General features: G+C 46.5%; 47 protein-coding genes and 4 pseudogenes (1 of these 51 running past the window's edge). 19 read left to right on the top strand and 32 right to left on the bottom strand.

Annotated features, from left to right (window positions below; all coding sequences use genetic code 11):
- Window positions 1-290: 290 nt before the first annotated feature.
- From L4D19_RS06405 to L4D19_RS30435, 4 genes and pseudogenes are all read left to right on the top strand, one after another.
- Window positions 291-1,196, top strand: a complete 906-nt coding sequence (locus L4D19_RS06405) for a lipase family alpha/beta hydrolase (protein ID WP_428451978.1) — start codon at window positions 291-293, stop codon at window positions 1,194-1,196.
- Entirely contained in the window at window positions 1,196-2,074 is an 879-nt protein-coding gene (locus L4D19_RS06400) for a lipase secretion chaperone (protein WP_428451737.1), read from the top strand. The genes L4D19_RS06405 and L4D19_RS06400 overlap by 1 nt, the downstream gene beginning before the upstream one ends.
- A 410-nt stretch (window positions 2,075-2,484) precedes the next feature.
- Window positions 2,485-3,252: pseudogene (locus tag L4D19_RS30440) on the top strand (PAS domain-containing protein); the annotation flags it as partial.
- Window positions 3,253-3,381: 129 nt separating this feature from the next.
- A complete protein-coding gene (locus L4D19_RS30435) occupies window positions 3,382-3,783 on the top strand; it encodes a methyl-accepting chemotaxis protein (RefSeq protein WP_489685912.1) in 402 nt (133 codons plus the stop codon).
- Between the two features lie 85 nt (window positions 3,784-3,868).
- On the opposite strand, the gene L4D19_RS06390 is transcribed toward L4D19_RS30435, so the two are convergent.
- The 4 genes from L4D19_RS06390 to L4D19_RS06375 all read right to left on the bottom strand — a co-directional run bounded on the left by L4D19_RS06390 (window position 3,869) and on the right by L4D19_RS06375 (window position 12,638).
- Window positions 3,869-5,449, bottom strand: coding sequence for a methyl-accepting chemotaxis protein (locus tag L4D19_RS06390; RefSeq protein ID WP_428451735.1), 1,581 nt, complete (start codon window positions 5,447-5,449; stop codon window positions 3,869-3,871).
- Between the two features lie 260 nt (window positions 5,450-5,709).
- A complete protein-coding gene (gene glgB / locus L4D19_RS06385; protein WP_428451977.1) occupies window positions 5,710-7,854 on the bottom strand; it encodes a 1,4-alpha-glucan branching protein GlgB in 2,145 nt (714 codons plus the stop codon).
- A gap of 58 nt (window positions 7,855-7,912) precedes the next feature.
- Window positions 7,913-10,090: a 4-alpha-glucanotransferase gene (gene malQ / locus L4D19_RS06380; RefSeq protein WP_428451734.1), complete on the bottom strand. Its 2,178-nt coding sequence runs from the start codon at window positions 10,088-10,090 to the stop codon at window positions 7,913-7,915.
- Window positions 10,091-10,178: 88 nt separating this feature from the next.
- Window positions 10,179-12,638, bottom strand: a complete 2,460-nt coding sequence (locus tag L4D19_RS06375) for a glycogen/starch/alpha-glucan phosphorylase (RefSeq protein WP_428451733.1) — start codon at window positions 12,636-12,638, stop codon at window positions 10,179-10,181.
- 487 nt (window positions 12,639-13,125) lie between these two features.
- On the opposite strand from L4D19_RS06375, the gene ylqF reads away from it, so the two are divergent.
- A complete protein-coding gene (ylqF, locus tag L4D19_RS06370; protein ID WP_160658183.1) occupies window positions 13,126-14,088 on the top strand; it encodes a ribosome biogenesis GTPase YlqF in 963 nt (320 codons plus the stop codon).
- 1,048 nt (window positions 14,089-15,136) lie between these two features.
- Here the strand turns inward: ylqF and L4D19_RS06365 are convergent.
- A complete protein-coding gene (locus L4D19_RS06365) occupies window positions 15,137-17,836 on the bottom strand; it encodes a hybrid sensor histidine kinase/response regulator (RefSeq protein WP_428451732.1) in 2,700 nt (899 codons plus the stop codon).
- A gap of 103 nt (window positions 17,837-17,939) precedes the next feature.
- On the opposite strand from L4D19_RS06365, the gene L4D19_RS06360 reads away from it, so the two are divergent.
- Window positions 17,940-18,422: a hypothetical protein gene (locus L4D19_RS06360; RefSeq protein WP_428451731.1), complete on the top strand. Its 483-nt coding sequence runs from the start codon at window positions 17,940-17,942 to the stop codon at window positions 18,420-18,422.
- A 4-nt stretch (window positions 18,423-18,426) separates the two neighbouring features.
- The gene (locus L4D19_RS06355) at window positions 18,427-19,479 is read left to right on the top strand and encodes a hypothetical protein (RefSeq protein WP_428451730.1); all 1,053 of its coding nucleotides are present in this window, start codon (window positions 18,427-18,429) and stop codon (window positions 19,477-19,479) included.
- 151 nt (window positions 19,480-19,630) lie between these two features.
- Here the strand turns inward: L4D19_RS06355 and L4D19_RS06350 are convergent, their stop codons facing one another.
- Window positions 19,631-20,536: an ROK family protein gene (locus L4D19_RS06350; protein WP_428451729.1), complete on the bottom strand. Its 906-nt coding sequence runs from the start codon at window positions 20,534-20,536 to the stop codon at window positions 19,631-19,633.
- A gap of 225 nt (window positions 20,537-20,761) precedes the next feature.
- Here L4D19_RS06350 and L4D19_RS06345 point away from each other — a divergent pair, with 225 nt between their 5' ends.
- Together L4D19_RS06345 and L4D19_RS06340 are read left to right on the top strand one after the other, a co-directional pair.
- Window positions 20,762-20,977: an acetyltransferase gene (locus L4D19_RS06345; RefSeq protein WP_075765693.1), complete on the top strand. Its 216-nt coding sequence runs from the start codon at window positions 20,762-20,764 to the stop codon at window positions 20,975-20,977.
- 266 nt (window positions 20,978-21,243) lie between these two features.
- The gene (locus tag L4D19_RS06340; protein WP_428451728.1) at window positions 21,244-22,239 is read left to right on the top strand and encodes an NADP-dependent oxidoreductase; all 996 of its coding nucleotides are present in this window, start codon (window positions 21,244-21,246) and stop codon (window positions 22,237-22,239) included.
- 45 nt (window positions 22,240-22,284) lie between these two features.
- Here the strand turns inward: L4D19_RS06340 and L4D19_RS06335 are convergent, their stop codons facing one another.
- From L4D19_RS06335 to phhA, 5 genes are all read right to left on the bottom strand, one after another.
- A complete protein-coding gene (locus tag L4D19_RS06335; RefSeq protein WP_428451727.1) occupies window positions 22,285-22,875 on the bottom strand; it encodes a PqiC family protein in 591 nt (196 codons plus the stop codon).
- Window positions 22,875-24,521: an intermembrane transport protein PqiB gene (gene pqiB / locus L4D19_RS06330; protein WP_428451726.1), complete on the bottom strand. Its 1,647-nt coding sequence runs from the start codon at window positions 24,519-24,521 to the stop codon at window positions 22,875-22,877. Before pqiB ends, L4D19_RS06335 begins: the two co-directional genes overlap by 1 nt.
- 40 nt (window positions 24,522-24,561) lie before the next feature.
- Window positions 24,562-25,875 carry a PqiA/YebS family transporter subunit gene (locus L4D19_RS06325; protein ID WP_428451725.1) on the bottom strand — a complete coding sequence of 438 codons (1,314 nt, stop codon included), beginning with the start codon at window positions 25,873-25,875 and terminating at the stop codon, window positions 24,562-24,564.
- Window positions 25,876-26,211: 336 nt separating this feature from the next.
- Window positions 26,212-26,562: a 4a-hydroxytetrahydrobiopterin dehydratase gene (locus tag L4D19_RS06320; RefSeq protein ID WP_160657937.1), complete on the bottom strand. Its 351-nt coding sequence runs from the start codon at window positions 26,560-26,562 to the stop codon at window positions 26,212-26,214.
- Entirely contained in the window at window positions 26,555-27,367 is an 813-nt protein-coding gene (gene phhA / locus L4D19_RS06315; protein ID WP_428451724.1) for a phenylalanine 4-monooxygenase, read from the bottom strand. Before phhA ends, L4D19_RS06320 begins: the two co-directional genes overlap by 8 nt.
- Before the next feature lie 631 nt (window positions 27,368-27,998).
- Between phhA and L4D19_RS06310 the strand changes: the two genes are divergently transcribed.
- The 7 genes from L4D19_RS06310 (at window position 27,999) to L4D19_RS06280 (ending at window position 36,893) form a co-directional block, all read left to right on the top strand.
- Window positions 27,999-29,129 carry a homogentisate 1,2-dioxygenase gene (locus L4D19_RS06310; protein WP_428451723.1) on the top strand — a complete coding sequence of 377 codons (1,131 nt, stop codon included), beginning with the start codon at window positions 27,999-28,001 and terminating at the stop codon, window positions 29,127-29,129.
- A gap of 69 nt (window positions 29,130-29,198) precedes the next feature.
- A complete protein-coding gene (locus L4D19_RS06305; protein ID WP_428451722.1) occupies window positions 29,199-30,221 on the top strand; it encodes a fumarylacetoacetate hydrolase family protein in 1,023 nt (340 codons plus the stop codon).
- An 11-nt stretch (window positions 30,222-30,232) separates the two neighbouring features.
- Entirely contained in the window at window positions 30,233-30,871 is a 639-nt protein-coding gene (maiA, locus tag L4D19_RS06300; RefSeq protein WP_428451721.1) for a maleylacetoacetate isomerase, read from the top strand.
- Window positions 30,871-32,970 (top strand): acetoacetate--CoA ligase, encoded by a 2,100-nt coding sequence (locus L4D19_RS06295; RefSeq protein ID WP_428451720.1) that lies wholly within the window; start codon window positions 30,871-30,873, stop codon window positions 32,968-32,970. The genes maiA and L4D19_RS06295 overlap by 1 nt, the downstream gene beginning before the upstream one ends.
- Window positions 32,971-33,047: 77 nt before the next feature.
- Window positions 33,048-34,031, top strand: a complete 984-nt coding sequence (locus tag L4D19_RS06290; protein WP_428451719.1) for a CobW family GTP-binding protein — start codon at window positions 33,048-33,050, stop codon at window positions 34,029-34,031.
- A 133-nt stretch (window positions 34,032-34,164) separates the two neighbouring features.
- Window positions 34,165-35,550 carry a TldD/PmbA family protein gene (locus L4D19_RS06285; protein WP_428451718.1) on the top strand — a complete coding sequence of 462 codons (1,386 nt, stop codon included), beginning with the start codon at window positions 34,165-34,167 and terminating at the stop codon, window positions 35,548-35,550.
- Window positions 35,550-36,893 (top strand): TldD/PmbA family protein, encoded by a 1,344-nt coding sequence (locus L4D19_RS06280; RefSeq protein ID WP_428451717.1) that lies wholly within the window; start codon window positions 35,550-35,552, stop codon window positions 36,891-36,893. The genes L4D19_RS06285 and L4D19_RS06280 overlap by 1 nt, the downstream gene beginning before the upstream one ends.
- A 94-nt stretch (window positions 36,894-36,987) precedes the next feature.
- On the opposite strand, the gene L4D19_RS06275 is transcribed toward L4D19_RS06280, so the two are convergent.
- The 9 genes and pseudogenes from L4D19_RS06275 to L4D19_RS06235 all read right to left on the bottom strand — a co-directional run bounded on the left by L4D19_RS06275 (window position 36,988) and on the right by L4D19_RS06235 (window position 45,399).
- A complete protein-coding gene (locus tag L4D19_RS06275) occupies window positions 36,988-37,236 on the bottom strand; it encodes a hypothetical protein (RefSeq protein ID WP_428451716.1) in 249 nt (82 codons plus the stop codon).
- Window positions 37,237-37,305: 69 nt separating this feature from the next.
- Complete coding sequence (locus L4D19_RS06270) at window positions 37,306-38,463, bottom strand: cyclic di-GMP phosphodiesterase (RefSeq protein ID WP_428451715.1); 1,158 nt, start codon at window positions 38,461-38,463, stop codon at window positions 37,306-37,308.
- 68 nt (window positions 38,464-38,531) lie between these two features.
- Window positions 38,532-38,960, bottom strand: a complete 429-nt coding sequence (locus tag L4D19_RS06265; protein WP_428451976.1) for a CZB domain-containing protein — start codon at window positions 38,958-38,960, stop codon at window positions 38,532-38,534.
- Between the two features lie 9 nt (window positions 38,961-38,969).
- Window positions 38,970-39,635 (bottom strand): annotated as a pseudogene (locus L4D19_RS06260) (methyl-accepting chemotaxis protein); the annotation flags it as partial.
- Between the two features lie 303 nt (window positions 39,636-39,938).
- Entirely contained in the window at window positions 39,939-40,886 is a 948-nt protein-coding gene (locus L4D19_RS06255; protein ID WP_428451714.1) for a helix-turn-helix domain-containing protein, read from the bottom strand.
- Window positions 40,887-40,937: 51 nt separating this feature from the next.
- Window positions 40,938-42,068 carry a sensor domain-containing diguanylate cyclase gene (locus tag L4D19_RS06250; RefSeq protein ID WP_428451713.1) on the bottom strand — a complete coding sequence of 377 codons (1,131 nt, stop codon included), beginning with the start codon at window positions 42,066-42,068 and terminating at the stop codon, window positions 40,938-40,940.
- A 549-nt stretch (window positions 42,069-42,617) separates the two neighbouring features.
- Window positions 42,618-43,445, bottom strand: a complete 828-nt coding sequence (locus L4D19_RS06245) for a hypothetical protein (protein ID WP_428451712.1) — start codon at window positions 43,443-43,445, stop codon at window positions 42,618-42,620.
- An 11-nt stretch (window positions 43,446-43,456) separates the two neighbouring features.
- The gene (locus tag L4D19_RS06240; protein WP_428451711.1) at window positions 43,457-44,701 is read right to left on the bottom strand and encodes a hypothetical protein; all 1,245 of its coding nucleotides are present in this window, start codon (window positions 44,699-44,701) and stop codon (window positions 43,457-43,459) included.
- 14 nt (window positions 44,702-44,715) lie between these two features.
- The gene (locus tag L4D19_RS06235) at window positions 44,716-45,399 is read right to left on the bottom strand and encodes a pirin family protein (RefSeq protein WP_428451710.1); all 684 of its coding nucleotides are present in this window, start codon (window positions 45,397-45,399) and stop codon (window positions 44,716-44,718) included.
- Window positions 45,400-45,550: 151 nt separating this feature from the next.
- Between L4D19_RS06235 and L4D19_RS06230 the strand changes: the two genes are divergently transcribed.
- Window positions 45,551-46,462, top strand: coding sequence for a LysR family transcriptional regulator (locus L4D19_RS06230; protein WP_428451709.1), 912 nt, complete (start codon window positions 45,551-45,553; stop codon window positions 46,460-46,462).
- Here the strand turns inward: L4D19_RS06230 and L4D19_RS06225 are convergent.
- The 9 genes and pseudogenes from L4D19_RS06225 to L4D19_RS06185 all read right to left on the bottom strand — a co-directional run bounded on the left by L4D19_RS06225 (window position 46,457) and on the right by L4D19_RS06185 (window position 53,760).
- On the bottom strand, window positions 46,457-47,272 hold the full coding sequence (locus tag L4D19_RS06225) for a LytR/AlgR family response regulator transcription factor (RefSeq protein ID WP_428451708.1): 816 nt from the start codon (window positions 47,270-47,272) through the stop codon (window positions 46,457-46,459). The genes L4D19_RS06230 and L4D19_RS06225 overlap by 6 nt on opposite strands.
- Window positions 47,265-48,335 carry a sensor histidine kinase gene (locus L4D19_RS06220; RefSeq protein ID WP_428451707.1) on the bottom strand — a complete coding sequence of 357 codons (1,071 nt, stop codon included), beginning with the start codon at window positions 48,333-48,335 and terminating at the stop codon, window positions 47,265-47,267. The genes L4D19_RS06225 and L4D19_RS06220 overlap by 8 nt, the downstream gene beginning before the upstream one ends.
- Window positions 48,335-49,633: a hypothetical protein gene (locus L4D19_RS06215; protein ID WP_428451706.1), complete on the bottom strand. Its 1,299-nt coding sequence runs from the start codon at window positions 49,631-49,633 to the stop codon at window positions 48,335-48,337. The genes L4D19_RS06220 and L4D19_RS06215 overlap by 1 nt, the downstream gene beginning before the upstream one ends.
- Window position 49,634: 1 nt before the next feature.
- A complete protein-coding gene (locus L4D19_RS06210) occupies window positions 49,635-50,408 on the bottom strand; it encodes an outer membrane lipoprotein-sorting protein (protein WP_428451705.1) in 774 nt (257 codons plus the stop codon).
- Window positions 50,401-50,880, bottom strand: a pseudogene (locus tag L4D19_RS06205) (ABC transporter permease); the annotation flags it as partial. The gene L4D19_RS06210 and the pseudogene L4D19_RS06205, both read right to left, overlap by 8 nt.
- Window positions 50,881-50,945: 65 nt before the next feature.
- A pseudogene (locus tag L4D19_RS06200) lies at window positions 50,946-51,687 on the bottom strand (ABC transporter permease); the annotation flags it as partial.
- Window positions 51,675-52,373, bottom strand: a complete 699-nt coding sequence (locus tag L4D19_RS06195; protein ID WP_075765747.1) for an ABC transporter ATP-binding protein — start codon at window positions 52,371-52,373, stop codon at window positions 51,675-51,677. The pseudogene L4D19_RS06200 and the gene L4D19_RS06195, both read right to left, overlap by 13 nt.
- A 9-nt stretch (window positions 52,374-52,382) precedes the next feature.
- The gene (locus L4D19_RS06190) at window positions 52,383-53,036 is read right to left on the bottom strand and encodes a hypothetical protein (RefSeq protein ID WP_428451704.1); all 654 of its coding nucleotides are present in this window, start codon (window positions 53,034-53,036) and stop codon (window positions 52,383-52,385) included.
- Window positions 53,037-53,304: 268 nt separating this feature from the next.
- Window positions 53,305-53,760 carry an acyl-CoA thioesterase gene (locus L4D19_RS06185; RefSeq protein ID WP_428451703.1) on the bottom strand — a complete coding sequence of 152 codons (456 nt, stop codon included), beginning with the start codon at window positions 53,758-53,760 and terminating at the stop codon, window positions 53,305-53,307.
- A gap of 425 nt (window positions 53,761-54,185) precedes the next feature.
- Between L4D19_RS06185 and L4D19_RS06180 the strand changes: the two genes are divergently transcribed.
- Complete coding sequence (locus L4D19_RS06180) at window positions 54,186-55,232, top strand: bZIP transcription factor (protein WP_428451702.1); 1,047 nt, start codon at window positions 54,186-54,188, stop codon at window positions 55,230-55,232.
- A gap of 74 nt (window positions 55,233-55,306) precedes the next feature.
- Here L4D19_RS06180 and L4D19_RS06175 read toward each other — a convergent pair whose 3' ends face one another.
- Window positions 55,307-55,687: a hypothetical protein gene (locus L4D19_RS06175; protein WP_428451701.1), complete on the bottom strand. Its 381-nt coding sequence runs from the start codon at window positions 55,685-55,687 to the stop codon at window positions 55,307-55,309.
- Window positions 55,688-55,705: 18 nt separating this feature from the next.
- Entirely contained in the window at window positions 55,706-56,014 is a 309-nt protein-coding gene (locus L4D19_RS06170) for a monooxygenase (protein WP_428451700.1), read from the bottom strand.
- A 103-nt stretch (window positions 56,015-56,117) separates the two neighbouring features.
- Between L4D19_RS06170 and L4D19_RS06165 the strand changes: the two genes are divergently transcribed.
- Window positions 56,118-57,017, top strand: coding sequence for a LysR family transcriptional regulator (locus L4D19_RS06165; protein ID WP_428451699.1), 900 nt, complete (start codon window positions 56,118-56,120; stop codon window positions 57,015-57,017).
- A 91-nt stretch (window positions 57,018-57,108) separates the two neighbouring features.
- On the opposite strand, the gene hppD is transcribed toward L4D19_RS06165, so the two are convergent.
- Window positions 57,109-57,671 carry the 3' portion of a 4-hydroxyphenylpyruvate dioxygenase gene (gene hppD, locus L4D19_RS06160; protein ID WP_428451698.1) on the bottom strand. 514 nt of this gene lie beyond the right edge of the window, so the window shows 563 of its 1,077 coding nt (coding positions 515-1,077); its start codon lies off the right edge, out of view; it ends in the stop codon at window positions 57,109-57,111.

The raw sequence follows: 57,671 nt of genomic DNA, 5'->3' as shown, positions 1-57,671 counted from the left end.
GCCCCTCTCATCGCCCACTCTCACCACTCACTCTCACTCTCACTTTCGATATACGCCATTAGCCACCCAAAAGACTCCAGTCACGAAAAAACACACGGGGTTAATGCTCGAAACATGCATCTTTTTATTCCTTACGTGTTGGTTTTTTGAATAATTTTCTATTCCTGATCACAATACGAACATAAACTCAGCCAAGCGCGTTTTCGCATACTAGGATTATTTTGCTCATCGGAGGTCTAACAAGGAGAGTAAAATTGAAACGTCTCACTACCCTACTATTATTTTGTTTTATTGCGTTTACCAGTCAAGCCAGCACCACACCCGCAGGCGTCAGCCAAAAAGGTTATACCGAAACTAAATATCCAATCGTATTGGTGCATGGACTATTTGGTTTTGACACGCTGGCAGGCATTGATTACTTCTACGGTATTCCGCAGGCACTGGGCAAAAGCGGTGCGAATGTGTATGTCGCACAAATTTCCGCAACCAACAGCACAGAGCTTCGTGGCGAACAGTTGCTTGCTCAGGTCCAGGACGTCCTTGCCGTCACCGGTGCCGAGAAGGTCAACTTGATTGGCCATAGCCACGGCGGACCTACTGCGCGCTATGTCGCCTCTGTCGCACCAGAGCTTGTTGCATCCGTAACCAGTATCGGTGGGGTGAATAAAGGCTCACGCGTCGCCGACATCGTTCGGGGAACTGTCCCTGAAGGCTCTTTGCCAGAAGGTGTTGCCGTTAAACTGGCCGAAGGTTTGGTCACACTTATTAACCTGTTATCCGGAGGAAGTGATCTTCCACAAGATCCATTGGCCTCATTGGCCGCTTTGACAACTGAAGGGTCGCTGAAATTTAATCAAAAGTACCCTGAAGGTGTACCGACATCAGATTGTGGTGAAGGTGACTATATCGCCGACAACGGCGTGTATTACTACTCGTGGACAGGCACCAGAAACTTCACCAATGCTCTGGATCCAACAGATGCGGCAATTGTCATCCTAGGCCTTGCATTTGACGATCCCAACGATGGCCTCGTCGGTCAATGCAGCACGCATCTTGGTAAGGTCATAAGAAATGACTATAAGATGAACCACCTGGATGAGATTAACGGTTTGCTAGGTATCACTCACCTCTTTGAAACCGCCCCTACCACGCTGTATCGACAGCACGCCAACAGACTGCAACTGCAAGGACTGTAATGATGAAAAAGACCGTACTCGCGTTTATTTGTATTATTGTGACTGCCAGTGCGGTCTATTACAGCCGTATTTCAACCTCCGATGAACCTATGATACAAGCCGCCTCACAACTCGATACCAAGGTGGATACAGATTCCTCTCGCGATACCTTCGAGTACTTCCTGTCAGGACTTGGCGAGATAAACCTGAACACCCTCAAAGACAATTTTGAAAATTATAACGAAGAACAAGCGAGCGCCTACCAGTTGGACGAAGACCTCTTTCAGCGGTTCATCAACTATAGAGCCGCCTTAGAGCACATTGATTCGAATACTGTCGATAAGCTAGATATAGATGCACTTCAGCAACTCATTGACCAAATCAAGAGCATACAACTTCAGTTTTTTACCCCTCAGGAACAACAACTATTATTTGCGGAAGAAAACCAGCTAAGAGAATTAGCATTAAAGCAGCTTGAAATACAGCAGCATACCCAAAATGCTGAAGAGACAGCTATCATCTGGGAACAAGAAGTCGATCAGCTTTCTCCGGATCTGCAGCTCAGCTACCGCAATGCCAACCTTCTAGGCCAGCTACAACGAACAAAGGAAATGACGGACCAGGAACGTTATCTAGCCAATCAGGAACTTGTTGGAACCGAAGCTGCCAATAGGCTGGAAAAACTGGCTATAGACCGCGCCGAGTTCGAGGAAACAGTGAATTCATACCTACAACAACGAGATGAGATTCTCGCCAACTCTCTACTGACTATTGAGGAGCAGCAAAGTGAAGTTGATCTCTTAAGAAAAAAGATATTCACTGAAAAGCAAGTTCGTCGAGTACAAGCTTTAGAAGGTATCGCTGACCAGCAAAAGCTCTCCAATAAAAAATCGATTTAATGTATATATTGACAGTAATCTAACTAACATTCCGATTAATAATATACCTCCCACTTAGCATTTTGAGTTATATGCACCGAGTCCATTAGTGACTCGGTATATTTTCACCAAACCCACCAAAAAAAATAACAATTCCATTCAATTATATTTACCTTGAGAATTCTTAATATTACTCATCATAGAACACACTATCACAAGGGGATACATATCTTTCTGTTTTATAAGTGATTTGAATAAAACAAATGATAAATTGTATAAAATTATGATGAAATATTAGTAAATATTAGCTAGCATACACTCGCTACTGACAATGTACATATTAATAAAATACAGACTTGATTGTGTCATTTTTTAGACAAAATTCTCTAATTAATAGAATTAATAACTCAGCTATATAGGGTCGGGATCGAATGTTTAATCGGAAGTTAAAAGCAGAGCTTAGCAGCAAACAAGAGGTTGTCTCGAACCTTGAAGCTATCATTGAATCAATTAACGAAAGTCTCGCTACCATTGAGTTTGATACACAGGGTAATATTCTGACCGCCAACCAAATCTTTTTAGATGTCACTGGATATAAACATGATGAAGTTATTGGCAGGCATCATTCAGTAATGTGTCTTCAGTCATATGCGAACTCCTCTGAATATGAAAACTTTTGGAAGCAACTTCGTCAGGGCCAGGCACAAAAAGGCACCTTCGAGAGAAGAAATAAAGCAGGAGAAACGCTTTGGCTTGAAGCAACTTATTTTCCTATAAAAGCAAATGGTCAAGTCATCAAGATAATGAAAATTGCTTCCGATGTCACAGCCAGCACTATTGAGAGCTTAAACAAGGAAAGTGTCCTAACAGCATTAAACCGTTCATTAGCAACGATTGAATTTGATCCTAAGGGTAATATCCTCACTGCGAATGACAACTTCTTATCAACCGTTGGTTATCCAATCAGTCAAATTGCAGGTAAGCACCATAGAATATTCTGCGACGAGAGTTTTTATTCCGAAAATCCATCTTTCTGGCAGGATTTAGAAAGCGGTCAATTTAAATCTGGCCGTTTTTTAAGAAGAAATAGTCATGGTGAAGCTGTTTGGTTAGAGGCGACTTATAACCCTATATTTGATACTTCAGGGAAAGTTGTCAAAGTAATTAAATTTGCTTCTAATATTACCAAACAAGTCGAAAAAAGTGAGGCCGTCTCTCAGGCTTCTGATATTGCCTATAGCACTTCAGTTGAAACGGCCCAGATTGCCAAGCAAGGATCTGATCTTCTTAGTGACTCAGTTGAAGTTTCAGTAGGTATATCTGAAAAAGTGAAAGAGGCCTCCGGCAAAATCCAGCAGTTAAATACCAAGTCACAAAGTATAGAAGCCATTGTTTCTACTATTAAAGAGATTGCCGACCAAACTAACCTCCTAGCGCTTAACGCCGCGATTGAAGCTGCCCGTGCCGGTGAGCAGGGACGAGGGTTTGCCGTGGTTGCCGATGAAGTCAGACAGTTGGCTTCCCGTACCAGCCAATCAACCAGTGAAATCGCCAGTGTGGTATTGGACAACAAGAACCTCACTGACAGTGTCACTGTTGCCATGGACGAGGTCGCCTCCATCGCCAACGACGGAATGAACAAGATCACCGAGGTATCGACGGTAATGGATGAGATTTATGCCGGCGCCGAAAATGTCTCTAAAACTGTTATGGACTTATCAGAAGTCTAAATAGACACACTGAACACAACTTATAAAAAAGGCAGCTAAATTAGCTGCCTTTTTCCATCCTGGAGCTGATGTATAACGCTGTCAGTTAAGCTCGTTTAAACTGAACCATCAAGCGCTGTAGTGCCTCAAGACGCTCTACCAGCATCCGGGTGCTTTCTACTGACTTGTCACTGGTTTCAGATGTCGACGCTGTCAGCTCACTAATTTGCTCGATATTTCGGGCAATTTCGTCACTCACACCGGCCTGCTCTTCTACAGCCGAAGCAATCTGATGGCTGCTGTCTGTCACCTTATTCAGCATTTCATTAATTTCACCAAGCCGCTCGCCTGTCTCGATTGCCTGCTGACGACAGTGTTCGGACAACTCACCGCCGCGCTCGACAGCCTCTACCGCCTGTTTCGCAGTCGCTTGCAAGCGATTGATCATTTCGTGGATCTCACCGGTTGAAGATTGGGTCTTTTGCGCCAGGGAGCGAACTTCATCGGCAACCACTGCAAACCCTCGCCCTTGCTCGCCGGCACGGGCAGCTTCAATCGCCGCATTAAGCGCCAACAGGTTGGTTTGATCGGCAATAGACCCAATCACGTCCAAAATACCTTCAATCTGACGGCTACTTTCAGACAGTGCATTAATAACCTGCTTTGAATTATCTAGCTCACTGTGCAGTGACAGTACCGATTCAATTGTCGTTTCAACACTTGTCTGACCGCTACCGGCCATTTCCTGGGCCTGGAAGGTTAATGTCGATGACTGAGCCGCACTCTCTGCAACTTCTCTCACTGTCGATGACATTTGACCCATCGCCACACTTACCTGTTCAGTCGCTTCGGCTTGCTGTGCCAGATTAGTCTTAATCTGCTGGCTATTGGCAAATTCATCTTCGGCTGAGATCAAAATATCGCCGGATGTCTCGCTTGCCCTGCCCACAATCGCCCTCAGCTCAGAGCGACGCATTCTTAACGCCAGCTCAATAACCGAGTAGTCATCTTTCTTCCCGGTATAGATAGGCTCCATCACCGGGTTGTCATAGGCTTTCTTGGCCAGTTCCTGCACCACTTTCAAGCGTGACTGAGACAAGATGTTAATACTCWACCCTACCAGCAGCAGAACAGGTAATAACGCGGTGAGTGCAAAAGGGACATCAACGAACATTTGCACCAGAGAAAGCAAAATCGCCAGGGATATGAGGCTATTAAGCAAAACTCCCTGACGAAATCTAAACTTCTTCGTTCCTTCCGAACCGTTATCAAGCTCCTTGTATGCCTCAGTAGCTCGCTGGACTTCTTCTTCTGTCGGACGGCTTCTAACAGACTGGTACTCAATAACCTGGCCATTTTCGTCGGTAATAGGCGTTACAAAAGCAGAGACCCAGTAATAGTCTCCGTTCTTACAGCGATTCTTCACAATACCCATCCAGCTTTTGCCAGCTTGGACATACTGCCAAAGCTGTGCGAAGGCTTTTTTGGGCATATCGCCATGCCGCACTAAGTTATGAGGATTTCCCACTAGCTCGTCTTCGCGATAACCGGCGACATCGCAAAAACTCTGGTTTGCATAAGTGATATGGCTTTGCGGATCGGTTGTTGATATCAAATCTAATTCAGCAGAGTAATCAACAGCCTTACCGCCAACATTTGTTGAGGCTTGGTCTACAGTTCTTGTCATTATTATCTCTATTTTTTATTAGCGTTCTTCTTACTACAAGGCAATATCGCTTTTGCCATGAAACAACCTTGCCATGCGATTGTGACACTTATTCCATTCTAACAACTTGATGTATGTTAATTTGACGCAAAATTGTCAAAAAAAGAACGCAGTTACAAGAGTTTGTGTATATGTTGCACCGCGTGCTAAAGAAATTTGATATAGGTAACAAAAAGCCCGTGATCTAAGTCACGGGCTTGAGTTAACTTGCAGAGTTATTACTACTTAGAAAAAGTAAGGAACACTGTCGACAACGGAGGAAGATCTAGCTTTATAGAATTGGCCAAACCATGGCTCGCTTCTTTGGTAGTCTTAGCAACCTGTGTAACAGCTGCCTGACTTCCCCAGTATTTCTCATCATCCGTATTCAGGACTAGCGTGTACTCACCTGCCTCTGGAACCCCAAAGGTATAACCCTGGCGTGGTACCGGCGTAAAGTTCGTGACGACCAGTACCTTGTCACCGTTCAGCGCAATTCGCTCGTGAGCTAATATACTCTGGTCGGCGTCATCCTGGACACGCCATTCAAACCCTTGTGGTGAGCAATCCTGCTCAAATAAGGCCGGTGTACTGGTGTACAGCTTGTTCAAATCACGAACCAACGCCTGAACACCGCTATGTCTTGGGTATTGCAGCCAATGCCATTCCAGCTGGCCTTCATGAGCCCACTCCGCACTTTGCGCAATTTCAGCCCCCATGAAATTCAGCTTCTTGCCCGGCTGACCGTACATATATCCCATAAATGCACGCAAGTTGGCCGTTTGCTGCCACTCGTCACCCGGCATTTTGTTCAGCAAGGAGCCTTTGCCATACACCACTTCGTCATGAGACAGCGACAGCACATAGTTCTCACTGAAGGCGTAAACCATCGGGAAGGTAATCGTGTCATGGTGATACCGGCGATGAACAGGTTCTTCCTTAATATAAGAAAGGCTGTCATGCATCCATCCCATATTCCACTTAAACCCAAACCCAAGACCGCCCATATCCGTCGGTTTTGACACCCCCGGATACGCTGTGGATTCTTCAGCAATAGTCATCGCATTCGGATAATGACGGTAGACTTCCTCATTCATCCAACGTAACAAACTAACTGCATCAAAGTTGACGTTGCCGCCTTCGTGGTTAGGGATCCACTGATCATGCTCACGGGAGTAGTCAAGATAGAGCATTGACGCAACTGCATCAACACGCAGACCATCAATATGATAGTGCTCAAACCAGAACAGCGCATTCGAGACCAGGAAGCGACGTACATGGTCACGGCCGTAGTCATAAATATAGCTCTGCCAGTCCTGATGCCAGCCACGACGCGGGTCTGGATCATTAAACAGGGCCGTACCGTCAAAGTTAGCCAAACCATGGTCATCTGACGGGAAATGGGCCGGTACCCAATCAAGTACAACACCGATACCAGCCTGGTGGCACTGATCGACAAAGTACTTGAAGTCATCTGGCGAGCCATATCGACTGCTAGGCGAAAACAGACCAATTGGCTGGTAGCCCCACGAACCGTAGAAAGGGTGCTCGGAAATTGGCATCAGCTCAACATGGGTATAGCCCATGTCTTGCAAGTACGGGATCAACTCATCGGCAAGCTCGCGGTACGTAAGAAAATCACCATTTTCCTTGGTGCGCCATGAACCTGCATGAAGTTCATAGAAAGAAAGTGCCTGCTGATGCTTGGCTGTCACCGGACGAGACTGCCACTTACTGTCATTCCACTGGTATCGTGACTGATCGTATACTTTCGAGGCAAATGACGGATACTGCTCTGAGTAATAGCCCCATGGATCGGCCTTATGCGGGAGTCCGTTACCTTTGCTGTCTTTTAGCTCGAACTTATACAGCTCATCTTCTGTAAGGCCAGGAACAAATAGTCCCCACAGGCCATTATCCAGTTTTTGCAGCGGGTGACGACGACCGTCCCACGCATTGAACTGGCCAACAACACTTACTGCCGATGCATTCGGAGCGAAAATCAAAAAGCGAACACCTGAGACCGGCTTGCTGCCTTTCGTCAGAGTAATTAACTGTGCCCCCATCTCGCTGTGCATAAGAGAAGGAGTAGTCAAGGCTTCGCCCGAAGGCAGCAGGTTGTGGAATTGATAAGGGTCGTAGACGATTTGGTCGCCTTCCGACCAGCGGATTTCTAGCTGGTAAAGTTCAGTGGTAAGGTCTGTATCACCTTTCAGAATGAAGCCACTATCTGCATCTCGAACTAAAGTGAATCGCTCACCTTTTTCCGTTACTGCATCAACACTTTCAGCCCCAGGCATCCACACGCGCAGTGCAATCCCTTGAGGCTGATATTGTGGGCCTAAAAAAGAAAATGGGTCTGAGAATGCAGCTCTTTCGAGCTGCATGTATTCCTTATCACTGCGGGTCACTGTCAGTGTGTCCAACGCATTACTCCTGATTAGATTATTGTGAAGCTTTCTCTCGTGTTTCGGTTAAACGTCGAGTTAAGTCAATAATATTCTGGCGAGTAAAGATATCATCCAACGTTGTTGAAAGCTTACGGCGCCAGTTTGGATACTCATCGACGGTTCCCGGAATATTGACTGGCTGGTCCATTTCTAACCAGTCTTCCAGCTGAAGGCTCAACAGTGCACTTGAACTTGCAGCCAGGTGCAATTGCATGCCTTCGCTTAGGTATCGGTCCATTGGGACATATGCAGCATCTTGCCCAACACCTTCTGGAAGATAACCATGCCAGGCTAAACTATCAAGAATTTTTTGCTTGCTCTCCGCACGGCTGTCAAACAGGCCGGCTAGCTGTTCCTTGTCAGGATACAAGCCCAGCTCTTCACCCATCTTAAGGTCATCACAGTGCCAGAAGCCACGTAATGTCGGCATATCATGGGTACACAGTGCCGCCATGGATTGCTGCGGATAATGCGACGGTGAGTAGAAGCCGCCGTCTTCTGCTGTTTCGAAGAAGAATACCTTGTAAGAATGAATGCCGGCTGTCGATAGTTTCTCGACAATCTCGTCAGGCACGGTACCCAGGTCTTCACCGATCACCGTACACTGGTGACGGTGACTTTCCAGCGCAAGGATTGCCATCATGTCTTCTACCGGGTAGTACATGTAAGCACCATCTTTGGCACCCTCACCTTTCGGGATCCACCACAGACGCAACAAGCCCAGAACATGGTCAATGCGAAGTGCACCACAGCTACGCATATTGGCACGGATCAGCTGAACATAAGGGTCATAGGCTCTTTCTTTCAGCACTTCCGGGTTTAGCGGCGGCAGTCCCCAATTCTGACCCAGAGGACCAAGAATATCTGGCGGCGCACCTACGCTGACGTCCTGACACAGCGCACCGTGATCAGCCCAGGTTTCAGAGCCAGAGTCACACACACCCACAGCCAGGTCGCGGTAAAGCCCCATGACCATACCCTTTTCTTCTGCCAGCTCGTTAACTTCGGCCAGCTGGGTATCGGCAATCCACTGCAAGTACATGAAGAGTTGTACTTTGGCATAGTTCTTCTTGATAAATGTCTGCACGGCAGGGTTATCAAAATGACGGTACTCTTCAGGGAATACCGGCCAGCCCCATACAGAGTCATCTTCTTTCTTCAGCTCGGCATGAAGCGCATCGAAGGCTGCCTGGTGAAGCAGGCTTTCACCGCCCTGCTCAACAAACGTCAGGAATTTCTCTGCACGYGCCGTCTTTTTATCCAGRTGACGCTCACGGAACGTATCGAACAGCAAAGGAAGCACGGCCATTTTCAGGCAGGAKACTTCRCTGTAGTTCACCCAGTTGGCATTGCGGGCCTCGACCAGGCGCTGCTGGAACTCAGGGCTRCCTACCAGCTGCTGGGCTTCGTCACACTGAGCAAACTCAGAGACTGAGCTCACATCAATATACATCAGGTTCARCCAACGGCGAGAAGACGGGCTATATGGGCTCGCGCCTTCCGGGTTGGCCGGGAATAAGGAATGAATGGGGTTAAGCCCCACAAAATCACCACCGCGGGCAGCAACATCGGCAACCAGTTGTTTCAGATCGCCGAAGTCACCAATCCCCCAGTTGTGATTAGTGCGAATTGAATACAGCTGAACGCTCGTACCCCAAAGCTTCTTGTCTTCCTGCAGGGCATCCTGCTTGTAACAAGACTGAGGAGTAACGATCAAAGTCATTTCAAACGGAGATTTACGACGCTTGCGGAACACTTCCAGCTTGTGGTAACCCCACTCCAGATCATCTGGTAATGAGAACACCAATGGGCCGCCATCGGCACGCTCGTCACTGATCAGCTGAGACTGTAACCAGCCTTCCATTACTTCGCCCTGCTCTGTTTCCAGACGCCAGCTAAAATCGCTGATCCGTGCACTTTGGCCAAGGTGCATGGCAATACGCATCGGCTCGCCGCTACGTACTACCTGTACCGGTGCCAGTACATCCGGACGCTGCTTTTTATTGGCTGATTCCAACAAGGCTTCGTCGCTTCGTGTATCGTAACCAAGCGCTGCGAGCAGGCGACGGATCGTCTCGCTCTCAACGTTTGCTTCATCTCCCCAAGCACTGACATAGCTATCTGCAATACCTACCATGTCAGCAACTTGTTTTAATACTTGATCGTCTTTCATCGTTCTCTCCGATAGCGGCCTTGCGGCCGCTTCGATGTTAGGGTTTTGCTGATATCAATTCAGACTCTAAATCACCAAATGGGGTGAATTAACGGTTTACTGGCTCTAGGTTCCAGATGTTATTGGCGTAGTCTCGAATACTACGGTCTGAGCTAAACTTGCTCATCAATGCTGTATTTAGAATTGCTTTGCGTGCCCAGTTCTTCTGGTCACGGTATTCAGCATCGATTTTCTCGTGAGTTTTCACGTAGTCGGCAAAGTCAGCCAGTACCAGGTAAGGGTCACCRCCGTCCAGCAGRTTGTGGCGRATYGCTGCCAGCTGGCCAGGGTAGCCTGGTGTGAACTCATCAGTTTCCAATAGATCCAGTGCTGCGCGCAGTAAGCTATCAGCATGGTAATAACGGTAAGGGTCGTAACCCTCTTCTTTYAGTTTCTGTACTTCATCAACCAGCAGGCCGAAAATGAAGATGTTGTCATCGCCGACTTCTTCGCGCATCTCGACATTGGCACCGTCCATCGTACCGATGGTCAGGGCACCGTTCATCGCGAAYTTCATGTTACCTGTACCCGATGCTTCTTTACCGGCAGTCGAAATCTGCTCTGATACGTCTGCTGCAGGGAACAGGATCTCTGCCAGGCTCACGCGRTAATCAGGAATGAAGACCACCTTCAGCTTGCCGCCAAGACGAGGATCGTTGTTCACCTTCTCGGCAAYCTTGTTGATAGCAAAGATAATATCTTTCGCCAGCGCATAACCCGGCGCCGCCTTGGCACCGAAGAAGAATACGCGAGGCTGCATRTCGAACGTCGGGTCGTTCAGCAGACGGTGGTACAGCGACAGAATGTGAAGCAGGTTCAGGTGCTGRCGCTTGTACTCGTGCAGRCGCTTGATTTGAATATCGAAGATGGCATTGGTATCCAGCTCGATACCCATGTTCTCTTCAACCCAGTCAGCCAGACGTTGTTTGTTCTCTTTTTTCACTGCCATGTARCGCTTCTGGAACGCTGCATCTTCAGCAAACTTCTCCAGACCGGCAATTTTCTCAAGCTTGYTCGGCCAGTCGTTACCCACCTTCTCGCTGATCAGCGCAGAAAGACCCGGGTTACAGTATTTGATCCAACGACGTGGTGTKACACCGTTAGTCACGTTCTGAAGACGRCCAGGGAAYAGCTCRTTGAACTCAGGGAACAGGTCACGCTTGACCARCTCMGAGTGCAGYGCGGCTACACCGTTRACGGCATAAGTACTGACCACACACAGGTTCGCCATGCGTACCATRCGCTGAGGACCTTCCTCAATGATAGATAGCTTGCGCTTCACTTCATTRTTGCCMGGCCAATGCGCTTCAACCAGCKTCATGAAGCGRTGGTTGATTTCRAARATGATTTCCATGTGACGAGGAAGCATTTGGGCAATCAGTGCTTCRCTCCACGTTTCCAGTGCTTCAGGCAGCAAGGTGTGGTTGGTGTAGGCGAATGTCTTCGAAGAAATGGCCCACGCGGCATCCCAACCCAGCTTGTATTCGTCWAKCAGRATWCGCATCAGTTCTGGGATAGCGATWGTCGGGTGCGTATCGTTAAGCTGGATAGTCTCAAGCTTAGCCAGATCTTCAATCTTGTTACCGGCACCGATGTGGCGGCGCAGAATATCGGCAATCGAACAGGCACAGTGGAAGTACTGCTGCATCAGACGCAGTGCTTTACCCTGGTCATGGTTGTCGTTCGGGTAAAGCACCTTGGTCACGTTACCGGCTTCCAGTGCAGAGTACTGAGCACCCACATAGTCACCGTCGTTGAAACGCGCCAGGTTGAACGGTGCATTAGAACGGCACTCCCACAGACGCAGCGGGTAAACGCTCTTGTTATCGTAACCGACGATAGGCAGGTCCCAAGCCACACCTTCAACCGTCATACCCGGCACCCAACGGCGGCGAGTATCACCGTTCTCGTCAATATAGACTTCTACGCGACCATAAAGGCTCACTGTCTGAGAAAGCTCAGGGCGGATCACTTCCCACGGGTAACCTTCAAGGCCACGCCATGCATCAGGTGCTTCTACCTGACGGCCTTCAACAAAAGACTGACGGAACAGACCGTACTCGTAGTGCAGGCCGTAACCTACCGCCGGGTACTCTTGTGCAGCCAGTGAATCCATGAAACAGGCAGCCAGACGGCCAAGACCACCATTGCCAAGGGCTGGATCACGCTCTTCTTCCAGCAAGTCAGTCAGATTCAAGCCTAGCTCTTTCATTGCCGCAGCAACGTCTTCATACAGACCCATGCTGATCAGGTTGTTGCCTGTCAGGCGGCCGATAAGGAATTCCAAAGAAAGGTAGTTCACACTACGCGCTTTCTCTTCTGCTAGTTGTTTTTCTGTTTCTAGCAGGTTGCCGGTACTGATTTCTGCCAGTGCTCGGCCCATCGCCAGATACCAGCTACGCGGAGTGGCTGTCTCTGAAGTATTCGCATAAGTCGTCGTCAGGTGTTTCTCTACGGCAGCTTTAAATGCTGCCTTGTCAAATTGCTGTGTTTGCCCACTTTTAGACATGGTTCAATCTCACTCTAGGATTATTTCCAACTGGTGACTATGTTGCCTTCAAGTGTATGTTAGAACATCCTCCGACCCTCGAAGGATTATGGATGAGTGCTAGGGGCGTAGCTCCCCTCCTGAGTGTGACATCCTGCAAAACTTTGAGGTATAGATAACTAAGCCTGAACAATGCGATGCAACTTAATTCATTAGAAAGTGATTAAATAACATACTCAATAATAAGCTGAATATTAAATGTTCGTAATAGGTTTGAACCATACTAAAAGCGGCCTTACTCACTCTATTGCTTTTCCGTTACAGCCAATTAAGTGTTAAGATCACAAAAATCATAACGCTTTGCGGATCGGTGACATAAACGTCACGGACAACAAACAATGAAATGATATCAAGGGATACAGTGCCCAGGCGTTTTTAGCATTTGTTTATAGCACCCCATCATGTAACCCAAGGCGTATATCAGAATATTAAAAAGGTTATTTTTCAAATGAGTAGTCAGACTATCCAATGGTTCCCGGGCCACATGCACAAGGCTCGCAAAGAAATTGAAGAAGCCATTCCAAAAGTCGATGTCATTATTGAAGTACTTGATGCGCGCATCCCTTTCAGTAGCGAAAACCCGCTGATCAAATCTTTCCGTGGTCAACATGGTGACAATGATAAGCCTGTTGTTAAGGTTCTTAACAAACGTGACTTGGCCGATCCTGAGATGACCCAGATGTGGATCGAGCACCTTGAGAAAGAGCAAGGTGTTAAAGCGATTGCTATCACTACGGAAAACATCAACGAAGTGAACAAGATCACCGAACTTTGCCGCAAACTTGCCCCGCATCGCGAAGATATGGGTAAGAACATTCGCACCATGATCATGGGGATCCCGAATGTTGGTAAATCAACCATCATCAACACACTTGCCGGTCGTACCGTTGCAGTCACGGGCAACCAGCCAGCTGTTACCCGCCAGCAGCAGCGTATCAACCTGCAGAACGGTATCGTACTTTCCGACACCCCGGGAATTTTATGGCCGAAAGTTGAAAACCCGCACAGTGGTTTCCGCCTGGCAGCAACAGGCGCCGTTAAAGATACAGCAATGGACTACATTGATGTGGCGTTCTTCACGGTCGAATACCTAAAAGAAGCGTATCCGGAGCTACTACAGGCACGCTACAATCTCGATGACGAGCTGCCGGAAACTGAAATAGAGCTGATGGAAGAAATCGGCCGTAAACGTGGCTGCCTCAAAGGCGGCGGTCGCGTTGACCTGCATAAAGCCTCTGAAATTCTGATCAACGAACTTCGTAACGGTACGCTGGGCAAGATCACCATGGAACGCCCTGAGATGATCACCGAAGAGCTGGTCAATGTCGCGATTGAAACAGAACGCAAAGCAGAAGAAAAAGCGAAGAAGAAAGAAGAGCGCCGCAAGCGCTACCTTCGCAATAAACGCTAAGCAACGACCCTGTTACGATAAATGCTGCCAACTGGCAGCATTTTTTATGTCTCAAATAAGCCTTACACGCACTCGTAGTTACATATAATAAAAAGCGGTGCTGTTTCCCCGCTACTGGAAACAGCACCAATACGTCAAACGACAAAGGATTATGTACCATAGCTGCAGTTTTCCAGATTTAGACTATGCAATAAGCAAAACCACACTAAATACTGCAACACCGCAACTATTAGGTTGCAACCATTATGCCAACCGTTCATAAGCTATAAATCAAATACTTATGGCAGGAGTTCATTAATCATGCACCTTCAGAAGGAATATCTGCACTGTTAAGGCGCAACAAGATGGAAATAGGTTGATCGCAAGTCAGCGTCGGAGAAATATGGTTTTGGCTAATTAGGTGGGGTTATAAAAAAGAGCGGGCGCGACATTCGTCGCGCCCTTAGGTCTTACTTGCAGCATTCCCGCTACTATGGTGCTCCCTGCATCATTCCATGATTTTGCTGATTCCTTCAGCTTAGTCCTTTTTGTCTCTTTCCTAGAGATGTCCTTTCGGTCATACCTTGACCCGTCGAAGCATCCTGTCTCGACTCTCATCTCCTTCCTGGAGGTGTCCCTTGCTTCATCCTGAAGTGGTCCATTTTGTCATCCTGACTAGCAAATTTCCTATTTGCTATATCGGTTCCGTCCGATTGTCCCTTCACAGTCCATGTTCGATAAATCTTCCTGATCTACCGTCCTCATCCTGAGGTTGCCAATCTCCCTGGCATATTTCCTGTTCCGTTCCGTCAGTTCCTTCCGACGAGGTACAGATTACGTTATTTCAAAATCTAAGCAATACACGAAGTTCACATTTTTCTGTCTCAACTTCAGCAAAACTGACAGAACACACCTAACCACTTGATAAGTATCAACTTTACTTGTCTTGCGAGAGAGAGCCCTACAAAAATCTTTCACATCTCCCACGCCTTTGTAAGAGATCTCTTACAAGAAACCGCGCTGAAATCGCCTCCAGACACCTAACTACACCTGCAAAAATCCTTGTTAATTATGCATATTGAGTCAAAGATTCCAGCTTTTCTAACAACACTTCTTTCTTAAACGGCTTGGCAACATAATCATCCATACCTGATTCATAACACTTGGCAATATCTTCATCCAGTACACTGGCAGTTAAAGCAATAATCGGCAATCGACTAGAGACCTTACTCTCTTTTTCCCAGTTTCTAATTTCCTCGGTTGCCGTAAAGCCATCCATAACAGGCATCATACAATCCATCAAAATAGCTGAGTATTGTTTGCCTTGCCTAATCGCGTCCACGGCCTCCTGCCCGTTGTTCGCGACATCATAACCGAAACCCGCTTTTCGCAAGAACAAAGAGGCAACCTTCTGGTTCACCAAATTATCCTCGACAATCAATATGATATTTTCTTCATCATCAAAATGCTCAGTTGCCACTTGGTGTCTGTCTGCTGTCGGAGAAAGCTTCTGCTCTGGCTGCGCTTTACCCGATTTAACAGCAAGACTTGGTTCTACAGCCTTTACTGCCGCCTGAATGGTTTTAGTAAAACGCTGACCGAGAAGAGGAAGCGTAATCACACCATCTATTTCTGACCCGAAGTCGTGTAATGTATCGCCATGGCTACTACATATCACCAAGGCAGCCTGCGGGAAGTGCTGCCTGATCAATGGTATCTTTTGTTGTGTCAGATCCAGAGACTGCTGACAATATATAACGAGGCTATAGTTACTTGAGGTCAGATCCATTGCTAAGAGATCGGCGCTAACCGAGACGTTTATCCCCCACTTTTGACACTCCGCCCGGATAATTGCAACGGTCTCGTTATCACTTCCAACCAACAAACAGCGCAAGCCATTGGAATCTTTGGAAGGAGTAGCAACCACATCAATATCTACTTCCAGCGTAAAGCTAAAAGTACTGCCAACTCCTTTTTCTGACTTCAGTTGAATATCCCCCCCCAGCAATTCGACAAGCTGGCGACAAATAGCCAAACCAAGACCAGTACCACCAAACTGACGAGTAATGGAGCCATCTTCCTGGACAAAAGGCGAAAAGACTTGCGATTGTTTATCCTCTGCAATCCCAATACCCGAGTCTATGACGGAAAAAAGTAAATCGGCTTTATTGGCCGGTTTAAGCAGACAATCCACGGCCAGCGTCACACTTCCCTCCGGCGTGAATTTAACGGCGTTAGACAACAGATTCATCAGCACCTGACGAAGTCGATGCTCATCAACAACCACACTGTACGGTACATTCGGTGCAATCTTCACCTGCAAGTCGAGTTTTGACTCGGTCGCCCTTGCCATCACGATACTCATGGTGTCATAGACAACTTCACTGACATTACATTCATTAGGCGCAAGTACCAGGTTGCCAGACTCAATTTTTGACAAATCTAATATATCATTGATTAGTAACAACAAAGTTTGCGAGGACGTTTCTATAGTCTGGAGATACTCAGCCTGAGAGGGTGAGAGTTCAGTATCAGCCATAATACCCGACATACCAATAATGCCATTTAGAGGGGTACGTATTTCATGAGACATGTTGGCCAAAAAAGAGCTTTTCGCCATGTTCGCCTTCTCGGCAGCTTCTTTAGCTTTCAATAAGTTAGCTTGGTTTACACTGCGCTCTTCGATGAGTACATTCAACTGGCGTGTAAAGACGGTAAATTCATCATTGCCATCTTCTTTTATCCGCAAGTCACTCTTATTCTGCTGTTCAATATTAGCCATGGTCTTTAAGATATGACCAAGATAAGAAATAACTCGTCTAGCCAAATTTGAACCAAGATAGCCCATGATCAGCAAAGAAAGGATAATGACGGCTAAATAAACAGTCATCAGTTGCTTTGACTTGGATATACAATCATTCACTTCATAAATTAACTGCGCACTCACCTCATTGACAACAAACTGAATTAAACGAAAACGTTCATCAAACGCTTTCATACCTGCAGAAATATCTTTCCCCGATTCTTCTCCTGCCAATATTTCACTACGTAATTTATAGCTCTCAGAAAAAGCCGGATTTGTAAATGTTCTGCTGAGTAGATCAATTTGCTCTGGTGTTGCATTAATAGATAAATAACGTTCAATGAACAGTTGCTGCCTTTCTATAACTGAAACCAATAAACTTTGATAATACTCATCTCTTGTTACTTCACTATTTAGCAAATGCACATACCAGTTTTCTTGCTGAGCCCAAATTTGAAGCCACTTTAACTGGTAGAGAATAGATAGGTTTTGTTCAATCTGTTCATCGTCCACAGTAAGGCTGCTTTTCTCCAGTTGCTCCAGAGACTGCCCAACGAGATCGGAAGCCCAGTCTGACCAATCAGTCACATCCTCCTTGGCAACGCCTTCAAAATCTTGAAGAACCTCAATCATATCCGACGCAACAGCAGAAGCTTCAACCTGCTCGGCAGGAGCAAAAGCGACAGTAAGCAAAGTCGAATATTGTGATGCAGCTTCAATAGCCTGATCCTTTTCATCAAGCACATCCGCTGACTCCAATCGACTTACCCTCATTTTGTGAACCAATGTCCCAAAAGTCGATATTTCTTCAAGTAACTGAACTCTTGCGCTCAAACTATTCAAAGAGTGGACTTTATTATAGAGTTCACTAAGCTCTACGCCTGTAAAAATGGAGGAAAATGTTAGTGGAAACACCACTAGACAGAGCAGCCTTGTCTTTATTGATATTCTATTTAACAGGCTCATACCTTCTCCTTGAACGTGAACCTTCGCATATGTCCATTTGTAGTCACATCAATGTATACTATTATTTATATTAGGATTATTTTAGGATAAATGGAATTTTTTGATGTGCAATGGACTGAACACTCAAAGTTTTATTTCCCTTTTTGCTGCAGGGATAATGTTCTTACTGCCTTCATTTTCTAGTTTTGCTAGCGATAGCAATGGAAAAGATGTCGAGTTTGCTGTTTTTTCACTAAATGATGAGATCCCGTCCCTCAGTAAAAGTAAGGCGAGAATGCTTTATAAGGGAAGAACTAAAAAATTAAATGGCAGTATTAAGATTGTTTTGGTTGATTTACCCACTACATCCATACTCCGGGAAGATTTTTATAATATGTTATTGGGCAAATCCATTTCCCAGATGAATGGATATTGGGCAAGCCTGTCTTTTTCCGGAAAAGGGACACCACCGGAAGAGCTCAACAGTGACGATATAAAAGATATTATCGAATGGCTGAACAGGAACCCTAACGGAATAGCCTACGCGCCTGTCAGTGAGGTCCCGGAAAATGCCAATATTCTTATCACAATCTTACAGGGAGAGTAAGATTATGAAGACTTCAACTTTCATTCTTATACCGCTTATAGGCATTTCTTTTGCCTCGGACGCTGCGATTAAAGTAACCGACAATTTTTCTGTCGGCGGCTTTGGCTCTACCTCAATTACCACGTCGGATAACAGCACGCCGCTCTTTGTTCACAGAGAGATTGACGATAGTACCTGCTATGACTGTGACACCACCTTTGGCCTCCAAGCTGATTTAAGCATGACTGACGATTTTAACGCTTCCCTGCAAATCGTTAAGCGACCGCAGGATGATTGGTCTGATCCCGAAGTGGAATGGGCCTACCTTGGCTATCAGTATAAAGACTTTTCATTCAGAGGAGGCCGACAGCGAGTTCCCTTGTTTCTTGTTTCGGAATACTACTATGTTGGCCAAGCCTACACTTGGGCCAGGCCACCACAAGAAGTTTACGATAGCCTTATGGGCTTCACCTTCTACGACGGCCTTTCTGCAGCCTGGCAAGGTGATATTTCCGACGAGACAGCTGTGACGGCGTCACTTTATTATGCCTTCGAACACGAATACAAAACTGAACTGGGTAACGATAAACTTACCTTTGATACAGATAGAATTGCCGGAACATCGGTTGGTCTGAGTGGTTTTAACTACCGAGTGCATTTAGGCTATGCGCACGTAAAATTCACTCAGTTGCCCGCTGCCACGCCAACAGCGGAAATCTTAAATGTCTATACCCTTGGCGGCGAATACTCGCATGACCAATGGCAGTTCATGGCTGAAGTTCAGAGCGACCAGATACAAACGAATTGGTATGTCAGCAGTGCCTACAACTACGACATGTTTACCCCGTACCTGGTGTATGCTGAGAGCCACCACCGTAGACAATCACAAAGCCTTACCGCTGGCCTGCGTTACGATATCACCTACTCCGTCTCACTAAATGCAGAATGGCAAGGTGTCTATATGGACAGCAGCAGCTACGACAAATTCGGGACTGGTGCCTTTATCTCGCCCCCTAAACTCACCGGGGAAGACAAAGATGCGCAGCTATATACGCTAATGCTTAATTTTGTTTTCTAAACCTTGTTTTCTAAACCGCTAGACTCCGCACAAGCAAACCTTCATAAAGGAAGAGGCAATCAGCCTCTTCTTTATTCTTACTCTTTTCAGCATCATGCCACACTACACAATGGTGCTTTTCTCAACTAGCTCAACGTGCCGTTTACAGGGACTACTTGACCAGCATTGCCGCTCCAAACACGCCAGCACTATCACCAAGCGCTGGTTTCACTATTTGGGTTTCAAGTACCGGGTTGAACAGATGGCGTAGGATTGCCTTGGGACCGTATTCATAAAGTACATCAACATTGCCGACACCACCTCCCACAACAATCACATCCGGATCGATGACATTGATGATTTGAGCAACAGCAAGGCCGAACTTCTCAATCAGTCGAGTCAAAGTGTGCTGAGCATAGCTGTCACCGGATTCTGCCAACTCAACAATCTCTGGCAGACTCGCCGACTGATTGGCCAGTCGTTGATAATAGCTCTCCAACCCTTTGCCTGAAATAACTGTTTCCAGACACCCGGCTTTACCGCAGTAACACGGATCGCCATTGGCCTCGAGGACGTTATGGCCCCACTCGCCCGCAATACCATGTCGGCCATTGATCAGCTTACCGTTCACGACCAGGCCAGAACCGACTCCTGTGCCCATAATGATACCGAAGACCACTTCGGCATCGGGTTTGACTTTCGGCACGATACCCAGACAGGTCTCGGCCAACGCAAAACAGTTGGCATCATTTGCCAACTTAACTTCAGTCTGCAAGAGGCTTTCAAGATCTTTATCCAGCGACTGGCCATTCAAGGCTGTCGAATTGCAGTTTTTCATCACACCAGTTTGCGGATCTAAGGTGCCCGGCGTTCCAAACCCGACACAAGCCGGGTATTCACCCACTTCTTCCGCACATTGATCAATGAGCCGTTTGATCCTCTGCAAAATATGCCGATAGCCTTTGTCTCCTTCGGTCGCAAGACGCTTACGCAACACGCACTGATCATCCTTATAAGACATCACTGCACACTCAATCTTGGTCCCACCCAGATCGATGCCCCAATAATAACGGCCCATTTCAACTCCACTGGTTTATATCTAGCGATAACGTTCAATCTTGATAAATTGACATAGTAAAGCCTGATTAAAAATCATTGTGTTAGCCTTGATTCTAAATATGTGATTGAGAGCAAGTGAATGGCCATTTTCGACGCCAGGCGCATTAACCGCCAAATACAGCAAAATCGACCATACTTAAACCGTTAAGCGAGAAATCATTACGCAATAGTGGAGGCTCTCGGTATGTTTTTGAAAGAGGCGCGGACTGGAGATTTAGTCGATGTTGTAGATATGGCATCACTGATTAATCCTTTCTCACAAAATGTCACTGTTCAGTTCCAATCAGGGGAAGATCTTGCCGATCCTGTCGCAATCGACAAACAAGAGCTGGCTTTCCCTTCAGGGGAGGAGCTTCCCGAATGCTGGTTAAATGGCTATTACCGCTTCCAGCATAAATAACAACCCAACTCGCCACCTGGCTACGGATAACTTTGTTCGGCACGGTGGCGAGATGCTCTACTCCCAGTACTTCATCTTGTACTCCCACCTAACACCCTGCTAAAGCAAATCAGATTCACAGCTGCATTGCTGTATTTTCATAATCACAATAAAATGTGACTAAGTGATTCAAATTTTTGACAAATATTATCTACCGAGTTAGTTAATACAACTTTATTGTGTAAAAATCATACAGGTCAGTAGGCTCATCTCAATAAAGGAATAATATGAAAATACAAGAGATCCACCTCGCCTCCCGCCCTGAAGGAATACCAACAGCAGATAATTTTTCATTAGTCAGCAGGAAAATACCCGCAATTGAAGACGGTGAAATTCTGATCAAGAACCTTTGGATGTCAGTCGACCCCTATATGCGTGGCAGAATGAGGGATCTTCCCAGCTATATCCCTCCATTCGAGCTCGGCAAAACTCTTGAAGGTGGTGCCATTGGCGAAGTAATCGACTCCCGCAACCCTCAGTTTCCGATCGGTACCAAAGTGAGCACCATGCTTGGATGGCGCAGCCACTATATTAGCGACGGTAGCGAGTTAACTCCACTCCCGGCAACTCCCCTACCTCTGCAAAGCTTTCTCGGTATCATGGGAATGCCGGGTATGACAGCCTGGTCGGGCTTATTCTACATCGCAAATCTGCAGCCTACGGATACCGTTTTTGTTTCAGCAGCCTCCGGTGCTGTCGGCAGTGCTGCGTGCCAGATAGCCAAGTTGCACGGCTGTACTGTGATAGGATCGGTAGGATCAGACAAAAAAGCTAACTTTCTCAAAGAGATGGGAATCGACGCAATTATCAACTACAAATCTGAGGCAAATTTATCTGACGCCCTCACCGCTGTTGCCCCACAAGGAATAGATGTCTACTTCGACAATGTTGGCGGCGAGCATCTTGAAGCCGCGCTGGATAACATGAACAACTTTGGCCGGATCACGGCCTGTGGCATGATTTCAAACTACAACGATGCCGAGCCTCAATCAGGGCCAAAAAACCTCATCAAGCTCATTGGCAAAAAACTAAAAATGCAGGGCTTTATTGTCACAGATCACTGGGAGCACTACTCCGAGTTTGCACAACAGATGGGAAAATGGATTGCCGAGGGCAAGATTAAGTGGGAAGAAACCGTATTTGAAGGTTTAGACAAAGCACCCGATGCCTTTATCGGCCTGTTCGAGGGAAAAAACACCGGGAAAATGCTCGTGAAACTGTAGCAGCACCGCCACAGTTACCCTCCTGAGAACCTAGCCTCTCACAGGCTAGGTTTTCGTAGTGAATAGCGATAATCGCTGAGCCATTTGGGTCGTTAAACGGTTAATAGCTTCCGACAACGCTTTGACTTGTGCATCGTAGCCGTCTTGCTCCAACGGTACTTGAAAAGCAAACGGGTAGACCCCCTGCAAAGCGCCTTTTGCATCGAGTAACAACCACTCACCACTGACCTTAGCGACTCCGGTATAGTGGCCATTAAACTGATTCACTTTTACTTGAAGCCGCGGCACCCCCATTGTTGATAAGGCAGGCGTTAGTTCCGTCGGCCAATACTTGGATTGCTTTTGGCGAAGGTCGTTGTTTATTCTGCGTGTCAGTTGTTCACTGATACTCTCCGCCCACAAGTTTTGCTGCGCCTGTACCACCTCAGTATCGCTAAGCTGATAAACCAAACCGTTGCCTGACAAGTGCTCGGCCATTTCCACCGGGCGAACCACCAGCAAAGGTTGATTAGTAGCAATCGCAGACGTGACAGTCTGATTTCCGGAAGGTAGCAGATAAGTATTGCTGACGGGCTCCGTTGGCTGACTACTGCAGCCTACAAGGAGTCCTCCCAAAATAATTAACCAGTTGCGCATTATTTAATCCCCCCGACGGGAATAGGATCTTTGGCCTTTTCTCCCGAAAAAATCAATGAATTTGGCTTGTCATTTATCTGCCGCAACACCGGCTGAAGCTCTGTCATTACCTGCTCAAACCGTGCTAAAGCCTGCTCTAGATTACGATACGGTTCGGCGTCAGGCCCAAAACCATCTAAGGTATTCTGAATTTGCTGCAGGCTGTTACGGACTTCGCTGGGAATGGCCTGGGTATCCTGGTTCGCCAAAATCACAGCCAGCTCGTTCGCCATTTTCTCAGTAGCCAGCAACGTCTTCTGCGAAGCGTTCAGGCTGTTATTCAAGCTTGCCAGGGTATCTTCTACCGGCAGGTTATTTATCTTGCTTAAGATAGCGCTAATTTGTTTTTGTATTTGGGCAAACCCACCTGCTTTGGTTGGGAAAACATCATAGTCACCATAGCGCGCTAACTCAGGCATTTCTTCTTCAGGATAGAGTTCAGTATCAACCAGCAAGGCCCCTGTTAACAAGTTACCTGTCTTCAAAGAAGCTCGGAGCCCAGCCTTAAATTCCCGCTCAAGGTTCGTCTTCAACTGAGGCAAGGAATCAACATCGACATGTTCATATATCCGCCCCAGTTCAATACGCACCAAGACTGGGATCTGCTTACTTGCAAACCCGCTCACGGCCCGAGGCAGTTCCAACGGAACTTTTCTCACGGTTCCAATGCGAATACCCCGGTACTCAACAGGAGCACCTGAGTTCAACCCTCGAACTGATTCATCAAACAACATGACGTATTCGAGATATTCATCGAAGAAACGCTCTCTGACCTGCTTGAGATTGTTGTAGAGCCGAAACCGACTCAACTCCTTAGTGATCAACTCCCCTGGTTCATTGCCTCTTGGCACCCTGAAGCTGACCCCGCCGGTGATCAGAGACTCAATCGAACCTATTTTAAAGTTGAATCCTTCTGCAGACATCTGCAAATCCACACCGGATGTTAACCAGAAACGGGTTCGCTTGCGGATAAGGCTGTTATAGGGCTCGAAGATAAACAGCTGGTAGTTTGCTTTCTTGGCCTCGGGATCAAAGGTTATTTTCTCTACCCGACCGACCGTAAAACCTTCATACAATACCGGGTCTCCCACCCCGAGTTTGCCAGCTTCGTTATGATAGAGAACCAGCCGGATCCCCTTGGCATCAGGCGGTGCAACCGGTGGTACCTCCAACACGGTAAACTCGAGTTTTTCCTTTTTTGCAACGCCCGGTTGCAATTGGACATAGGCACCTGAGAGTAACGTTTCCAGCCCGGATACGCCCTCTTTACCAATTCTAGGTTTTACCACCCAAAATAGGGTGTCTTCCTTGAGCATGCGAGCGGCATCTTTGTCTATCTGCGCTGTGGCGATAATAGCGCTATAGTCATCATTTAAGCTCACATCCGTGATAACCCCGACTCTGACATTGAGTGCCTTAACCTCCGTTTTTCCAACCTCAATCCCCTCGGCTGTTTTCAAAAATAAGGTGACTTCCGGCCCCTTGCTCATCATATATTGAGCGATCATCCAAATACCGATTGCCAGTGCAATCACCGGCACAAGCCAGATAGAAGAAATCTGTTTGATATCCTGGACTTCAGCTTTTTCCTGCTTGTTATCACTCATAGTTGGCTTCTCTTTATTATTAATTACCACAGCCCGTTTCTTATGATGCCTGCTCGTGATTGCTCGAAGAGGCAGTCGGCCCTTCTTCTGTCCAGAAGATCCTTGGATCAAAGGTCATTGCCGACAACATGGTTAAAATAACAACACTGGCAAAAGACAGTGCTGCCGGTCCCGGAAAAATTGCCATCAAATTCTGTAGCTGCACCAAAGCCACCAGAATGGCGACAACAAAAATATCAATCATTGACCAGCGACCAATCAACTCGGTGATCCGATAAAGCCTTAATCGCTGGATCGCCTGTCGGCCGTCAGTTGAACCGACAGTCTGTGCTTTCATGTACAACCAGAGCAATGCGAAGATCTTGGCAAGCGGAATAATAATGCTGGCCAGAAAGATAACCGCGGCAATCGGGTACGAACCTAATTGCCATAGCAGAACAACCCCCTCCATGATTGTCGAGCCCTCCGAGTTACCCAGACTGACTGTGAACATCATCGGGTACAAATTAGCCGGAACAAAGAAGACAACGGCGGCGATTAATAATGCCCAACTTCGTTGCAGGCTCTGATGCGGACGATAAGGGTGCAAGGTACTATGACAACGGCGACAACGAGCATGGGAAGTGACTGGCATCGGGTTAAGCTGAGCACAGGTATGACAGCTAACATGATTAGCCGATTGGTGACTGTCACCAACTTTTAGCCCGGGCAAAGGCAGCATAGGGGAAAACTGCAACCATAACCACGTTCTGTCTACCATGGACACACATTTCACAACCAGCAGCGTATAGAAACAAAATGCCCAAAATGACATTCCCAGGCCGATATCAGCCAATGATGCAATTTTTATCAGGCTGACCAAAACCCCAATAAGAAAAACATCCACCATAAGCCAAGGCTCAATAACGGTCATGCCCCGGCACAGACGCTTCTCGAACATACGAACTGATTTTGCCTCAGCAGTTAAAGACAGCTTCTTGGCAACCCAGTAGAGGTACAGAACGGTGGAAATATAAACGGCAGGCAAAATCACAACAGTCAATAAGAGCAAAGCTGCCAGTAAACTATTTTGGAAACTGCTGAGCATTTTGGCAGCATGAAGCAAGGTGATCTCCTGAGTGATCCCCTGCACACTAAAAGACATAAACGGAAAGCTAATGCTGAGTACCAGCATAATCAAACAGGCAATGCCATAAGATAAAGGCCGCTGAAAAGGCTGGCTGATATATTTTGCCAATGTGTGGCCGCAACGAGGGCAGGAGGCTTTCTGCCCGTCAGTTAATACAGGCAGTTCTGTCACCAAACCACACTCTTCACAACCTACCAGCACTTTAGATGCCTGATGCTCGCTCATTATCAGCCTTTATCTTTGCTCTTATCCACTGAGTATAGAAAATCTCAGGGAAATGCCCGTGCAAAATTAAGATAACGCCTTGATATAAAGCTGATAGATGCAGCAGCCCTATGCAGCCGATTATTAGCGACGCAATAAAAAACCTCCCAAGTGGGAGGTTAAGTCAAGCAAGATAAAGTGAACGTCTAGTTACTACGAAGCTCATATGAGCAAATCTACTTATGGATGGATCAAGTGGTTTATTCGCCTATAACACTACTACTCACAGTATAGTTAACAATTCATGACCATATAAAATATATGGTTATATCTCGCCCTGCTTTAAACATTCAGACTTTACAGATTCAACGATTGAAAAGCTAAATCTGTTTTTGCAGCACAGATGAAATCATTTTTATGCAGCCCTTTTACTGAATGGCTCCACCAGCAAACCGTCACTTTCCCCCACTCTAGCGTAATAGCCGGATGATGAAACTCTTCTTCGGCAAGCGCCGCCACTTTGTCGGCAAATGCCCAGGCTTGTTTGAAGTTCTTGAACTTATAGGCCCGCTCAAGCTGCTTAATTCCTTCCCTGCTAAGCACATCCCACTCCGGGATATTCTGAGACAGCTCGATCATCTCACGCTCGGTGACCATCGGCGCACCGACCTGGCACGCTTCACACTTCAATTCATGTAATTCAGACATAGTCTCCCACAATCTCCTTATCTTTGGGTGGAAACATAGGCTCATGCAAACCTAAAGATTTAGCCTCTAATACCATACTCATAATGTCTTTCTGGGCCAATTCGTAAAGTTGCTCAATACTATCGAGCACAAAATATACCGGCTGCATGATGTCGATACGATAAGGCGTACGCATAATATCAACCGGATCAAACGGGCGATAAACTGGCTTATCGCTGGTTACCGCATATTCTGTTTCGCCGGGTGACGATAAAACTCCCCCGCCATAAATGCGCAAATTATCATCCCGGCGTAGCAAGCCAAACTCAACCGTAAACCAATACAAGCGAGCAAGATAGACGCGGTCTTCTTTGCTTGCTTCATACCCCAACCGGCCATAGGTGTGGGTAAACTCAGCAAAGGCCGGATTAGTTAGCATAGCGCAATGGCCAAAGATCTCGTGGAAAAAGTCAGGCTCCTGCAGATAATCGAACTCTTCGCGGCGCCGTAAGAAAGTGGCAACTGGAAACTGCTTGTTAGACAACAGACTGAAGAAACGATCAAAGTTGATCAACGCCGGCACCTCAACACACTCCCACCCGGTTGTTGACCGCAGCACCTGGTTGATCTCTTCTAGTTGCGGTACCCGATCCAGAGGCAAATCAAGCAAATCCAGCCCTTTGATGTATTCATCGCAGGCCCGACCGTCGATACTGTTGAGCTGTCGAATTACCAAATCATGCCAGATTTGATCTTCCTCCGGACTCCAATCTATAAAACCATTTTCATCCGGCTTCTTCGATACATATTTGTTCGCTACACCCATAAAATAACCTACTTTGTCTATTCGCCTCTCCCTGGCAATCTTCAATTATTCCCGTCTTCAATTTCGAATTTCCTCTATCTTCATTAAGGTTAGGTGCTTTCATGACGGCATTGGAACCATTGAAAGGAAAACATATTTACGCATGAGTGTAACAATTTTTTTACATTATTTTTTAGGGTACTATACCCAAGCTACCTCAAGATGCTCGCTTCAGCGAGAATTACTTGGCTTGTAGGCTAGGCACCGATTTGAAAATCTAGTGGCTCTAAATTAATAATCGGTAACAACGCGTAGAAGCCAAGTAAACTCGCCCTTTGGGAGTGAGCCAGCGTGCCCATTTCTGTGTCAAATAACGTTGAAAGGGGCTACCATTCCTACCGTTATCTTCCTTGAACTGAACCCGCTGGTCTCACTCTGAATCCTGCATCTTGAGGTAGTTTGGGTATAACTTTAATCCCGTCTCGAAGCTGAGCTTGCATTTTCAAAATATAGTGTTAGCAAATAAATGGTTATGTAAAATTATCCGCACACTCCAGCGGATAAAATAATACGGATTTAGTTGCTTGTTCGTCCTTGCTCAGCCAGAGTTAATATATTGAGTTAACAAAACATTAACTTTAAGGATAGGGCAATGCGGCATTGGTTTCAGTTTCCAATCATTGAGGGAAAGGCATCCCGTCAGGCTCACTGCGATTTACCCGAAGGGACCTTTGAACGTGAATGCGGCAAGGAGGGCTTTTTTGGCCCGGCCAGCCATATGTATCACGCCAACCCGCCGACAGGCTGGACACAGTGGGAAGGCCCGCTTCGTCCCCGCGCCATCGATACAACCAAGCTGGAGCAGCCAGGTGATTCTCCCTGGGATGCATCATTATTGCTGTTCAATAACAATGTAAAGATGCGGGTATGGAACAGCAAACAGAGCATGGACCATCTGGTGCGCAATGGCGACGGCGACGAGGTTCTGTTCATCCATCAGGGCCGCGGACAACTATTTTGTGACTATGGTCACCTCACTTTTCGCGACGGCGACTATATCGTGATCCCCCGGGCGACAAGCTGGCGTATTGAGACTGAAGAGCCGGTGTCCATGCTGCTCATCGAGGCCACTAACAGTGGATACCAGATGGCAGAGCGCGGCCTCGTTGGCCAGCACGCCGTGTACGATCCGGCAATTTTGGAGTATGCCCGTATTGATGATGCTTTCTTGGCCCAGCAAAGCATGGAGCAGCAATGGCAAGTGAAACTGAAAGCTCGCAACCAGCTCAATACCATCACTTACCCGTTTAACCCTCTGGATGCACAGGGTTGGAAGGGTAACCTGACCGTTTTTAAGCTTAACTGGCGTGATATCCGGCCTTTGATGAGCCATCGCTATCACCTTCCCCCATCGGCGCATACTACCTTTGTCGCCAACGGCTTTGTGATCTGTACCTTTGTACCCCGGCCAATCGAAAGTGATCCCAAGGCATTGAAAGTGCCCTTTTACCACAACAATGATGACTATGATGAAGTGCTGTTCTATCACAGAGGCAACTTCTTCAGCCGCGATAATATCGAGGCCGGCATGATCACCCACCACCCATGTGGCTTTTCCCATGGCCCACACCCCAAGGCACTGGCCAGCAGTATGGAAAACCCGAAGAAGGAAACCGATGAGGTTGCGGTGATGATCGATACCCGGTGGCCGCTGGAAATCGCCGATTTACCTGAAGGTGTTGAAAATAAAGACTATGTTTATTCATGGTTAAACAAAAAATAAGCCATTCATGCCAGTGATGGTAACGATTAACCCGATGAAAAAATTTACATTGTAAATAAGGAGTCGAGAGTGAAACTAGCTTCCTTAAACCATGGCCGAGACGGACAACTTATTGTTGTCTCTCGTGATTTGACCCAAGCCGTGCATGCCCATGACATTGCTCCTACCCTGCAATTTGCTCTCGACAACTGGGATCAGGTTGAAGGCGATCTTCAGCACCTGTACCGTAATCTCAACGACGGTACCGCCCATGATGTCTTCCCGTTCAATCTCAAGCTTTGTGCCTCGCCGCTTCCCCGCGCCTTCCAATGGGCTGACGGCAGTGCCTATGTCAATCATGTCGAGCTGGTACGCAAAGCCCGCGGCGCAGAAATGCCAGAAAGCTTCTGGACCGATCCGCTCGTCTATCAGGGCATGTCTGATGCCTTCCTCACCCCAACCCAGGATATCGCCGTTGCTGACGAAAACTGGGGCATTGATTTCGAAGCCGAGATCGCCATTGTCACCAATGATGTCGACATGGGGATCCGCACCGAGGAAGTACACGGACACATTAAATTACTGATGCTGGTTAATGATGTCTCGCTTCGCAATCTGATCCCTGCCGAGCTGGCCAAGGGGTTTGGCTTCTTCCAGTCCAAACCGGCATCGGCTTTCTCGCCGGTTGCTGTCACCCCGGATGAACTGGGCGACAGCTGGCACGACTACAAGGTTCACCATCGCCTAACGGTTCATCACAATGGTTCTTTATTCGGTCAGCCCCATGCCGGAACGGATATGACATTCAACTTTGCCGAACTGGTTCAGCATATTGCCAAAAGCCGTCCGCTCAGTGCCGGGACGATTATCGGCTCCGGCACCGTATCTAACCGGGACAGATCCAGTGGCTCCTGCTGCCTTGCCGAGCGCCGTATGCTGGAAATTATTGACAACGGGGTCGCCGAAACACCTTTCATGCGCTTCGGCGACACCGTCAGAATTGAAATGTTCGACGACAACGGCCAGTCCATTTTTGGGGCAATTGAACAGAAAGTGGCACGTTATGAACATCGCTACCATGATGAAGACCTCAACCACCACAGACCGACCTGAGCGAGGAAATCATGAAGCTTTACGACTATTATCGTTCTTCCGCTTCCTACCGGGTACGCATTGCCCTCAACCTCAAAGGGCTGACCTATGAGCATTGTCCGGTGTCGCTGTTGGATAACGAACAGAGCAGCACCAGTTACACGTCCCTCAATCCCAGCGCACTGGTTCCAAGCTTCGAATCGGACAGAGGGCTGCTAGGCCAGTCGATTGCCATTATGGAATACCTGGAAGACTGTTACCCCGAGCCCGCGATCTTGCCGAGTTCTCGCTGGGAGAAAGCCAAGTGCCGAGAAATATCGCTGGCAATTGCCTGTGATATTCACCCGCTGAACAACCTGCGGGTCCTGAACTACCTTCACAGTGAGTTCGGGGTACACCAAAATGAGAAAATGATTTGGTATCACCATTGGCTCAGCCAGGGATTTCAAACCCTTGAAACGCTGCTAGGTAACAGTACCCATCATTTTTGCTGTGGCGATACGCCAACCATGGCCGATATCTGCCTGCTCCCGCAAATCTACAACGCACGGCGCTTTGGGTTTGATGTTGGCCCCTACCCAACCCTGCAGCGTATTGAGCAGCACTGTCTGCACCTTGATGCGTTCGTCCGTGCCCACCCTGACGCCCAAAGTGAACAAGGAACCTCCTGATGACAGAGAACAGTGATGATCCTACTTTTCAGGTTAATTCGACGGCTCATCCGCAAATGATGTGGATGCCAGAGAAAGATCGCATTCATGACAGCCTGCTGTACCGGTTCATGGTGGATCTCAGCGAAAAAAAGAACACCTTGTACCATGATTACAACCAGCTTCATCACTGGACCATCGAACATAGCGAAGAATTTTGGGATATGCTGTGGGACTTCTGTGACGTCAGGGGCGAAAAAAACCGACCAATCACCCAATGCCCCCCTAACAGCCAGTTGCCGGCCAAAGAAACCCAATGGTTTCCTCATGCAAACCTCAACTTTGCCGATAATTTACTTAAAAACTGGAATCTTCACGCTGCCGCCGATGCCATTATCTTCCATTGCGAAGGAGCTCCCGAGCGGCGACAGCATCTCAGCTGGCAACAGCTATACCGCCAGACTTCACAAGTAGCCACTTTTATGGCTGAAAACGGGGTTAAACAAGGCGACGTCGTGGCTGCCTATATCCCCAATATTCCCCAGGCAATCGTAGCTATGCTGGCAACGACTTCATTGGGGGCAATATGGACGTCAACGTCTCCGGACTTTGGCGTGGAGAGCGTCGTTGAGCGATTCGGCCAAACAAAGCCCAAGCTATTGATCTGTGCCGATGGCTACTTCTACAACGGAAAAGTGCACAACAGTCTGGATAAAATCAGGGCGATGCTGGAAAAGCTCCCCAGTGTGAAGCAATTACTGATCATCCCCTATACGGAAGGCAGCAAGACAGAAGGTGACAATACAATAGAAAATGAAAGGGGCGCCGTTTCTCGATCTTCTGATTCTCGGCCTTCTGGCAAACAACCGGTAGCGACTGCGTGGTGGGATGATATTCTCGAGCAATACCCGGCATGCCCCCTTTCTTTCACTCAGGTACCGTTCAATCATCCGCTGTATATCCTCTACTCTTCGGGAACAACAGGACAACCCAAATGCATCGTCCACAGTACCGGCGGAACCCTGCTCAACCACCTGAAAGAGCATCAGCTCCACTGCAATCTGAAATCGGGAGACCGGCTGTTTTACTTCACCACCTGCGGCTGGATGATGTGGAACTGGATGGTCAGCGGTCTGGCATCCGGGGCCAGCCTGGTTCTCTATGATGGCTCGCCCTTCTTTCCTGATGGCAATGTATTGTGGGATATGGCTGAACAGGAATCGGTCACTCAGTTTGGTACATCGGCGAAATACCTCGAGGCACTGGAAAAACAAGGCTACCAGCCGAGAGCAAACCATGATTTATCATCACTCAATACCTTGTTCTCGACCGGTTCGGTACTGACCCCCGAACAGTTCGACTACGTCTATCAAGCGATAAAATCCGATTTACAGCTCGCGTCTATTTCCGGCGGCACTGACATCTGCGGCTGTTTTGCCATCGGGAATCCTCTCAATCCAGTCTACCGGGGAGAATGCCAAGGACGAGCACTGGGTATGGATGTGCAGGTGTTTGATGATAACGGCCGTTCACTGTTCCAGCAGCAGGGAGAGCTGGTTTGCTGCAACAGCTTCCCCAACCAGCCCGTCGGCTTTTGGAGTGACGAGGATGGCAGCCGCTATCACAAGGCCTATTGGCACACGTTCCCCAATACCTGGCACCATGGCGATTATGTCTCGCTGAGCGAAACGGGCGGAATGACCTTCTACGGCCGCTCTGATGCCGTGTTGAACCCCGGCGGTGTCCGAATTGGTACCGCCGAGATCTACCGTCAGGTAAATCCCCTCGAAGAGATCACCGACTCAGTGGTTATCGGCCAACACTGGCACAATGATGTTCGGGTGGTACTCTTTGTCCAGCTAGTAGAGGGATGCGAACTGGATGATGGACTAAAGGCAACGATTTGCCAGCGGATCAGGCAACATTGTTCGCCGCGCCATGTGCCGGCTGTCATTCTGGCAGTTAAGGATATTCCCCGTACAAAATCGGGAAAACTGGTCGAGCTGGCCGTACGCAACGTCGTCCATCACCAGCCGGTCAAGAATGTCGGGGCTCTGGCAAATCCGCAAGCCCTTGAGCAGTATAAAAATCACCCAGAGTTACAAGATGAAGCAAATTAAGTTGTCCAATCTGGCTCGGATAGGTTTATAGAATGATATGATGCCTTCATCAGGCTACAAGGAGAACTGTTACCCAAATGAAGCGCATTCCAACCAACATTATCACCGGCTTTTTAGGTGCCGGCAAAACGACTTCCATACTTTCTCTGCTGGCACGTAAGCCAGAAAATGAAAAGTGGGCGATTCTAATCAACGAGTTTGGCAATATCGGCGTTGATGGTGCGATTCTTGACCAACAAGGCGCTATCGTGAAAGAAGTCCCGGGTGGTTGCATGTGCTGTGTAGCAGGCTTGCCGATGTCCGTTGGCATTAATGCTCTCTTGGCACAAAAGCCTGACCGCCTGCTGCTCGAGCCGACCGGTCTTGGCCACCCGAAGGAAGTGATCGCCAAGCTCACTTCTGATAGCTACCGTAACTATATCGACCTGAAGGCAACCATTACTGTTGTCGATCCGCGTCATTTTTCCGATACCCAGTATACCGACAACCAAAACTTCCAGGATCAACTCGCGCTGGCAGATGTCGTTGTTGCTAACAAAATAGACCAGTGCGCTAACGAAGATCTGGCTGCTTTTGATGCATTTACCGCTAAATTCGATCCTGCAAAAGCCGTCATTGGCAAAGTTGAACAAGGTCAGCTTGACCTCGACTGGCTGGCTATCGAGCGAACTGAGCGTCAGGCACAGCACAGCCATCATCACCACAGTCACGGCGAAGCCGCGCCATTGGAAGAATTTGAACTGGCTCCCGGCGAAACCTTTGCCCGTCGCGAAAACAGCGGCCAGGGATATCGCAGCTGCGGCTGGTTCTTCGCCGCCGATCAAATTTTCGACTTTTCGAAACTCTTTACCCTGCTTTCCAATGTCAACGCCCAGCGTGTCAAAGCAGTGGTTAATACAGAGCGTGGCTGCTTTGCCTTCAACGTGGTCAACCAGGTCGTCTCTGTCAACGAGCTATCGCTGAATGGCTTCGAGTCACGGATAGAATTTATCGACAAAGAAGCACTACCGTGGGATGAGCTAGAGGAGATCCTGTGCTCTCTGGTCACGGCTCAATCATGATTTGCGACTCAAGATTTTGAATTTCATGCTAATAATGAGTATGGATAGCATTAGAATTGCAGTCGAACAGAATTAATTTGTCCATTGAAAGGCCCTGTTTGGCAATGGACCTAATCACAAGCAAGGAGCAAATATGCTAAACCCTGCTACTGCGAAAGCAGTCATTGATCATGCGCTATTCCTCGGTGCTGACTTTGCTGAACTCTTCGTTGAGCATCACCAGTCCAGTTCCGTCGAGCTTATCTCCGGCGACATTGACAAGGTAAACTCGGGTATCGACTTCGGTATCGGGATTCGCTTGTTCTTCGGTTATAAAGTGCTGTACGGCTACACCAACAGTACTGATGAAGAAGAGCTCAAGCGTGTTACCGGGCTGCTGGCAGCCAAGGACAAACGAGACCAGATTGCCAATGCGGCAGCCTTAAACCTCAGCCGCTATAGCAACAAACACCAATGCCAACAGCCACTGGCACAAGGGGCCAACCTCGAAGCAAAAATCGCTTTCCTGAGAGACACAGATCAAGCTGCCCGTGGCGAAGACGAAAAGATATCTCAATTCATCGGTCGCATTCTGCAGCGCGAGCAGCAGATCGAGATCTTTAACTCAACCGGCCTGCATATCGGCGACACACGCCACTATACACGTGTCGCTGCTACAGCTATTGCTCAGAACGGCAGTGAACAATCGACAGGCTTTGAAGCACCTGGCGCCCTGACAGGCTGGGAGTTCAATACCCGCCTTGATGCCCGCGAATTGGGCCAGCACGTTGCCAAGCAGGCAATGGTTAAGCTGTTTGCCGATAACTGCCCATCCGGCGAGATGCCCGTTATCATCGGTAACGGCTTTGGTGGCGTGATATTCCACGAAGCCTGTGGTCACCTACTTGAAACCACCTCGGTTGCTAAGAAAGCCTCGGTATTCCACGACAAGATGGGCGAAATGATCGCCAACCCAGTCGTCAATGCTGTAGATGACGGTACCATGACCAACGAGTGGGGCTCTATCAATATTGATGACGAGGGCATGGAGACTCAACGCACTCAGCTTATCAAAGACGGCAAGCTAACCAGCTTTATGGTTGACCACATGGGCTCGCTCAAGACAGGCTATGAACCAACAGGCTCTGGCCGTCGTGAATCCTACAAATACGCACCGACATCGCGGATGCGCAATACCTTCATCGAGCCAGGCGAGAGTTCGCTGGACGAAATGATCGGCAGCGTCGAGCACGGTATTTTTGCCAAGAAGATGGGCGGCGGTTCGGTTCAACCGGGAACGGGTGAATTCAACTTTGCCGTGCAGGAAGCCTACCTGATTGAAAACGGCCAAATCACCAAACCGCTGAAATCAGCCACGCTGATCAGCACCGGACCAAAAGTGCTGAAAGAAATCAGCATGGTGGGTAAGGACTTTGAATTAGCCGCCGGCATGTGCGGTTCCGTCAGCGGTTCGGTGCCGACAACTGTTGGACAGCCGGCTCTGAAGGTCGACAACATTCTCGTGGGAGGTGGCAACTAATGGCCGATCAAAACAAACTTCAACAAGCGATTGATCAGGTACTGGAGCGTGCCAGCGCAGCCGGTGCCGAAGCCGATGTTATTGCCAACTGCAGCAATAACTTCTCACTGAAAGCCAACGGCGGTGAGCTTGACGAGTACAAGGTAACGTCAGGCCAGGTCATTGGTGTTCGTGTCGTCAAAGATCAGCGTATTGCGACCTGCTATTCAGAATCACTGGAGCCAACCAGTCTGGATACCATGGTGGAGCATGCACTGCAAAACGCCCTTTACACCAAACAGGACGAACACCAGACAATCAGCTGTATCAACAGCCAGTTAACCACTGACGTTGCCGAAATCTATCAGCAGGATGAAGCAACAGTTGACGACAAAATTGAACTGGCCCTGTCACTAGAAAGTGGCGTTGTAGCCAAGCCTCATGCCAAGGCTGCTCCTTACAACGGATTCGGCGAGTCAGACAGCCAGGTCATTATTGCAAACACCCAGGGCACCTTGTGTCAGCACCAGGAACGTTCGACCTACTGTTACGCCTATACCCTTTACGAGCATGAAGACAAGCAGTCTATGCACGGTGGTATGTCATCGGGTCGACGCTTCGACGAGCTTGATCCTAACTACTGTATTAACCACGGCTATGAAACTGCCAAGGCGCTGCTGGATGGTTCACCGATTGCCACTGGTAGCTACTCGGTGATCTTTGATCTCAGCTGTCTGAGTAGCCTGTTTGGTGCATTCGGTATGTGCCTGTCTGGTCAGTCTGCGATGAAGGGCATTAACCCATGGCGTGAGGCGCTACATCAGCAGGTGGCCAGCCCGCTGTTAACCGTCTCTGACATCGCTTTCATCGAAGGCGGCTCAGCCATCAAAGCATTTGACAGCGAAGGTTATGCAACCCGAGATACCATCTTGATCGGCGAAGGCCAACTACAGAGCTTGCTGCATAACAGCCACACAGCGAGCTTCTTTGGTATCGACAACACTGCGAACGCCTCACGTTCGGCGAAAGGCGGACTGGGTGTCTCATCACGCCATACAGTGATTGCAACCGGTACCAGCTCGGATGCTGAAATCACAGCCGGAGAATATCTGGAATTAGTTGAGCTGCAGGGGGTTCACTCTGGGGCCGATGCCGTCAGCGGTGACTTCTCATTCGGAGCCAGCGGCTTCCTTTGCCGTGATGGCAAACGTATCCAGCCAGTACGTGGCATCACCGTCGCCGGCAATTTCTATCAGCTACTGAAAGAAATTGATGCCGTCGGCAATACCCTGAGCCACGACTACGAACGTGACTTTTTTGCCCCTCTAATTCGCTTCAACAAGCTAAGCATTGCCGGTAAATAAAAGACGGCAATAATAGCAGCTGACGCCAATGCGCGGAGTCAATAACAACAATGGCGAGCTCCGGCTCGCCATTCTTTTCAGTTTATCGATATTGCTAACCAATCGCTTTATCGGGATCTATCTGATAGTAAGTATTAACACTCGAGCTCGCGAGTTCAGGTTCAAGAAAATCCCTTATACTCTCGATAGAATCTGCTTCCCACATGCATTGACACATTTGTTGCTGTTCACTGACCAGGGTCGAATGGAGCCGCATCCCAGACGGTGGATGGGTTAACGCGCCGCTGGCTTTTTGCCAGAATAACTCAGGATCAGTGATTTCATGTTGAATCGCAATAAACATATCCCGCTCCCTTAGTTCTATGCAAAGTATAGCGAGGAATAAGCAAAATGGTTTAAACCAAATCATGAATTAACGATAAGGTGTTGGATCAATATTCTCAGCATTTAGACTTAATCCACACTCAATAACTAGCTCTTTATGTTTAGCCAGATTGACGACATCAACCTCGATATAGCGTTTATGCCTCATCGAATAAAAGCACTTAATAATGGGTTGAAGAAGCGATGACTCATTTGACTCCCAGACAATACCGGCTCGCCCGTCTGAAAGTTCGACAAGAGAGCCAACTGGGTAGACACCAATATTCCAGATAAACTTGTCTAACAAGTCACCATCTAATTGATGCGGCGTCATCGAACGGAGGATTTTAAACGCTGCAGCGGGGCTAAGAGGCTCTTTATAACAACGGGCTGCAGTTAATGCATCATAGATATCAACAATTGCACTCATTCTCCCAACTAAAGAGATCTCATTACCACTCAGGCCCTTGGGGTAACCACTACCGTCAAGTTTTTCATGATGAAGCAGGCTAACCTGACGACTCATCTCGGACAACCCCGACAAACTAGAGATAATGGGCTCAGACAATGTTTGATGCTGCTTTATATGTTCGAACTCCTCATCCGTTAGCCGACCCGGTTTATGCAGAATATCATCATCAACTTGGGTTTTTCCTACATCATGCAACAAACCGCCAATAGCTAACTGTTTTAGGATATGTTTATTAAATCCTAAATATCGGCCAAAGTTCACCAATAAAAAAGCAACATTTAACGAGTGTTCAAGCAAGTAGGTATCTTTATTACGTATCGCCGATACGCATTGAATGGCGTCCGGGTTACAGAGAATTGAATTAACAATACTATCTGATAGCTCCGCGACAGGACGAATATCAATATTCTTCCCTTGATATAAATTATCTATAGTTTTACTCAACAGATCCTTTGACTGTGTCACAATGGACTCCGCCCGTTTCAGCTCGACTTCAAGAGATGTAGTTTTCAATTGCTTTGTGTTGAGTTGATTTATGCTAGGGATATAATTTTTAAGATCTGACTGGTTAAAATCAACCCAAACGACTTTTATACCATTCCCTCTAATTTGAGATATCTGTTTCTCTGTATGGATTCTCCCTGGATGATTAACACGAAGGCGTCCTTTGGCATTTTCTAGTTCGACAACAAAAAGACCTTGGCAAATATCTTCAACTTTAACTGCCTGTATCATTACTCCCCCCATCCCTGAGTGGCCTTGTATAATTAATACACAACAAAATATGGCGTGATGTTAATTCATTAAACGAACTCTATTTTATTTTCATACGCTTCTTTACTCATTTTTTCTAAATAGCTAATAACCAAACTTCCCGCTTCTTCCATTTTGGCCAATAAAGTAAAAGCATCATCGATTTGCTCATTCTTGAACGCCTCTATCGCTTTAGCACCATAAAAATGGGTCTCAATATGAGGCTTTTCCAGTAACTTATAGCTTGATAGGTGAGAGAAAAACACCTTCCCATTACCTTCATAATACCACTGGCCAAGTCTGCAATGACAATGATCAACCAACTGGTTAGCATCTAACCGTGTCTCGCGAATACGCTTGTAAATGTCTATTTTCCATGAGACATGATCTAACTTAACCAGATGAATAAAGAGCTGGATGTAACTGTTTCTCACCACCTCATGTAATGTGTTTGCGTTATCGACAAAACGTGAAACCATATCTACAAGCGTATTAAGTTTTTCACCTAACAGGGAAAAATCGTTCATCACATCGTTAACACCTTTATGGCAAGATGATGTATTTACACCAACTTCTTTGACTACATCTTTAATATGCTGTGCCGAGTTCCGTGCTGTCTGCGCGAGCACCCTCACTTCATCTGCGACCACTGCAAAGCCACGTCCGTAGTCCCCTGCACGGGCTGATTCAATAGCAGCATTTAGCGCAAGCAAATTGGTCTGCTCTGAAATACTGTCGATTGACACAATATATTTTGTGATTTCATCGGCATTAAGCTTTAGCAAATTAACCTGATCTCCCACTCCGTTAACACGATCTTTTGTTGCAAGTAACGTAGTCTGGAAATGCCTTAATAACTCAATACCATCACGGGTTTCCGTTTCGTACGAATCTAAGAAAAGTTTCGTATTCTCCACAGATTCTGATATGTTTTTCCTTATAGACTCAAGTGGATGCGCGGAATCTAACACCCTAGAGAATAACCCTTCATAATAATATCTTTTCTTTATTTCAGTAGTAATATCATTTGTTAGGGCATCAATTTTATGTTTAAGTTCATCACGCTGATTATTGCATCTATCGAGTTCACTTTTTAGAGTCTCTATCTGAAACTCATAATTTCTAACATCACTGTCAAACAGAACTGAAAACATGAATAGCCATCCTTATAATAATTCGTTACAGTTCTAGCGGCTACAACAACACTAATACCAATATTGAAAATAGCAATATACTGCTCACACAACATATAACCGCAAGCTAGTTATTGACATTCAATAATGTGAAGTACTGTTCCACTAAAGCTATTGATAACAATAGCAAAACATATAATTAATATACACTTATATCAAAGATACACTGACATTATTTCGTTTTTTGTACATTACTACCAGATTCTAACTTTCTTATTGTTACTATACCTAAAGTAAGTCTTCATAAAGCCAAATATCATACAATTACTCGGATTTATTTCGCTTTAGTGTATCTTTTGGATACTCTTGAAACAGTTCGAAATACTCGCCACTAAACCGTCCGGGATTTTCAATATTCATTTGTTTTAGAGTCTGTCCAACAGATGTGCTACCAAATTTCCTTTCAAACTCAAACCGAGCGAAATTCAATCTCGCTATCAATAAATATTGCTTTGGTGAAATAGATAGCACTTTCTTAAAAGCATACTCAAGCGTTCTTGTACTACAAAAACAGTTTCTGGCGAGATCACCAACCTCAAGCTTTGATTTTATATTTAGGTTGATATAAGCAAAAGCACGCAGAATGATGACAAATCGTTTATCATAAACTAAACTCAACTCTGTATAAATATCAGACTCATCAAACAATAACTTAACATTGTTTAATATGTAGTCTTGAACCAAAACACTCATTTCCGGTGAGATTGAAATATTATACCTTAATGAGTATTCAATGATACTAATAACTCTTTTTGAAATCAGATGAGTCTTTGGCAAAATCACTTTTCTGTTTCTAATTTCACTCGATAACTTAATTATTTGACTAGCTTTTTCTTCCCCTAGGGTATCTATCAAGTATCTTCTCTTGATTAATAGGACAAAGGTTTCAACACCGGGAGGCAATACAGAAACAATTTCCTCGTTCGGTGCCACAATAAACACATCATCATAGCCTAACCTTACCCCATTTACAGTGATAGCATCATCTCTATTAAAGAAAGCAATATATAGATAATCACTAGTACATACGCCATGGTAAAGCACTTTATTATTAGTTACTTCTTTTGACACTTCCAATTTTGGAAAACTTAAAACATATCTAGATGCTTTAAACTCTCCTCTTGATAACTGACATACGACTTGATTTAATGGATCACATGAAAGGCTATATTGTTCTATTGAATCATAATTTAAATGCCGTATTTTTACCATATACTCCAAATTCTGCTATTGTTTTATGAAAGTAATTGGTAGTTGTATTACTCACTTCTCTTCCAAATGATAGTAAATAGATGTTCCATTAATTTTTTTTGCCTGATACATGGCTTTATCTACTAAATTTATGCCCATATCCAGATCCAAGTTATTCGAATCAAAAACACCAACACCTATACTTGCGTTAACATTTAGCAAGTACTCTCTTGTTTTTACTCGTTCTGAAAATACCTTTTTTATTTTATTTGTTATTGAGCTAATTGCTGAACTTTTCAGCCCTGTAAATACCATAACAAATTCATCACCACCAAATCTTGCTATACAATCATCATCTCTAATACAGTGTTTTAGTCGATGTGCGACAGTCATTAGAACTTCATCACCAACTGAATGCCCTAAGGTATCATTAAGCTTTTTAAAGTGATCAATATCGATATAGAATATAACAACGAATCCGTCAATATCTACACTATCATCTAATATCTTGGTCAGCTTATCTTTGAATATTCTTCTATTCGGCAATCTTGTCAGAGGATCTATGTTCGCTTCTATCCACAGTTTTTCTTTGTCTAACTCACGCACCCTTAGATCTCTCACAATGGCGATAAAACAACCAGAACCATTGTAATGTCCAAGAGAGATGTTAATTTCAACAGGAATCGAAGAGTTGTCTTTCTTCAAGTGTGTCGATTCTATAGTGATACTTTTTCTTTTCTCAACCAACTCAGCAATTTCATTCCATCGCCCTATTGCTCCATTTATATAGTCAATTTGAGAAAACCTCATCCTCAACATTTCATTATAGGTATACTGCAGTCGGCTAAATGCATTCCGGTTACATCCAATAATTTTCATCGAAACTGGGTTAATTATATATATGGCATCATCAGTATTAAATAATAAGGATCGAAATGTAGTTTCATCATTTTTGAACATAGATAACAATGAACTTGCTAATTTTTTTGTTATTTTTTTCACATGCTGATTTACACTATTTTTTTCAGAGCAGTTGTAACTAGTTACGTTTCTTGCAAAGAGAAGGTTCACATAAACAGCGATAGCGAAGATAAATCTGATAATGTCCATCGGAAGCTTATATGCAACACGATGCTTTGTTTTATTTTCATAAAATAACACGTCACTACCATTTTCCCAGAGAAAAAACTTAGTGATTTTCATATCAAAAATCTCCTCTCGCTAATTGTAGTTTTGCTAAATTATCATTTTTTACCCCATAAAAATGTCTCTGTTTCACTCATCCAACTATATCATCCAGGTTATTCATCATACATATTTAATTGAGAAATCAGTATTCTCATAAAGAGTTCTCTTCACATATATGTATGATAAATGTTATGTAAAGTTATTAATATTACTTTTCAATATATTGATAAATATAACTGCTAAAGTTAGGTTTATAAACAGAGAGTAGGACAAATTGCGTATATTGTACATTTTGCAATATGCAATTTATTGTATCTTTTAATGTTTGTGTATTGAGGAATGTATCGAGGATAAACAGGTGGTTTGGAGGAATAGGCTAAATAGCTAATATTTCTTATCAATGTTAGTGATAGCAAATTCGTGCATCAACATAACAAATTTTCACCTTATCTGAAATACCCTCATTGGATAGTTCATCTAGCAAAAACTTAGCAAGGTTATGCAACACGTGTGTATGAAAAAAGAAGCCTTCAGAGACTTCTTTTTAACTTTCTTAAAATAGCTTTAATTATCAAGACGTATTGGAATACTCACCCATTGTTTCTGACCTGCACTTTCGGCTGCTAGTGAGGGCTGATCAAATAACCCTGTTATTCTGTTGCCCGCAACATCTTCTAAAACAGGATCAATAACTAGCTGATACTGAGTTTGGTCCCAAGCTATATCCGGGTAAAATAACCACTTCTGTTCTTGCTCTGAAAGCTCAATACTTCCTGAAACAGTTTGCCCCTTCTGATCTTTCACTCTGATACGATATGCGAGCGAAACATGATCCATCTTGCCATTAAGTTCAATAGCCAACGCTTCGGTTGAGCCCTTATTAGGGTTATGAATAACCCACTTCTCCACATCAGGCACTTCATAATCAGCTTCTACGGCTTTAAAAGGCTTCCGGTATTCCTGTTCTAAGTGACAACCGTCTGCATCCATTGCCATAGTATCGATAACTAACTGATAGTCTTCACCGGGTATCAGAGCCCGTCCCATCGCATTATGAGCAACCAGACCTGTTTTCACACGACCCGGGTCAAACAGTAATGTCAGGCGCGAACTGTCTGTACTCCAGAGTGCAAATTTGTTATCCAAAAACACACCTTGCAGCCTTTTACCCTCCTTATCTTCTAAATAGACTGAAGATAAAATATCCTCACGCTGCATTGGCTTAGAGAAATACACATAAAATCGAAGCAGGTTCTCGGGAAGTCTATCAGCAGTCGGGTAGACTGCTGATACATGTGCCTTCTCTGCTACTGGCTCGCAGGTTGAAGCAAAAGCCGTAGATGAAAAAATACTTAACCCAATGGCCAGGCTAAACAGATAAGCAGCTCTCATATTCCTCTCCTTTAACGAACCAGGTCGCTATATCCTGCATCAGTTTTCAATAGATTCTGAAAGTTCCTGAACATTTCCTGCTCAGGAATATATTTATAGTTGGAGAAGTTATACTCACTGATAAAGTCATTCAGACGGAAGTATGCCCCTTTGCGGAACGAAACTAAGTCCATGTCACCCGTCACCAAATTTCTTTTTAACGTGGCGATGAACTGTTCATCCTGATCAGCAGCCTGAAGCACACCCGCCAGCGGTACCGGGCGCGTGGCAACACCGGCTTTAGCCCACATTTCAGGCGTAGAAAGGCCTTGCTGCTTATTAGCATTTGCGATATCTGCTACACGTATTAAATCAGCGCTGCGCTCTTTATGTAATACCAGCACATAATCTTCCATCTTCTGTTGTTCATTCTGAGCTGTAAAATGAATGACATCCAACGGTGTATTGCCATAGCCCAGCTCTGCAATAGTTTTGCCTTTTACGTGAGCACCATCGCTAAGTTTGCTTGTCGGTATCGTCACCAGTGGGGTACAGGTATAAGCAGCGACAACAGTTTCTTCTCCATCCAAATCCAATACTGTCATCGCCCGAATCGGTGCTCTTGTCTCAGTCTGGTTATGGACGGTGTGATAAATCTCGACATGTGAAGTGGTCGAGGCTTTATCAAAGGGATATGCAATCTTCCGCAACGTTGAAGAAAACTCACCAGTGGACAAACTGGATACATAAAGTGAACCATTCACATAGTCCAAATCGGTTATTCCTAATGTTGATGCGGGAATATCACGCCAGAACTTCACCCCGTCGGTTGCAGTCTTGGTTAATTTCTTTACTGTATTCGGCAGTGACTTCAAATCTACTTTGGTGATTACTCCAGCCTGGTTGGCACGAATAATAACAGGCGTCCGCTTTCCCTTTTGTTGGATCGACAAAGAAATATAGGCTTCTTTACTGACTGGATGAATCGCAATGTCATGATAGTTCAGTAAATGGCTATCCACTCCCAGCAACTTGGCGATTTGAGTGCCAGCTCCCTCAAGGTTATAACTCATTGACGTTTTCGCCGGTTTCACATCTGGCAAGTTATAGGCAAATATCTGCCCGCCATCAGAGTCGGCCACAAACAATGTGTTTTTCTCTGCAAACTCAAGAATGCTTGCTGATACAGGCTGAGCCCCCGCAATGGCTGCCTGGCTGGCAGTACCCAAAGAGAGTGCTGCTATCACGTTGAGTGCAAGTACATTTAACTTCTTCATAGGTCACCTCTTCTTTACTTGCTCTTTATCAAAACCAAACCAAAATCGTCATCTGACTTAAGTTCCAGTGAATCACCTTCAATAAGATCACCGGCTTGAACTGACACACCATTAGCCTTAGCCGTTCCCTCAGTGATCATGGCGATAAATGGCTGTTCACAGTCAACTGTCTGCCCCTTTGCAATGTAACCAACCTGACAGACCATATTGCTATGGAAGCTCTCGCCACCATTGCCACCTAATACAGTCGCAAGCTCTCCCTGTTTTAAGGCAAAATTCTGGTAGGCTGGCTCCAGCCCGGTTTCTGGTGGCAAAAACCAGATCTGCAGTATTTCAGCTTTGGTGTTATTCATACTGAACTCGGCATGTTGCATACCTGTACCTGCACGTTGAACCTGAACACCGGGACCTTCGATAACGGTCCCGTCTCCCAGGCTACCTTTATGCCCGACAGCACCGTTCAAAATAACGCTCACGATATCAACATCATTATGTGGATGGAGAGGCGCCCCTTCATTTGGCTTAAAATAGCCGCTCGCAAGGTATATAAAGTCCCCCAGACCATGGCTGATGTCTTCACGGTTCTTTGCATCTTTCCAAATCAACGGGCTCTTCACCATATGGGTTTCGACGATGCCCGCAAAACCACCCACCGGGAGATCATTACGATGGATTATGCGTAGTGGTTGTGTATTCATTTTGTGTTCTCCTTACGGCTCTTGCGCACGGTAAGCATCCGTAAATCTAGTTGAGTTTAGTCAATACCCATGGGGTTGCTCCTTTGTTAAAGACGATAAACCATTCCTGCCAGTATTAAATCTATGTTAATTTGAATACTGGGTATTCTTAGTGGGAATAGTAGAGATAATGGATACACTCACTGCAATGCGTTCATTTGTAAGAGTTGTTGAGACGGGGAGCTTTTCGGCTGTTGCCCGGGAGGAAAACACCACCCAGTCAACAATTAGCAAGCGAGTCGCTATTCTGGAATCAAACCTTGGTACGCAGTTACTTGTAAGAGGGGGCCGCCTTCACAGTCTTACGGAGGCTGGGCAAAATTACTATGAACGGGTGGTTGGTATTTTACGAGACCTTGAAGAGGCCGAAAGCGAAGCGCGTTCTTTAATAGCTACGCCTCGGGGTAAACTGCGCGTATCTGTTCCGGTAATGTTTGGTACTTTGTACATTGCACCTGTTATTCCCGAGTTTTTATCGGCTTTTCCTGAGGTTCAACTTGATCTTAAATTCAGTGAAAAGATGGTGAATTTGGTTGAAGAAGGCATAGACGTAGCCATTCGGCTGGGAGACTTAAAGGATTCTTCGATGATAGCCAGACACTTAGGTGATGACGACCTGATTATTGTCGCCTCACCTACCTATCTGGAAAAGCACTCTATTCCACAAAAACCAAGTGAGCTGGTTACACACAACTGTCTTGTCTACAGTTTGGGGGCAAGCGGTAACACCTGGACTTTTTCTGATCAACACTCCGATACAACAGTCCAGGTCTCTGGGAATTTTCAGGGTGATAGCGGGTGTGGGTTGATGGAAATGCTGCTAGCCGATGCCGGGGTCTCATTTATGCCTAGCTGGCTGGTTTCCCCTTATGTTCAGTCAGGTCAGCTTGTGCACATTCTGCAGGATTACTATAAGAGTTACCCTATCAATGCCGTTTATCCCCTCAACCGTAATGTTCCTTTAAAAACAAAAAGTTTTATGGATTTCATTCAACAAAAACTCAATCAGAACCCTATTTTATAACCCCTTAAATAGATTCTGGGCGCTACGGCTAACGGGCAACTTATTTTTACCGATCATCACCGAGAGCCTGCCGGTAAAGTCTTTATGTACTTTATCGATTGCTGAAACATTGACTATCGTTGAACGGTGGATCTGCCAAAAGTGGTCAGGGTTGAGCTGATTCACCAGTTCTTTGAGCGCACTTCGAATAACATATTCATCCGCGCCATTTGGCGCTGCCTCATTATTCTTATACACCGAGATATACTTGTCTTCGGCTTTGAAATACAAGATATCTGCGACTGAAATAACATAGATATCATCGCCCTTGCTCGCTTTTACCCAATTCAGATATTCAGCAGGCTTGGGCTGAGACAGTTGATTAATGTGTTCAATCAGGCTACCAAGCTGATCATGATTAAACTGCCCTTGTGCGGTATGACTATCAGCCCTTTCAGCAAGGCGAGCCTTCACCTTGTCACATGCCTGTTCCAGACGTTGCTCCGAGAGCGGCTTTAACAAGTAATCGAGTGCATTCTGCTCAAATGCATTTATCGCATACTCTCGGTAGGCGGTAGTGAATACAATATGCGGCGCCTTATCCAGTTTAGACAGTGCCCTGGCAACCCCCATTCCGTCTAGCTCCGGCATTCTGATATCAAGGAAAACAACATCAGGCTGGTGAGTACTTATCGCTTCAAGAGCTTCTACACCATTGCCCGCAGCTGCCGCAATTTCAAGCTCCGGCCATACTTCTGCCAATGCCCGACTCAAATGATGGCGTAAGATCGGCTCGTCATCTGCAATTACGGCCTTGGCAAACTTACCCATGCACTTCTCCTTGTTCCTGCAATGTCATCAACTGTGCCTTGGGTAAGCGGATCGTCGCCGTCACCCCACCCTCTAAAGGTTCTTTTATTGTCAGGCTGGCCTTGTTATCAAACAAAGATGCTAACCTGCCACGGATATTTTCCAGACTGACTCCATTCCCGCCGGAAGACATCGTCGGCTGAATCCCTTTTCCGTTATCCTTAACCTGCACCACAAGCTCATGTTTGTATTCTTCTATGTGCAGCTCAATTGCGCCCCCTTCTCCCTTTGGCTCGATACCATAATAGACAGCGTTTTCAACAAGCGGTTGGATCAGAAACGGCGGAATCGGCAGCGTCAAACTCACATCATTGCTGATAATTTGATAGCTCAACCTATCACCCAATCGGATCTGCTGAATATCAAGGTATGCCGAAATAAGACCAATTTCCTCTTCCAGCGTCGTGACATCTGCGCGAGTTCTGTGCAGATTGGTATGTAACAGATCAGTCAGACGAACCAGCATCAACTTGGCTTTGGCGGTATCCTGATCGATCAGTGCAATCGCATTGGCCAGTGTATTAAACAAAAAGTGCGGTTCTATCTGGCTCTGTAGCTGACGCAACTGACTTAGCACCAAGGCTTTTTCCTGCTCAGACTGTTTTCTTCGAACTTGCTCCACCTCATGTTGAGCCAATAGCTTTTGCTCGTAGGAGTAAAAGTAATAAAAGCAGATAAGCGTGAACAATAACGCCAGCATAATAACAGGTTTCATTTCGGCTAATGACTGGTAGGTGTCTGGGCCACTCAGCCAATAAAAGGCGTTGGCTGTACCCAGCACCATGGCAGACAGCACCGTTAAGACATTCACCTGGCGGTAACTCAAACTCGGAAAAAAGTAGGTGGTGAACCTTGCCGTCGCGATGGCACTCGCGCCGTATCCAAAACTGATAGCGAGATCTTCATAAAAATTATCCGGCCACACAATATAAGTGACAATGGCTATTCCCAAACAAAAACCACTGGTGATTGCCACCGATTTCAACCAGGGAAACGGATTACCTGTGTACTCACTCTGACTCATCAGAATCGTCCTCTAAGATTTAGCAAAATCATACGCTTATCAGATAAATTTCGGTAGACGGATTGTTTGTCTCCAGTCAAAAAACGGGCCGCAATCTCAACGTCGAATTGCACATCGCCGGTATCAAGAACGGAATACTCTAACCACTGGGTCATTATTGCCCCTTTGTCTTGCGGAGAAATCAACACATCAAATGTCGGTTTAACATTTTGCAGCCAGGATACATTGCGAGACCAGTCCCAGTGCTGCCAGGCTACCGGATCCAGTGTCCAATGAAACATCACGTTATGGCTAACCAGATTGACATGCTGTAGAGGCTGAGCGTAAGCATGCCTCAATCCTGCAGGCAGCCCACTGGCATCAATTTGTTCGGCGTTCCGATAAGCTTGCTGCCACTGGCCGTAATCCCAGCTTCTGCTGTCATACCAATATTCCAAAATCACGCTCTGCCCACTTTCACTGGTCCATGTCAGCCCGGCCAAGGCTTGTAGTCCATCATTCTTTTTGTCAGAAATAACAGGCTCACGCAACGAATCTGGCACCCGGAAGCTAAAATATTCTTTCTGATACACCGCGGAAGTGTGAAACTCCCAGGCATCATCCAGAACCGTCACCCAGCTACCACCAACCAGACCACGCCTGACATTATCGTAATAAACAATCCCCTGCCATTCACTGTCACCCACTAGCCCGTATCGTCTGATACCGACTCCCTGCTGTTCATTTAGCTGATCCAGCTTGCTACCTTGTTGCGTGGTCCAAGAAGAATCAGCATAAATTAGCGTCCACTCACCATTAGCGTCAAAATAAGAGGCAGCAGCGACTCCTGCCCCTTCCTCAACCTGGATACCAACTGGGTTTCTACGATATGGCTTGATAATGTCCAACGGCCGATATCCATAGCTCACGCCCCAATCCACCCGCACCTTGCCGAGGGTAAGATCTACGTCAGTACCTGCCAGCGATATTGCTCCCTGCCAGAACAGTTCCCTGACGATCAGCTCGCTATCGCGATCAACACCGGACTGGGAAGAATAAAGATCATTACCTTTTAGCGCCAATACTCCAAGCCACTGTTCGTAACCTAGTTCAACATCCAGCAAGGCGTTCACCGATTGCCATTGCTCATCCTGTTCATCAGGAAGGTATACGCTTTTTCTTGTCTCATGATGCTCGACACTGACCATCCAGTCCCAGCTCGCATCCAATGTATTGGCGAATGCCTGTCGTGAAACAAACAGGCAAACGATCAGCGACACCAACCTAAGCCAACAGTACAAAGCAGAAGAGCAGTTCATGTTATAGCCCCGACACAGTATTTCGAGACAAATAAGCCGGATTGTAATACTTCGCCTCCAAGGCCACAGGAGAGATCTCCTGATAGTTGATGACTGTCTTTTTACTTGGCTGAATTCGGTCGTGCAGTGTCATCGCCACCACACTGGTACGGGCATTTCGCTCCCCTTTGGTAAACCAGGCCTCTTTTGCCAACTTACCTGACCGAAGATACATGGTTGCCCGGATGGGAAAATCACTCCCCTTTTCGAGCCACAGTTCAATACGCTGATAACTGGCGCCCGAGGTTTTGGCTGTCAGCTCCAGTTGGTTGACCATTACACTCTCGGACATCGGGAGTTTCAGCTCTAAAGACTGGACCCATTTACCCTGATAGTCGGCACTCCAGGTTAAAGTCGAGATATCACCGACTGATGCTTCGCCCAGCAGTTTCTGCATGGGGGTGATCCTGATAGGGCGGCGGCTTTTTGGCATCAACAACCAATAGTTATCTCCCAACATCAGCATTTTTTGTCCTGCTTCAACTTTCGACTTAAACACCACCAGCGATTCACGTTCGGGACGGGTATAGACGGTATAATGGCGCGTTTTCTCCAGCTCATCGTTTTCATACAGCTGTACCTCAGACACCACTTTGGCTGCCGCACTATCCAACCGGTACTGATCAGCCCGCTGCAAGATTTCCTCAACACTTTGTTCAGGCTGGGCACTGACATTAAAAGCCAAAATGCTGATCAAAAAGCCAACCGCTTGCTTGAAATTAGACACATTACACATATGACAAAGCCTCTGTAATTGGTTTGTTGACCCCTTTACGGGCTGAGAAAAATGCTGCAACCAGGCAAATGACAAGTACACCGCTCGTGGCGTATAGCACCAATTCCAGTGAGAAATAAACCTGTAGCGGATAGCCCTCGCTGTAACCGGGAGGCGGTGGCATATTGACTTCAACCAGCATCAAAAACAGGCTCAGAGCTGCGCTCATCAGAGCACCGGTCCCGGCACCAATAACGGCCAGCAAACCGGACTCGCGTAAAAATCCTCTGATAATTTCACCGCGAAAACTGCCTAGTGCCGACAATGTACCGATCTCGCGAGTGCGTTCTGTTACCGACATCGTCATGGTATTAAACAGGGAGACAAATACGACTAGCCCCATTACCAATCCCATCATGCCGAAGATAAGGTCATAGAGATTTTTTACGTTGTTGTAGAAAAATGCCCGGTCTTGCCATGGCGTCAGCGCAATGCCCTGCCCTTCGACCATTAAGTTGAGTTGACTGTCGATAAGCGGCATCATCGCATCGGTTTGAGCGGTATCATTCAGAAAGACAGACAAGGTACTGACTTTATCGGACAGCAGTAGTTCTTGTGCTGACTGGATGTGAATATAGAGCTGGCGTTTGTCTAGCTCAGGAACGCCCGTCGAATAAAGGCCACGCACCTTGAAGTCATAAGCATTTAACGCCCCTTCACTGGTTGTGGCCAGCAGGGTTATCCAGTCTCCGACTCCGACATTCATATTGTTAGCCAAATCGGTACCCAACATAACTTCGGGCTCAGCCGGATCATAGCGACTCGAAGTAACATCAGAGAGCGTTTTACCTTCCCTCATCGTTAGGAACGGGCCTTTGAGGCTAAACTCACGATCATTCACCCCTGTTCCGGTGAAAATGGCGGACTTGCTGCCGTTAGACACCAGCCCGGTAAAATAGATCCGGGGCTGAACGGCACGTACAGTGTCGTGTTTCAGTAACGCGCTGATCAGAGTCTGCGAATGGTTCAGGCCGTTGCTCAACGGCATCTCTTCGTCTTTTTCGAAATAGCCCGGCACACTTAAGGTTATATGGCCGACATCGCGGGCAGTAGATTCCTGCAATGATTGATAGGTATACAGGCCAAAGCCACCAGCCGCCGTCATCGCAAACACAGTGATCGCAATGATCATCACGGAAAGCAGGCTACGCCGACTATTTCGCTGCAAATTAAGCCACGCCAGCTTGAAGTGGTAAGGCACCACTTTTTCAGCCAGCATACTGACAGTTAGCTTACCCATCGCATTGCCTCCTGCTGGATATATCCGTCTAATAACTCAATCCGACGATCACAGCGCTCAGCCATCCGCGGATCATGGGTCGCGACAATAAACGTCGTTCCTATTTCATGGCCGAGATCTTTCATGATCTCAACCACAGCATTGGCTGTCTGGCTATCAAGACTGGCGGTAGGTTCATCAGCTATCACCAAACTCGGTCGATGCACCAATGCGCGGGCAATGGCAACACGTTGTTGTTGGCCGCCCGATAAGTGGTCAGGGCGATGATGAAGCCACTTCCCCAGCCCGACTCGTTCAAGCATCTCAGTTGCTTTCTGTTGCTGCTCTTGTTTCGAACATCCATTGAGATGCAATGGGTAGGCGACGTTTTCCAGCGCTGTCATTACAGGAACAAGGTTGAACCGCTGAAAAACAAACCCAAGCTGGCTCCGGCGAAATCTCGCTGCATCAGCAGACGATTGCGGTGCCGGTTGCAAGGCTGACGTGGTTTCCCCGAACAACACTTCCCCCTGATAGTCTCTATCCAGCAAACCAAGGATATTAAGCAGGGTGCTTTTTCCCGAGCCCGAAGGCCCGCAGAGCGCCACCATCTCACCGTTATCAATCACTCCTGACACACCGTTTAGTGCGCACACCTCTTGATTGCCCAACCAATATTGCTTACGTATTCCAGAGAACTGGATCATGTTTCCCCCTCAGCCCTGATTGACCAAATCAATAGCCCTAAGCGTTTGCGGATGATTGGCGTCCTGTTGCTGCATTTGCGCAAGCCAGCTTCTCGCCTGTGGCATATCTTCTGCCCGAATTGCCGCCTGCACAGCAAAGCCATATATCCAGGCTGTCGCTGCAAAGGGTTCCTTTGCAAATTCCGGCTGCTCCAGCAAAGAAAGGTAAATGTCGTAACCACGCTCGAAATAGTTAAACATGTCAGGTAACAGAGTGAATGTTGAGGCCGAGATAGCCTGTGCCAGATAGTACTCATGAATACCAGAGATCACCCGCTGTTCGGCAAGAGAAAGCGGATTGGCATCGAGCATGTCCAGGCCCTTATCAATCTTGGCCAGTCCCTGCTCGACATATTTCATTTTGTTCCAGGGCATCCAGGCATCACGACCTTTTAGTGTTTCAGTGCCGCCTAAATAGACCATTGTCAGCGGCTGTGGCCCTTCAGCCTCAATCAGGTTCTCAAGTTGCTGGTATACCGTTTCGACTTTAGCTTCATCCCCTGAAGCAGCCTGATTGTACAGATTGATAATGGCTTCGATTTCACTTGCCTGGACAAAGCTCGGTATCAATAACAAAGTGCTGACTAACACCACCCGTAACTTTTTGGCAATCATCTGAATCATGTGTCTCTCCATTTACGTTGATATTTGTCTCGATAGTAAACACGGGGATTAAACGGCGTGTATCAATGCGACAAATTGCAAAACCAGAGAGCGAAACGAAGTAAAACGCGACCGAACTGTCACGCTATAGAGAGAAAGAAAAAGGGGTATAAAGGACAAAGAAAAAGATTGAAGAAAGAAATGGTTAGATGTCGATAAGCGTTCAAAGCGGCAGAAGAGCTGCCGCATAGATACCCGAACTGTCTCAAGGTCATTGTTTCAGCGAGAATTAGTCGACCGTTACCTGTTCGACTGAAACGCGCGACTCAATCCCTTCTATCGCCTCAATAAGCGAAGGCGACAAGATGGCTTTGTTGTTAGTTTTGAAATTGAACATGACCACTTTCGCTGTCCCTGACGTCGTTACCGCCCCGAGTTTCTTGCTGACAATCTCATATTCCATGGTGAACCGATCTTCCTTAAGCTCGGAAACCCGGCTTCCAACATACAGTGTGTCCGGGTACGTTACCGGCAATTTGTAGCGGCAGCTGGTTTCACCCAGCACCGGACCGATACCTGTATGTTGTATCTCTTCCATTAGGGCGACCTCTCGGAAGTACTCAATGCGAGCGGTTTCGAGATAGCGGAAATACACGACGTTATTTACATGGTTAAGTGCATCCATCTCTCCCCACGCCACAGGAATTTCAGTGATCACTGGGTACCCTTTCAATAGGTCTTTCATACATGCTCCTTGCCTTGTGATTATGATGCCGTCCCGCCCGATACTGCACACACTCAGAGCACTGGAACTCGGCTATAGAGCTTTTAATCTAACCTCGCAACAACAACATAGCAACATTTTGATATACATCATCTTGATTGCACCACTGTATTCAAACCTTGCCGACAAGTGATCACTTCAGACTAACAGGTCTTAGTAGCACTAAGATGACGTATTAGTCATTCCCCACAACCAACAGTTGGCGAACTTTTCTTCAGTTATGAAAGCTCAGTGTAAAATTCCGTCGTAAAACCTGTGGAGGCCTTATTTTATAAGGGCTAACACCTTGTTTTAGGGTATGCTTAGCCACCTTTTTTTATTGCCCTGCGGCTAAAACCGACGGGTTAAACATGAGCAATAGCGCTCATAGTTGAAGACACTGTTATATGCTTTACAACGACAATCTACCGGTACGGTTCCCGAAAGGAACGTTCGCGATGTGGACGGTATACAGTTTCACCGGCGCATCCATTTTTGCTTCCATCATCTTTTCGCTGCTTCTTTTCCTCTCCATCGATGAAGATCCAGTGATGCAGCTACTGTTTGGCGGCCTCGCGGTTATCTTCGAACTGGGAAAATTCTTTGCCTGGTATGAATTTGGGGAACGCCGTGCCCGCCGCAACTATACCGGCGCCTTCTCGGCTTTTGCCTTCTATGCTGTCCTTGCTGCTATTTCTATCGGCGGCTCGGTCGGTGGTATCAACAGCGCCACCAACAAGGCGCAAGGGCATGTCAATGTTCAGCAGAGCAAGATCAGCACCTACAACATGCAAATTGACGCGATTGAGAAACAAATCGAGCTCAACAATATTGCTGCCGAAAAATATATCCAGATGGAGCGAATCGCAACGGGTGTCGCCCGGATCCAGAAAGAGAATGAGCAACTGCGCCGCCAGCAACAGGCACTGGCATCAGAGCGAGACAGCCTGCCGGTAGTCAATCAGGGATCGGTCATAGGCCTTATCGACAGTTTGGCTAAGTCGCTCAATGTACAAACGCAAACAGCACAATTAGGTTTGGTCATCTTCCTGTCTGTGCTATTGGATTTCTTCGCGGCTTTCTTTGTCGGTTTAATTGGTGAAGAGCTGCGTTTCAGGAACCAATTCCGCCGCATCAACCCTATCACTATCGATGCGTTCGAAGCAGCTGAGCCCAAAGAGCCAGAGCTGCTTACCAATACAATAGAAACCAGTAATAAAGCCGAGTCTACTGCAGTACAGGAAATCGAACCAGAACTACCCAAGAGCCCTTATGAGAAAGCAATTGAAGCCTTGAGCTCTAACCAGGTTAACTGCACCAAGCGAGCTGTCACCCGGTTTCTTAAGATCAACAGCGAGGAGGTGGATGACATCTTCAAGCAACTACTTGAGGAAGGGATTGTGAGCAAAAAGCCCAATAACCATTACCAATGGCATGGTGTAACAGAAAGCTAACCCTTCTCCGCAACGTCCAAAGCCCGCAGTAGCAATACTGCGGGCTTTGTTATATGAGTATGATGATTAACGTATCAGCCAAGTTGTACTTTCTTGTACTGTGCATAGCTTAGGAAAGACAGCAGAGCAAAAAACGCAGGATCACTCCAGCCAAATCCAACAAAAACGCCAGTAAAACACGCATACAAGGTAATCACGACACCTAGCAGGTTGGTAACCAACAAGCCCATAAACAACTTTTTCGCCACTAAGCCCTGCTCAATCTCACGAAGCAAAAAACTAATCGCTGCGATTCCACCCAGGAAAATACTATTATGCTGCGACAGAAAAAGTGCGTATTGATCATTGAGTTCAACGCCGTACATCGGCCACATCAAAGCGGGTACAAAAAACAAAGCCAGTGCAAAAACACCATAAATTGCAGCATGTACCGTCAGGAATGTTTTACTGTTCATCTCATTGTTCCTAAGACATTAGTGGTTAATCGGGCCTTTGTTAATCTGAGACAGAGGCTCGTTGATATCGAACACAATGCCTCTCACGTCGGTAATACCCATTTTCTGCAATCGCGCCGTATGCATCTCCAGATAAGCGAGGGCACTCTGCTCATCCTCGAATAAATAAACGCCTCCCCCTTGCTGAGTCTGGGCATTCTCGGTCCAGATTTTCCAAATCAGTCCCGGCTCTTGATTAATCGATTCTGCCAACTCTTTCAGCAGTGCTGACATCTCCTCACCAAAAGGACCCTGAAAATTAAAATCGACCTGTAGCAACTTACGCATAATTTATTACTCCACTCTCTTCGGTATGTGCAATAATCATAATCAGCAAAAATTGAACAGAAAAGTTCAAAATATCTGTATTTAATGTGTATAAAATCGACCAATGAGACTTAAAACCACCTTAGAACAATGGCTCACCTTGCATGAAATCAATCGCTCGGGGAGTATTCAGGCGGCTGCAACCCAGCTAAACAAGAGCCATACCACGCTGATCTACGCGATCAGAAAACTCGAAGAGCAACTGGATATTTCACTCGTTCAGGTAAAAGGACGACGAGCAGTACTGACTGACGATGGCCAGTCTTTACTTCGCAGAGCAACCTCCATGCTTGAACAGGCCCGTGATCTTGAACTAATCAGTAGCCAGTTATCCATGGGGGTAGAGTCTGAAATCACAGTATCAATCGATCATTTATGCTGTAGGGAATGGCTATATCAGCCCTTATCCGAATTTTTCGCACAAAACAAAAATACCTCGGTTCAAGTGATTGAAACGTCCCTTTCAGGTACCACCGACGCTGTGGCCTCAGAGAAATCCGACGTGGCTATTATCAATCTTCCAGTTATCAATTATCCGGCAGATGCCTTCGGTGTCGTTACTATGGTGCCCGTTGCAGCCAAAAAACATCCACTGGCACAAAAGGACAATCTTTGTTTCGGTGACATGACGACCGAAACCCAGATCGTCATCCGCGATCTGGGTGCTGAGCCGAAGCAGGAAAAACAAAACGTTGGTTGGCTTAAATCCCAGCAGCGCATAACTGTAGATAATTTTGACCATGCCTGGAGCGCTGTTGTCAGCGGTTTGGGGTTTTGCCGTCTGCCTGAGCATATGATCAACGAGATGAATTGTGATGATATCGTGAAGCTGTCAATTGAAGGAGCACAGCGCTACCAGGTACCGCTGCATATTACCCAGCCCAAAGGTGCCAAAACCGGACCGGCCGCTCGCGATCTGTACGATCTTCTGCTCGCCCACGCTTCAAAGCGTCTTGGCAGCTAATCGGGTTGGCTAATAACGCTATTTCCAAAAACACATTGGGCAGGAGGATTGCTATCCGCCTGCCCAACGAAACAGTTAATCTCAACTGACATTACTTATCGGTGGCATCCAACACACCGCGACGGATCTGGTCCAGTTCAATAGACTCAAACAGTGCCTGGAAGTTACCTTCACCAAAGCCCTCATTCCCTTTACGCTGAATAATTTCAAAGAAGACAGGTCCTATCACGGTATCGGTGAATATTTGCAGCAAGATACCGGTCTCATCACCATCAATCAGAACCTTTAGCTCATTCAGCTTGGCCACATCTTCATGGTGACCGGGAACACGCTTGTTAATGCCCTCGTAATAGGTATCAGGCGTATCCATGAACCCCAGCCCACCCTGCTTGAGCTTTTCGACTGTCGCCAGAATATTTTCGGTACTCAGGGCAATATGCTGAATGCCTTCACCATTGTATTGGTCCAGATACTCGGCAATCTGGGACTTGTCATCACTTGACTCATTAATTGGGATCCGGATTTTGCCACACGGTGCCGTCATAGCCCGCGAGAGCAAACCGGTCATTTTACCTTTGATATCGAAGTGGCGTATTTCACGGAAGTTGGCAATTTTTTCATAGAAACTTGCCCACAAATCCATATTACCGCGCT

Origin of the sequence: Photobacterium kasasachensis (genome assembly GCF_050336885.1) — a bacterium.
Classification (GTDB): domain Bacteria; phylum Pseudomonadota; class Gammaproteobacteria; order Enterobacterales; family Vibrionaceae; genus Photobacterium; species Photobacterium kasasachensis.
The sequence above is the reverse complement of the archived record's forward strand: the minus strand, read 5'-3'. Positions and strand labels throughout refer to the sequence as shown.

Excerpts from the sequence above, each read along its gene's own strand:
- L4D19_RS06400 (WP_428451737.1), top strand. The coding sequence starts at position 1,196 with ATGATGAAAAAGACCGTACTCGCGTTTATTTGTATTATTGTGACTGCC.
- L4D19_RS06175 (WP_428451701.1), bottom strand. The coding sequence starts at position 55,687 with ATGAACAGTAAAACATTCCTGACGGTACATGCTGCAATTTATGGTGTT.
- L4D19_RS06225 (WP_428451708.1), bottom strand. The coding sequence starts at position 47,272 with ATGGGTAAGTTTGCCAAGGCCGTAATTGCAGATGACGAGCCGATCTTA.
- L4D19_RS06290 (WP_428451719.1), top strand. The coding sequence starts at position 33,048 with ATGAAGCGCATTCCAACCAACATTATCACCGGCTTTTTAGGTGCCGGC.
- L4D19_RS06215 (WP_428451706.1), bottom strand. The coding sequence starts at position 49,633 with ATGAACTGCTCTTCTGCTTTGTACTGTTGGCTTAGGTTGGTGTCGCTG.
- L4D19_RS06165 (WP_428451699.1), top strand. The coding sequence starts at position 56,118 with ATGAGACTTAAAACCACCTTAGAACAATGGCTCACCTTGCATGAAATC.
- L4D19_RS06255 (WP_428451714.1), bottom strand. The coding sequence starts at position 40,886 with ATGGTAAAAATACGGCATTTAAATTATGATTCAATAGAACAATATAGC.
- maiA (WP_428451721.1), top strand. The coding sequence starts at position 30,233 with ATGAAGCTTTACGACTATTATCGTTCTTCCGCTTCCTACCGGGTACGC.
- L4D19_RS06335 (WP_428451727.1), bottom strand. The coding sequence starts at position 22,875 with ATGCGCAACTGGTTAATTATTTTGGGAGGACTCCTTGTAGGCTGCAGT.
- L4D19_RS06365 (WP_428451732.1), bottom strand. The coding sequence starts at position 17,836 with ATGAGCCTGTTAAATAGAATATCAATAAAGACAAGGCTGCTCTGTCTA.
- L4D19_RS06345 (WP_075765693.1), top strand. The coding sequence starts at position 20,762 with ATGTTTTTGAAAGAGGCGCGGACTGGAGATTTAGTCGATGTTGTAGAT.
- L4D19_RS06190 (WP_428451704.1), bottom strand. The coding sequence starts at position 53,036 with ATGATTCAGATGATTGCCAAAAAGTTACGGGTGGTGTTAGTCAGCACT.
- L4D19_RS06220 (WP_428451707.1), bottom strand. The coding sequence starts at position 48,335 with ATGAGTCAGAGTGAGTACACAGGTAATCCGTTTCCCTGGTTGAAATCG.
- L4D19_RS06235 (WP_428451710.1), bottom strand. The coding sequence starts at position 45,399 with ATGAATACACAACCACTACGCATAATCCATCGTAATGATCTCCCGGTG.
- L4D19_RS06355 (WP_428451730.1), top strand. The coding sequence starts at position 18,427 with ATGAAGACTTCAACTTTCATTCTTATACCGCTTATAGGCATTTCTTTT.
- L4D19_RS06325 (WP_428451725.1), bottom strand. The coding sequence starts at position 25,875 with ATGAGCGAGCATCAGGCATCTAAAGTGCTGGTAGGTTGTGAAGAGTGT.
- L4D19_RS06320 (WP_160657937.1), bottom strand. The coding sequence starts at position 26,562 with ATGTCTGAATTACATGAATTGAAGTGTGAAGCGTGCCAGGTCGGTGCG.
- L4D19_RS06350 (WP_428451729.1), bottom strand. The coding sequence starts at position 20,536 with ATGGGCCGTTATTATTGGGGCATCGATCTGGGTGGGACCAAGATTGAG.
- L4D19_RS06280 (WP_428451717.1), top strand. The coding sequence starts at position 35,550 with ATGGCCGATCAAAACAAACTTCAACAAGCGATTGATCAGGTACTGGAG.
- L4D19_RS06295 (WP_428451720.1), top strand. The coding sequence starts at position 30,871 with ATGACAGAGAACAGTGATGATCCTACTTTTCAGGTTAATTCGACGGCT.
- phhA (WP_428451724.1), bottom strand. The coding sequence starts at position 27,367 with ATGGGTGTAGCGAACAAATATGTATCGAAGAAGCCGGATGAAAATGGT.
- L4D19_RS06275 (WP_428451716.1), bottom strand. The coding sequence starts at position 37,236 with ATGTTTATTGCGATTCAACATGAAATCACTGATCCTGAGTTATTCTGG.
- L4D19_RS06360 (WP_428451731.1), top strand. The coding sequence starts at position 17,940 with ATGTGCAATGGACTGAACACTCAAAGTTTTATTTCCCTTTTTGCTGCA.
- L4D19_RS06245 (WP_428451712.1), bottom strand. The coding sequence starts at position 43,445 with ATGAGAGCTGCTTATCTGTTTAGCCTGGCCATTGGGTTAAGTATTTTT.
- L4D19_RS06185 (WP_428451703.1), bottom strand. The coding sequence starts at position 53,760 with ATGAAAGACCTATTGAAAGGGTACCCAGTGATCACTGAAATTCCTGTG.
- L4D19_RS06180 (WP_428451702.1), top strand. The coding sequence starts at position 54,186 with ATGCTTTACAACGACAATCTACCGGTACGGTTCCCGAAAGGAACGTTC.
- L4D19_RS06265 (WP_428451976.1), bottom strand. The coding sequence starts at position 38,960 with ATGGTTTCACGTTTTGTCGATAACGCAAACACATTACATGAGGTGGTG.
- L4D19_RS06240 (WP_428451711.1), bottom strand. The coding sequence starts at position 44,701 with ATGAAGAAGTTAAATGTACTTGCACTCAACGTGATAGCAGCACTCTCT.
- L4D19_RS06170 (WP_428451700.1), bottom strand. The coding sequence starts at position 56,014 with ATGCGTAAGTTGCTACAGGTCGATTTTAATTTTCAGGGTCCTTTTGGT.
- L4D19_RS06340 (WP_428451728.1), top strand. The coding sequence starts at position 21,244 with ATGAAAATACAAGAGATCCACCTCGCCTCCCGCCCTGAAGGAATACCA.
- ylqF (WP_160658183.1), top strand. The coding sequence starts at position 13,126 with ATGAGTAGTCAGACTATCCAATGGTTCCCGGGCCACATGCACAAGGCT.
- L4D19_RS06270 (WP_428451715.1), bottom strand. The coding sequence starts at position 38,463 with ATGATACAGGCAGTTAAAGTTGAAGATATTTGCCAAGGTCTTTTTGTT.
- L4D19_RS06250 (WP_428451713.1), bottom strand. The coding sequence starts at position 42,068 with ATGAAAATCACTAAGTTTTTTCTCTGGGAAAATGGTAGTGACGTGTTA.
- glgB (WP_428451977.1), bottom strand. The coding sequence starts at position 7,854 with ATGCAGCTCGAAAGAGCTGCATTCTCAGACCCATTTTCTTTTTTAGGC.
- pqiB (WP_428451726.1), bottom strand. The coding sequence starts at position 24,521 with ATGAGTGATAACAAGCAGGAAAAAGCTGAAGTCCAGGATATCAAACAG.
- L4D19_RS06195 (WP_075765747.1), bottom strand. The coding sequence starts at position 52,373 with ATGATCCAGTTCTCTGGAATACGTAAGCAATATTGGTTGGGCAATCAA.
- L4D19_RS06210 (WP_428451705.1), bottom strand. The coding sequence starts at position 50,408 with ATGTGTAATGTGTCTAATTTCAAGCAAGCGGTTGGCTTTTTGATCAGC.
- L4D19_RS06285 (WP_428451718.1), top strand. The coding sequence starts at position 34,165 with ATGCTAAACCCTGCTACTGCGAAAGCAGTCATTGATCATGCGCTATTC.
- L4D19_RS06310 (WP_428451723.1), top strand. The coding sequence starts at position 27,999 with ATGCGGCATTGGTTTCAGTTTCCAATCATTGAGGGAAAGGCATCCCGT.